Raw genomic sequence first — 57105 nt, forward strand, 5'->3', positions numbered from 1 at the left:
TCGCAGGTATGTCCGCCATCAAGAAAGAGTCGAAAAACAAGAGCAAGCTGAGCTTGCTCTTGTATAGAAGGCCCCCTTTTAGGGGGTAATCACAAAGCCACCTTCTTCAGAAGGTGGTTTTTTACTGTCAGCCCTAAGCCACTGACCGCAGTCACCCATTACCAACGCCGTCGAAGCAAAGATTATTATCGTTCAATATTGGCAAAATTCTGCTGATAAAAAGACGTTGACTCTTGCAGAAAAAATGCGCGATTACTGCGGTACTATAAATTCTGCTACGGAAGTGGCATTTCCGCATTTTGGTGGTTGCTCCGTGTCACATAACTGGTACTGTGAGCAACTTCAAACTTGGCTAATAAAAGCTGTTGCTGTTGTAGTATCACCTAGCATACAGCTGCGATTACAAAACCGCTTCGGGAGATACCTACAGATGCGTGTAAATCAGCCCGTCAACCAAAAAGAAAAGCAGCTTTCCGAAACCAGTATTCTTCTCTCTACTACAGATCTGCAAGGCACAATTAAATATGTGAACAAGGATTTTGTAGATGTCAGTGAATTTACTGAGGACGAGTTACGTGGTCAGCCGCATAACCTTGTGCGCCACCCTGATATGCCACCTGCAGCCTTTGAAGGCCTTTGGCGTCGGGTTAAATCTGGTAAACCCTGGATGGGGATTGTCAAAAACCGGACTAAAAGCGGTGGACACTATTGGGTCAATGCCTATGTGTCGCCGGTAATGGAAAATGGCAAACTCCATGAATTTCAATCGGTACGCCACAGCGCTAGTCGAGAACAGATCGCCTCTGCCAGCAAGATCTATCAACAATTGAATCAGGGCAAAACGCCCGCTGAGTTGCGACCCGCACGTGTGGGATTTGCTCGTGGGTTACAACTGTCTGGTTTGTGCAGCGTGTTGTTAGGATTTGCCAGTGCGGGGTTGTCTCCCTGGTTAGGACTAGCGGTGGCGCTGGTGGCGTGGTTGCTGTTAAGCCAGTGGCAGTTGTCAGCGTTTTTCTCGCTGGTGAATAAATCGCGGAACATCATTGACGATCCCATGGCGCGGGCAGTGTATTGCGGTCGTCAGGATGAACTCGGGCAACTGAGCTTGGCAATGACTTTTTTGGTGGCGGAAACGGGCGGCGTTATCGGACGTATGGCCGATTCTGCGCATGCCATTAGTGAAGAGAGTGTCAATTTGCAGCAGACATTGCGGGCCAACGCTGAACGCGCCGAGGGGCAGAGTGAACAGACCCGGCAAGCGGGGGCGGCAATGTCAGAAATGACCGCGAGTTTCAATGAAGTTGGCAATAATGTGCAAAATGCTACAGATGAAATGACCACCAGCATGCAGGCAACACAAACCGGTCATGACAGTTTGCAGAAGGTGATCTCAGCGATTGGCATTGTGAATCAGCGGGTACGCGAGTTTGCGGTGCTGGTAGAGTCAATTCAGAAGGATAGCGCTGCCATCAGCGAAGTGTTGGATGTGATCCATGCGATTGCCGATCAGACTAACCTGCTGGCACTGAATGCCGCTATCGAGGCGGCGCGTGCAGGCGAAGCTGGCCGTGGATTTGCGGTGGTGGCCGATGAGGTACGCCATCTGGCTAGCCGTACCAGCGAATCTACCAGCCACATTGAGAGCATTATTAAGCAGTTCCAACAGACGACCCGCAATGCCGGGAGTCAGATAAAAGCAGGCGAAACTGAAGCACAGCATTCCGTTGATCTGGCTGAAGAAGCCAACCAAGCGTTTGAAGCGCTGAAGCATTCCATTAACCGCCTGGGAGAAATGAGTGAAGCCAACGCCGCGGCCTTACAACAGCAGACGTTAGTCTCTGGCGAGATTAATCGTTCCATTGTACTGATCAGCGATCTTGCCAGTGAAAGTGCGCAGCAGACATTAGAGGCGGTGGGGCGTAGTGAACAGGTGAGTCGGTTGTCGGTCAAAACCCGTCACCTGTCAGAGCAATTCTGGCATCAGAGTGTGCGCCGTAGTTGATAAATCGACGATAATTTGTGCGAACAGTACATTCATAGAGCCCACTGGTGATTTTATTCGCCGTGGGCTCTTGTGTTTTTATGTAAAAGTCCCAATCTGTATAACTAAGTCAACGGAAAAAGGGAAAGCCTATGAAAATCCAGATTTCAGGTCACCATGTTGAAGTTACCGCCTCCGTACGTGCCCATGTGGAAGAAAAATTTTCAAAAATTATTAAACATTTCCCCGGACTTATCGGATTTGATGTGATCATTGCCAAGGAACATGGTCTACATCAGGTAGATATCCGCACCAACTATGAAGGTGTCGCGGTAGCTGCTTCCGGCACCGACGAAGTGATGTATCCGGCAATCATGGTTGCCGTTAAAAAACTGGAAACCGCACTGAAACACAGAAAAGGTCAACTCAAGGCTGATTTACATGAAAAGCCGCAGTGCACCACCCCACCGATTGCCCATGAAATTATTCAGGAAATGGATTTGTCGAAATAACACCATACTGAATATTCAGCAGAAAGGCCGCAATGCGGCCTTTCTTCGTTTGTGTTCCACCAAAGTCCAATGGGCGAAATCCGCGCAAGTCGCCAACCTGTGGTTTAAGCTGAAATATATGAAAAAAATTTGAATGCTTACACCAGATATTCAGGGGGATACATGCCAAACACCCAACGTCGTTGGCCGGTAATTGCGGGCATCGTGAGTGGCTTATGCTTGCTGGAAGGATTGCAGTTGCTGGTCAATGGTAGCCTGTTGTGGCAGTTGCTGGGGGCGCTACTCTTATTGCCAGTGCTGGCACTGGTGTATTGGTTGGTCTCCCAAGCATCAGCGACTGAAGATGCAGTGGCACAGGATGACAACCGCCGAGAGGAATTACAGGCACTGCATCGTATTGCCACAGATGCCAGTCGAATTGCCATCGGTGGTGCCGAAGTTTCGCATTTTGTCGATGGTCTGCAACAGAATATTCAAGGCAGCGGTGAAGCTGCCAGCCAGATAGCTGTGGCGGCAAATCAGTTATCAGCAACCACCATTTCACTCAGTGAGCATGCCGAAGCGGTGCTGCAACAGGCCGAACAATCCCGGCACTTGAGTCTCGAAGGCCGACAATATGCGGTGTCTGGGCTGGAGGCTATTCGTACCCTCAGCCAAGATGTGGACTCGGCCGCCAGCAAGGTGGATCAGTTGCAACAACAAGCGGATGCCATTGGTAAAATTACCGAGGTGATAGATGGGGTTGCGGCGCAAACTAACTTGCTAGCGCTGAATGCTGCCATTGAGGCTGCTCGCGCGGGCGAGGCGGGGCGCGGTTTTGCGGTTGTGGCGGATGAAGTGCGCACCCTGGCGGCTAAAACGGCAGATGCCACGCAAGATATTGGCCGCATGTTAAGTCAGATCCGCCAGGATACCGAGCAGACCTCACAGCTGATGGCGACCGTGGTCGGGCGTACCTCAGAAACAGTGAATGCGATCTCGGCGCTAGAACAAAGGTTCGATGGCATTGCTGGTGGTGTGCAACAATCGACCCAAGCGTTAGCTCAGATTGAGTCAGCACTGCGGGAATACCGCGATACCACCGGTGAAATCTCAGAAGCGATTGTACGGATCAGTGACTCGCTAGCAGAAACTGGGCAGCGCAGCGAACAGATAAGCCAGCAGGCATTTGAATTTTCCAAGACGACCGAGGGCATTTTTCTGGCGCTCCGACACTGGAACACGGGCACATTTGAACAGCAGGCGTTGGCTGAGGCACAGCAAGCGGCGGCCGCATGTGGTCAGTTGCTAGAGCTGGGATTAAAGCAGGGAAAGTTTACTGAGCAGCAACTGTTTTCCCCCCAATATCAACGTATCGGCGGGGTTGAACCCGCAAAATATGCAACTGCGTTTGACGGCTATACTGACCAGTGCTTTCCGGCAGTGCAGGAGCCAATACTCAGTCGTCATCCGCAGATTATTTATGCCGGAGCGGTTGATCATAACGGCTATTTCCCCACACATAATCAACGTTTCAGTAAACCACTGACCGGCGACAACGCCAAGGACACGGCAAATAACCGCACCAAGCGTTTGTTTAATGACCCTACCGGTATCCGTTGTGGTCGCCATACGGAGCCGATGTTATTACAAACCTATAAACGGGATACAGGGGAAGTGATGCACGACTTGTCCGTCCCGGTATTTGTTAATGGCCGACACTGGGGCGGATTTCGTATCGGTTTTCGTGCGGGCTAGTCAGCCAAGTAATTGTTGAGTCAACATGGCCGTCAATTGACGCAACTGCTGTTCGTGCGGATGAGTATGCGCATAGGTACGCAAACCATAAATTGCCATCATCAGAAATTGTGCCGATGCCTGGGCTCCTGGCGCAGATGGAATTTCCCCGTCAGCAATGGCGGTGGCAAATGCGGTTTCCAGCGCTTGCTGCCATTGCTGCAGATAGGCTGACACTTTAGCTGCAACATCGGCATCCTGCTCGCCAACTTCGGTTAATATCTTCACCAGCAAGCAGCTTTGAGAGACATCGCAACTGAGGCATTCTGCGACAATTTCATCCAGATAACGCTGTATTTTCTGTTTAAACGGGACATCTTCGGCAAACAGCGCCAGCAAATGACATGTGCGATCCTCGTGATATTGATCAATCGCGGCCAGCAATAGGCCTCGCTTATTTTCAAAAGCACAATAGATGGAACCGGGATGTAAGCCGGTAGCGCGAGTCAAATCCTGCATACTGGTTTTGCTGTAACCCTTGCCCATAAAAGCATACATGGCGTTACGCAATACCTGCTGGCGATCAAATTCAGCGTTTCTCATAGTTTCTCATCCAGTCAGACATCGCAAAGTGTATTCTTTTTTGAATGAATGTTCAAAAATAACTTGCGCATGGCTGTGAGACTCTTTATCTTGAATGCCTGTTCAAGAATAACTGTCAGCGCTGAGTTAAGGTTGTGACTCTGCGGCCATTGTATTTTGAGGAAGTTTCCATGCGTGATGTTTTGTTTGAACCTTATCGTCTTAACGACAAAATTACTTTGAAAAATAGAATATTGATGGCACCGCTTACCCGTTGTATGGCCGGGCCTGGCTTAGTGCCAACCGACGAAATGGCGGCTTATTATAGCCGTCGCGCTGACGCCGGATTAATCATCAGCGAGGCCACCATTATTCGTCCAGACGGACAGGGTTATCCTAATACTCCGGGATTGTTCAGTACTGAGCAGATTTTAGGTTGGCGTAAAGTCACCGATGCTGTTCACGCAAAAGGGGGACTGATCTTCGCACAGCTATGGCATACCGGGCGAGTTGCGCACACCTTTTTCTTCGGTGGCGAGCACACGGTAGCTCCATCGGCAGTAGCGTTGAATGGTACTGTCCCGCGCATGCGTGAGCTGCAGTATGAAACCCCAAAAGCGCTGACGGTAAGTGAAATTGAACAGTTGGTTCGTGACTATGCTAAGGCTGCTGAGAATGCCATTGAAGCGGGTTTTGATGGGGTGGAGATCCATGGTGCGAATGCCTACCTGATTGACGAGTTTTTGCACCATGACAGTAACCGTCGTGATGATGATTACGGTGGTTCTCCTGAAAATATGAGCCGTTTTCCGTTGCAGGTGACAGATGCAGTTATTGCGGCCATCGGGCGTGAACGCACCGGGATACGCCTATCACCGGCGGCCTACGTGAATATGGCAACTGATGCCCGTGATCGCCAGGTATTCGACTACTTACTGCCAGCATTAGAACAGCGGCAATTGGCGTATGTGCATCTGGGGATTTTTGATGACAGTATGCAATTTGATTATCTTGGCGGCCAAGCTTCTACCTATCTACGTGAACACTATCAGCAGACGCTGGTGGGCGTAGGTGGTTACGATGCTGACAGTGCCAGCGCCGCGATTATTGCCGGTAAGTTCGATTTGATTGCCATTGGTCGGCCGTTTATCGCTAATCCTGATTATGTCGCGAGAGTACGCCAGGGTGATGCCACCAAGGCGTATTCAGATGAGATGCTGGCCACCCTGTACTGACATACATAGGTGATGGCATTATTGAGAGGTGTTGCGCGGCTGGGTTGGTTGGCCGGATAATTTCCGGCATCTGGTTGGAGTGCAACATCGCGCCATAATGGGCGAGGATCTGTTCGTAACGTCCATCATCCATGATGAGTTTCAGGCCCTGATTGAAGGCAGCGATCAGGGCCTTGCTTTTGGGGTTTTGAATGCCTGCAGCGAGATATAGGCGCTTCACCGTCAACGGTGGTCCAGTAAAATGGTAATGGTCTGCGAGTTGTAATTGATAAAAACAGTAACTCGCTACGATTTCGTCTTCCAGCGTCAGATCTAGGCGTTTAGCCGCCAGCATACGCAGATTTGCCTGCAGATCTTGATGCGGTTCGCGGGTGAAGTTGTTACTGCTGGCAAACTCTCCGGTATAGCTGTAATCACGGATGACACCAATTCTTTTGCCGCTAAGTGATGCCAGATCGCGGTATTCAAACGGATCATCTGCTCGTTTAATGAAGCGCAGCCGATTTTGCAGATAGGGTTGTGAAAACAACAACGTCTGGGTCCTTGCTGGCGATTCCCAGGTTGCCAGCAATAGATCATTCTTACCATCAATCACATCCTTCATTGCTCTAGCCCAGGGCTTGATGGTGACTTGTAAGCTTACCCCTTGAGTCTGCAGTGCAGTAGTGACGATATCCAGCGCTAATCCACTATGGCCATCGGCATTAATAAAAGGCGGCCAGGCATCATTGGTGATTGACGCAATACTGGGAAGGTCGGTTTGGGCCATCGTTGGCAAGGTCAGCAGTGACAGCATCAACACAATCCCAATGGCTCTGCTATTCATCTGCGACCTCATTGATTAACTAATATTGGTATTGGCTGTACGCAGAGTGGCAAGATTGGCAGAGGCAGCTCCCAATATACTGCGCAGTGGAAACTGTCCACGTTTATCTGCCGCGCCCGCGGGCATATCACACAGGATACTCAGAGCTTCAAGAACGTGGGTAACACTCCAGATATGGAACTTCCCCTGAGCGACTGCATCCACTACGGATTTTTTCAGCATCAGGTTGTTGACATTACTGTGTGGGATGATCACACCTTGTGTATGTTTCCGTCCTTTAAGCTGACAAACATCGAAAAAACCTTCAATTTTTTCATTGACGCCGCCAATGGGCTGAGCTTCACCAAACTGATTCATCGACCCGGTGATCGCGATATCTTGGCGAATAGCGATACCGCTGATTGCTGAAAGTATGGCACAGCATTCGGCCATCGACGCGCTGTCGCCATCAACACCGGAGTAGGATTGTTCAAAGGTAAGGGAGGTGGTCAGCGGGATTGCTTGATCTTTCGCCAGCAAGCCATTGATAAATGCCGATAAAATCCAAACGCCTTTGGAATGGATTTTACCGCCAAGGCGTACTTTGTGTTCAATATCCAATACTTCGCCTTTCCCAAAACTGGTACTGGCAGTGATACGGTTGGGCATACCAAACTGGTGATCGCTGGTGGCGATAACTGATAATGCGTTGATCTGTCCAACCGCTTTACCCTTGACCTCAAGCAGGTTAGTACCCTGAGTAAAGCCCAACATCAGTTGATCGCGTAGCTTCGATACTCGCTGCTCTTGCTGCGCTAATGCCTGTTCTACATGGGTGGCACGGATGGCTCGGGCATTGGTCGATTTGGCGCAATAATGACTTTCCCGCAATAAATTAGCCACATTGGCAGAATGCAGCGACAACTGGGTTTGATCTTCCGCCTGACGAGAACTGTATTCTATGATACGGGCAATGGCGCTATGGTCACAATGCAGCAACTGATTATCATGCACGATAGAAGAGATGAAACGGGCGTAAAGGCTTTCTACTTTGGCGCTACGCGGCATAGTGTCTTCAAAGTCAGCGGTGACTTTGAACAATTCGCAGAAGTCAGGATCATAGTGTTGCAGTAACTGATAGGTCTGATAGTCGCCAAACAACACGATTTTCACATCCAGCGGAATGGGTTGTGGTTCCAGCGAGACCGTCCCAGATAAAGAAACTTCGCGTTCCAGCGAATTAAGATCCAGCGTCCGAGAGCGCAGTGCCCGCTTTAATCCATCCCACACATAGGGCCGTTCCAGCACTTTTATTGCATCCATTAGCAACACGCCACCGTTGGCACGATGCAGGCTCCCTGAGCGGATCAGTGAGAAGTCGGTAAATACCGTACCGCGAAAGGTGGCATTCTCGACATAACCGAATAAGCCGTGATAAGTCGGATTTTCCTCTACCACCACCGGGAAGTTTGGCTGCTCTTGAGTTACCAGCAGGTTCACCTGATAACGGCGGGGCATTTTCTTTTCCAGCGAGGCATAGGCAAGTCCCAGTTGATCTTCGCTTTGCTCAAGAAAAATATCCAGATTGCCCAGCATATCTTTTTGCATCGCGGTCAAAAAATTGCGGATTTCTGGTACGGCGCGGTAATCATCTTTCAACGGCTTGAAGAAATGGCTCAAAACCTCCCGGGCGACTTGTTCATCATGTTGCTGCTGTTTAGTACTGAATTCTTCTTCCCATTCAGTTAGTTGGCGGACAATGCCCCGCAGCCGTGACTCCAGATGCCGGATATTCTCTTCAAATCTGTTACGCTCTGCTTCCGGCAACGCCGCATAGCTTTCATCGGTATGCGGTTCCTCACCATTAAGCGCCATCAGTTGATAGTCACCATCGGGGCTGATGGTCAGCCGTACCTGCTTTTCCTTGGCTTCGGTAGCCAGTTCCGCTAGGGTGGCCTCTTGGCGCTGGGTCAACTGGGTCTTCAGTTTGTCGGCTCGGCGATAGTACACTTCGTTATCAAATGCTAACGGCAGGGCTTTCACCAGCCGTAATACCGTTTTTTCCACCTCTTTTTTAAACTGGGCACCGCTGCCCGCAGGCAAACGCAGCACTTGCGGGGTTCTGGGTTCATCAAAATTCGCGACATAGCACCAGTCGTTCAGCTCCTGTTCCAACTGCTGGTGGCGCTTCAGATAACGCAGCATCATAGTGCGCTTGCCCAGACCACTACGGCCGATAGCAAAAATGTTGTAGCCCTTGTCGCGGATGGACATGGCGAACTCAACTGCGCTCTGGGCGCGTTCCTGACCGATAATATCGTCCAGCGGTTCCAGTTCACGGGTTGAATTGTTGGTTCCCAGCAGGCTGAGATCTGCCGGACGGTATAGCTGTTGTGCATCGAGGGCACTAATGGCCATGAAAGCTTCCTTGTTGTTCATCATTCAGGCATGGTTTACATGACAATAAAGGGCGCTGTACGGCAAAGCAATTGCTGCTGCAGCATTAGCGCAAGTTTTGTGCTCTAGCACACTGCTTGGGCTGGATCACGATTGCCAGTGCTGCGGACCTGCAATTTGCTGCGCTTGATATTGCTCTTGTGCCTGAATGACCTGATCTATGTTTTCTTCAATCCAGTCAGCCAGCCCCACGACTTGACGGGCAATCAACACACCATTTGTTGTTAGGGCATATTCCACATGAGGCGGTACGACTGGAAAGACAGTGCGTGCTACAAAGCCGTCACTCTCTAATTGCTGTAGTGTCTGCGCGAGCATTTTTTCACTGACACCGAGGATCTTGCGTTTCAATGCGCTGAAACGTTGCTGCTCGCCATTCAATAGCGCGAGTAATACCAGAACTCCCCAACGGCTGGTGACGTGTTTAAGCACTTCTCGAGAGGGGCATTTGTCAGAAAACAGATTGCCTCGTTGCATCTGTGCCGCTAATCCAGTTTCAGGGATTGGCTGTTTCATTATACTTACCTTTTTGTATGTACTTACCAAAAGTTTGTGTTGGCGCTAGTATAGCCACTAACGATGGCACGATACCAGTGACATTGACTTTATTGAGTAAGTTAACAAGGAGTACGAACATGTTGGCAGTAACAGGTGCAACCGGACAACTTGGCAGATTGGTCATTGATGAACTGTTAAAAAAAGTACCAGCATCGCAGATTGTGGCGGCGGTACGTAATCCAGATAAAGCACAAGCACTAGCGGCAAAAGGTATACAAGTACGGCGGGCTGATTACGACCAGCCAAATACGCTTGTCAGTGCTTTTGCAAATGTTGATAAGTTGCTGTTGATCTCTTCCAGTGAAGTGGGGAAAAGAACCGAGCAGCACAAAGCGGTGATTGATGCGGCAAAAGCCGCCGGTGTCAGTTTGCTGGCCTATACCAGCTTGTTGCATGCCGACACATCACCTCTAATGTTAGCCACAGAACATGTTGCTACCGAAACCTATATCAAACAGAGCGGTATCCCAGCGGTTATTTTGCGCAATGGTTGGTACAGTGAAAACTATACCGGCAGTGTGGCTGCCGCCATTAGCCATGGTGCGGTATTTGGTTGTGCAAGGGAGGGCAAATTGGCGACTGCCAGCCGCGCGGATTATGCCGCTGCGGCTGCGATTGCTTTAACGCAACCTGATCAAGCTGGCAAAGTATATGAGCTGGCAGGGGACGATGCCTTTACTTTGTCGCAATTTGCTTCATACATCAGTGCTGCCAGCGGCCAAAAGGTCGAATATAACAATTTATCACAGGCTGAATATACCAAATTACTGGAACAAGTCGGTTTACCAGCAGCAGTTGCTGCAATGTTGGGTGACTCTGAAGCGGGGGCGGCAGAAGGCGCTTTGTTCGATGACAGTAAACAGTTGTCGATGCTGATTGGCCGTGCAACCACACCTATTGAACAGAGTATTAAACGCGTACTCTGATATATAGCTACATTAGATATTTGAAAATTAGGATTTGCCTAAATGGCAAATCCTACGCGAACATATATGGGATTTGCCACCTGTATCTGCGTCGCTTAATATTTCTTAGGCAATCTTACCAGAGACACTATTTAACAATGTAATAGATTGTTTATGTTAAATTTTACCATGCTGCCAATGATGCAGTAAGCGCACCTGCTCAAGTAACAGTTTTCTATTGTCATCAGAAAGTTCGTGGAACAGCCTCAACAGTATTTGCGTTTCGGGTGCCGCAATTACGTCATTATGGTTTGAATAACCATCTGCATCAGTAACGTTCTGTACAATCCCTTTCTCACAGGCAGCGTAAAGGTTGGACGGCGTTGTACCCAGCGCATCTGCCAATTTAATCAGTAACTTCTGTGAAGGTTGGCGTAAGCCATTTTCAATGCGAGAGACGTTGCTGGTCGCTATGTCAGCATCCAGAGCGAGCTGTTCTTGTGTCAGTTTGCGTTTGATACGCAAAACCCTAATAGCGTTTCCTATATGCATGATTCGATTATCCATGGCGTATTGCCAAATAGGCAAAACCGTATAGGCAAATTGCTTGACACAATGTTCCTTATAGGCAATATTCTGGAATTGATTTGATGACACAATGATAAATGTAGACCACAGCGCTGATAACAGACGATATCCGCTGCAGCCTGGGGCTGCTTGTCAGGTGCCTTGATTAACATCAGGAAAAGGAAGTCAATGTGCTGGGTAATAGTAGTACTCTCCGGCGGGAATACGAATTGCTGGAACAACTTACTGATAGCATAGTGGTGGTGAATGCTGTCGGTAATATTCTTTTAGTTAATAAACCAGCGTTGAAGCGCTGGCGTTATCAGTCTGAACAGTTGCTCGGTGAATCCATTTTCCAATTGCTGGACGAGTCTGAAAGCCGCATATCTCTACCGTTAAGTCAGATGGTCGGCAAGATTGTTGATGTGAAACTGCGACAGGGCAATGGCGAATATCGCAAAGTTGTTATGTCGGTATCCAAACTGCAATGCGAGCAACAGACGCTCTACTTGCTTATTGTCAAATACAGTTATCCGTTAGCACTTCCCAGAAGCACGGTGTCACCGCAGTATTGTAAGTTACTCTCGTTTAGACCCGCTAATGCCAACTCTCAGGAACAAACAGGAGCTGCAACCAGCCATCTGTCATTGGCTGACGACTTACGCGAGGCCATTGCACAACAACAGTTACAGCTTTACTTTCAGCCGCAAATTGACATTGATGCGGGCAGTGTCTGTGGTGTAGAGGCTCTCTGCCGCTGGTTTCACTGCGAATATGGCATGATCCCGCCGGACAAATTCATCACGCTGGCAGAATCGGTGGGAATCATCACTGACCTTGATCTCTGGGTGCTAAGGGCATCCTGTCAGCAGCTGTTGCAGTGGCGTTCTAAGGGATTATCGATCCCGGCTATTTCTGTCAACTTGTCATCAGTGAATTTACGCTATCCGGCGTTACCTGAATTGATCTCCCAAGTGTTGCAGGAAAGTCAGTTGACCACCGATGACGTGATCATTGAGATCACTGAAAGTGGATTTGTCGAGCACGAACCGATTGTGCAGGACGTTATTAATAAATTGCACGCTAATGGCATTCAACTGTCTGTCGATGATTTCGGCATCGGTTATTCCAATCTGAGCCGCTTGCAGACACTGCCTGTGAGCCAGTTGAAGCTAGATCGGAGCCTGATAGAGCATATTGAGACCAGTGGCATTGCTCGGTCAATCAGTGAGGCGGCACTGCAGATTGGTAAGAGCATGAAGCTACAAGTGGTCGCAGAAGGGGTTGAATCAGAAAAACAATATCAGATCTTGAAGGCGTTGGGCTTTCATGTTGCGCAGGGCTATCTGTTTTCCGCCCCGCTGAATGTTTCCCAGTTCGAGCTCTGGGTCCTTTCCCATTAAGAAGACGGAGTTGTGAGATGTCGATGATTCGCGCGGTCGGGATTGCTAAACGTTCATTTTTCTCTTTTGGTTTGCTGGGTGCCGTGACATTACTGCTGGGGTTGTTTGCGGTAATGCAACTGAGCATCTTGAAAGACGATATTGATGTCATCAGCCAGCAATGGTTACCTGCAGTGGCCAAGACGGGTGAGATGCAGCGGGATTTTCTCAGCTTACGGATAAGTGCCAGCGATATTTTTAATCGCAATGATAACGACAGTATCGCGAGAATATCGGCCGATATAAGCCAGTGGTCTGAAAAACTACGTGCCGCGGAACAGCAGTTGCAACACTTTATGGTGACCGACGACGCCAAGCGACTATTTACATCAGTTATTGAGTTAAGAGAGAACTATATTGCTGCCGTACATCAGATAGTTACGCTAATACAACAGGGGAGCGTAGACGATGCGATTCAGTTGCGCAGCCAAGATGTTCAGCCGATTTCAGCGCGTCTGGTTACGGCATTGAATGAGCTGTCAGCGCATCAGATAGCGCAGGCGTCCGCCGCTTCATCACAGGCACTCAATGTGTTCGCTAAAGCTCGAACCGCTTTAGTCGTCGGGGCTGGGGTGGCACTGGCGATTGTATTGGTACTGGCGTGGTTGTTCAGCCGCAGCCTGATCACGCCTTTGCGCGAAGCAGTTGACGTTGCGCGGACCATCTCTTCGGGAAATCTAACGCTGGAATTTAGCGACGACGGTCATGATGAAGCCGCGGACATGATTGCCGCACTCAAACAAATGCAGCATAAGTTGCGCGATGCCATGCACACCATAGGCGATTCTTCCAGCCAATTGGCCACGACTTCTGAAGAACTAAGTGTGGTGACAGGCCAGTCGACACAAATCACCACCGAACAGAGTGACCAGTTGCAGCAGGCGGCATCGGCGGTAAATGAACTAACCGTTGCCATTGATGATGTTGCCAGAAGCGCTGCCACAACCTCTGACAATTCCAACCTCGTCAATGAAAAAACCGCCCAAGGGCAGCACAAAGTCAACCTGACCATTCAGACAATAGAGGCTTTAGTTGAGGGCATCAAACAATCTTCCACCGGGATCAGCCAGTTGGCGCAGCGGGTGAAGGATATTGGTTCGGTGATGGATGTTATTCGCGGTGTGGCAGAACAAACCAATTTACTGGCATTGAATGCAGCTATTGAGGCGGCACGAGCCGGAGAACAGGGTCGGGGTTTTGCGGTGGTAGCCGATGAAGTGCGGGCGCTGGCCTATCGGACACAGGAGTCTACCTCCGAAATTGAGACCATGATTAAGTCCGTTGAAACCGAAACCGCCAATGCCGTAAATAATATGTCACAAAGTAACCTTCGGGCGGTGGAAACACTGACGGTTGCCAACGAAGCCGGGCAGGCGCTGACAGAGATTGCTTCGCTGATCAACGATATCAGTCAGCAGAACTTGACGATTGCGGCGGCAGCAGAAGAGCAGGCCACGGTTGCCAGGACTGTAGATAGTAGTCTGGTGTCTATCCGGGATCTGTCGGTGCAGACGGCGGCCGGTTCACAACAAACAAGTGCCTCAAGTGCTGAACTTGCCAGGCTGGCAGAAAAGTTAAATGAGTTGATATCGCACTTCAAATATTAGATGTCGATATCTCTTGTACCACACTGCGCTTAAAGCGGTCGCAGAGAGCACCAAGTAGCTTGCTGAAAGTCAACAAATCAGTAATATTGCCTCGGTGTTTCCTTGAATCTCTTTATGTCAAAGGTGTGATAATTATGTCTAAACTCGAAATTGCACTCGAGCAGCTGTTGTTCCGTTCGCGCTGGTTACTGGCGCCGTTCTTTTTCGGGTTGATGCTGGCGGTGCTAGCGTTGCTGGTGAAGTTTGTTAAAGAGCTGTTTCATCTGCTAGCGGGGATCCTCAGTGGCACGCCGGAAGAGTCAATTGTCAGCATTCTGACCTTGGTAGATAGTGCCTTGTTGGCGAGCCTGTTATTGATAATTGCTTTCAGTGGTTACGAGAACTTCGTGTCAAAAATGTCGGTCGATGATCACGAAGATCGTCCGGCCTGGATGGGCAAAGTTGGTTTTGCTGATCTTAAATTGAAACTGATTGGTGCCATTGTGGCTATTTCGGCGGTTGAATTGCTCAAGGCCTTTGTGGCTGCTGGCGAACTCAGCAGCGATGTATTGGGCTGGAAGGTCGGCATTCATCTGACATTTGTGGTTTCCGGCGTGTTATTTGCCGTCACAGATGCTATCGCCGACCGCGAGAAAAAACACTGACGGTCAGCGAGCATTTAGCGACTTAAATGTTCTTGTTATAACTGATCATCAGGCACTACCCGCAGCGGCAACAGGTCGCTGTCGGTGGTGATGATCAGCGAATCATCGACCCGCACACAACTGCCACCGTAACTCCCCGCTACCGCAAAGGTACAAACCTGTACTCGGTAGCCGTCAATTTTCGGCAGTCGCCACAACTCCTGATAAACCTGTTGCTGGTGGGCAAAGCGGCCTTCGGTTTGTCCCAGCTGTTGCTCGTGTTTGTCCACCAGACTGATGTTGTCGCCACAGCGCCCGGCAATCGGTTTAATCACATAACCATGCTGCTTAAGCTCGTCTGTTAGTTCAAAGGCGCAGTCCAGCAGATAACGATGTTGCGGGAACAAACTCCATAGCACTGGCAGAATTGCCTTATTACTGGGGATCAATGTCCACAATGGTTCAAAAACCTGTACTGTGGGGCGCAACAACACATCGACCAGTCGTACCGGGGTGTTGGGCGCTCCGGTCTGGATCGGCGGCGCGCGGTCATCGTCTTCACATTCGGCGCGAATTTGCTCCAGTGCCGTTTCCCAAGCCCAAGTTTTCCAGACGCAGTTGATGGTTTCACCGGCTTCGTCGACCACTTCTCCGGCATCATTCCAATGCAGTCGCTGCAATCCCCGTACAATCTTGCTGCTGATCCCGGCTTTGGTCATCGCTCGCTGCATAAACAGTGCGTGATAGTTTTCTTCTTTATCGTCATCCTGAAGAATGTGCACCATGCCGCTGGCATCGCTGTGGCGCCAGGCTTCAACTAAGGTTGATAGCAGTCCTTCGGCGGCATCTTCGCCGTCCACAGCGCCAGCCTGTTTGGCCCATAATCCTTGGATCAGCCCCGCCTCTGTATGGCAGGAGGCGGAGTCCGCATTGTATTCGTAGACCTTAAGCCCTTTGTGGGACAGGCAGAAGTCAAACCGACCATTGATCATCTGGTGGCGCCGAGTTTGCCAGGAGCGCTTTAAGCGTGGCCACAACACTTTAGGAATGTTGAAGTTTGTCAGTAGTTCGTCATCGCGCAGTACCTGCTCCGTGGCATGCAGATACATCAAATGTAGCTCGTTGGTGGCGCGGATAAGCTCTCGTTCCGCGGTTTCCGACATGCGAAAATAGCGAAATTGCTCTGTGGGCTTATCGGTGAGGAAATGTCCCCCCATGGCATGCACAAACGCCAGTTGCAGGGGGTCTTGTTGATCCAGCCAAGGGGTATTGAATTGTCCTCTATCAGCGACTTTGCGGCTGTTTAAGTCGAACAGCTTGGGGTCGGTCCGGTGTGCGGGTTCGGCATAAGTCGTGTCATCGGTCTGGATCATCCAGCCAAGAATGCGCGTGTCACAAAAACCTTCGACGATGCGATAGCCATTATTAGCTGTGCGTTCGAGCTGTAACTCGCGACACCATTGCTGTCCGGGGGGTAATTTGCAATGCTCCAGATTCTGCTCGGCAACCCGTACGCGGTCCGGTAGCACTTCGGTAATCACCGCAACATGGCCGGTAACGTCGAATTCTCCACCAGCCGCCCAGATCAATAGCGCGCCAGCTTCTGGCATTTTCTGGCTGCCGTTAGCAAAAGCCTGCAGTGGTAGCAGTCCGTCATCTTCGACCCGACGCAGGTGTCTTAAGGTATATATATCGTAGGCCATAGGCACATCGGTAAATACCAGCCCACGGTTGAGGTACAACCAACGCCTGGCAAATTCCACACATTGCCATTTGTGTCCCATGTATTCGTTACCGATATAGCTACGGTAGGCGCTATGATCACGAAACTGTGCCGGATCGGCGCTGTGGTAGTCACTGGAGTAAATGGCAACGCCTCCGGGCGCGTGTCCGAGCACTGTTCCGAACGGTTCCGGCGGAAACTGTAACTTATGCAAACCTGTATTCCTTTGGCTTGAATGTCATTGGCCGCAGCATAACGCTGTTACAAAAGCGGGGGAATAGCTGGAGATAAATGTTTGTGCGGCGCTGACGGCAAAACCGTCAGACGCGAAAGTCGGGATACGCCTGTTGATCCTGCAGACCAAAGAAGCGGGTCATAAAGCGGCGTTGGGTGGCCAGCAGTTTGCCTGCACGCTCATTCATCATGTGGCAGGTTTGAGTTTTCAGATTTAATTCTTGTATTAACTCCCCCACTTTTTCGCGAGTGGGGGAAGGTAACTTTTCCTGAAGTAACGTTAACCCCGCTCGATTTGCTGGCAGACCTAACTGTTGTAGAAACTGCTCACGTTCGAGATTTGACTGACGCAAATCCTGAATAAGTGTAATGATCTGCTGGTTAAGCCAGTTCAGTTCTTCGGCACGCCGGCTGCTAAGTAATTCATATTGGTTATCCATATGGCCGATAAGCCGATTCAGCTGTGCCACATCTTGTCTCATGCTGTCAAAAAACGCTTTGAGATTGTTAATGGTCATAGCCGGTGCATATCCATGATGGCGTTGACTAAAGCCTCTTCATCCAGTGGCAGTTCACCATTTTCAATGGCATTGCGCATCGCCATTACTTTGTCCATATCCACTTCATCCCGTTCTGACAAGCCAGCATAAACATCGCTCGCAGAACGACTCAGGGCGCTTAACTGCGCAGTATTAGCATTGTTTCTGGACACCTCACCACTACCCGGCTGTGATCCTTTACCTGTGTTAGGGGTATCTGCTTTCAGGTTGTCCAGCGGGATAATGCCCTGATTGCTTATCTTCATAAGGTTAATCTCCTGGGGGTCTATGAGTTACAGGCGACCATATTTATCACAAACTTAAATTATTTTGCTGTGAAGTCGATTTCCACTAAACCACTGCCCTCTGCTACCCCTTGTAGCACTTTACCAGAGCTGTTGTTCTGTACTTTTAGGCGCTCACCTTTGCGGGCATCCTCTAGCGCTGTGCCTTTGGTGACAGCGGCAAAGCCGTTAATTGTGATGCGCATGGTCACCAGATCGCCACGACTGATAACATACGGATTTTCCAGTAAGAATGGTGATACCACTGCGCCACGGTTGAGTCGGCGTTTGGTGACTTGGCCGACAGCATCGTTGAGGTGAAACAGCGGTGTTCTGCTTAAGCTTCCCAGCTCCTGTAGCTGTAGCTTCAATACCGATTGACTTAGCTGCGTATCCTTTGCCACCGGGGCGGCGGCCACCACCACCTTAGCCCAATATTTCACTTCTGCTGTGGCTCTTCCGGTCCAAGTGACCGGGGCCAGACATTCTATGCGATAACTCAAACGCCCCAGCGGCGGTTCGGTTGATTGTGGTCGCTCAAAACGCCATTGACTGCAGGATTGTTGTTCTGCACCACCGGAAAAATGCAGCTCAATCTGTTGCTTCTGACTGCGGATCCCTAGCCGCTGGCCATATTGTGTAAGCTCTTTTTCTACATGTTGTTGTAATGCGGCAGCAAGCGCTGAAGTCGCCTGCGCAGGTGGCGCTAGCAGTAGCGGAAACAGTAGCCAGTATCGCTTCCGTAGCGGAAAAAATGTTTCCTTATGATACTGATTTCTTCCAAATTTAAATTTTATCATGTTGATATTTAAAGGTTTTAATTTATGGCATAAAGCTTGTTTTATAGAAGGCAAGATTCATACCTGAACAGGGTTCAACACAGTGGGACCATTTGATAACGCATTCGGTGTACATCCCTACTCAATGCAACTGCGTTTAGAGCGAGCCGAAATTATTGCAGGCAATCTCGCCAATGTAGATACCCCGGGCTTCAAAGCCAGGGATATTGATTACAACAGTGTGATGCAGGATGTGCAACAGCAGGTACAAATGACCTCAGATGCGCGACTGAATATGAACGAACATCCGCTCATGTATCGCATTCCCTATCAGCCATCAGCGGATGGCAACAGTGTTGAGTTAAACGTTGAGCAGGCCAATTTTGCCAAAAACACCATGGATTTTCAGACCAGCCTGACGTTTCTCAATATGAAGATTAACGGGCTGTACAGTGCCATTAAAGGGAAATAGTCATGTCTTTCAACCATATCTATGACATCAATGGCAGTGCCATGAATGCACAGGTAATGCGCCTGGATACTATCGCCTCTAACTTGGCGAACGCTGACACTGCCGCACCTAGTGCCGATACCGCCTATCATGCTCTGAAACCAGTGTTTTCGGCACTTTATCAGGCAGGGAATGGTGAGGATAACAGCAGTGTTGCTGCCAGTGTGCGTATGTTGGGGGTCGTTTCGTCAGACCGACCAGTTGAACAACGTTATGAACCGAATAATCCACTGGCGGATCAGGATGGCTATGTTTTTTACTCCAATGTGAATTCTTTGGAAGAAATGGCTGACATGATGTCGGCGTCCCGTAGTTACCAGACCTCTGTGGAAGTCATGGGCAAGGTCACCAGTATGCAGCAAAGCATTTTAAAACTGGGCCAGTGAGCAGGAGCGGAAAATGAGTGTTGATAGTGTAACCGGGGCCGCGTCTTCCTCTGCGACTAGCAATAGCAATCCAATGATTGCCAGTAATGGCGAAGATCTATCCAACATGTTCCTCAATTTGTTGGTCGCACAGATAAGTCATCAGAATCCGCTGAATCCACAAGACGGCACCCAGTTTGTTAGCCAGTTGGCACAGTTCAGCAGTTTAGAGTCGTTGCAAAGCATCAAACAGAACACGGCGGCCAATCAAACATCGCTGAATAGTCTGCAAGTGTTGGAAGCAACCAAATTGGTAGGTACGGATGTAAACGTTCAGACCAATACTCAGGTGCTCGAACAACCTGGAAATATTAAAGGACAGGTGAATTTGTCCGCGGCGGTAGATTCGGTCACCGCGCAACTCTATAACGCTGATGGTGAACTTATCGAACAACAGCAGTTGCCATACAGCGGCGAGGGAACCCTCAACTTCCAATTTGAGGATCAGGATGCAGGTGTCTATACCGTCAAGGTTTATGCAGAGTCCAATGGCCTGACCGCTAACCTACAACCCTGGCTGAGTGGGCAGGTTGAGCGCGTATCAGTCGGTAATTCTGCGGCAGATATTTTGTTGCAAGTAAATGGTTTGGGTAATTTTAATTTGTCTGATATCAATCAGTTAGTCACTCAGAGCTAACCACTAAGGACGCTAATTATGTCGATGTTTCAAATTGGCCTGAGTGGCCTGAAAAGCACTCAGACGGCACTGGAAGTCACCAGTAACAACATCTCTAACTCGTCGACTTCCGGTTTTAAAGCTGGCAGTACCGAATTTGCAGCAGTGTACAATGGTGGTCAACGCGGTGGCGTTAAAGTTGCTGATATCAAAGAAGATTTTACTGCCACCGGTGATTTGGTGAAAACGGATAAAGATCTGGATCTGGCCATTACCGGGAAAGGCTTTTTTGTGCTGTCCGCTAACGGCCGCGAAGCTTACACCCAGGCCGGCCAGTTTGGGCTCAATGATCAGTTGTATATCACTAATGCCAGTGGTGCCAAGCTGCAGGGGTACGGTGTCGACGACGCTACGGATCCGAACATTGTGCCGGGGGTTCTCACCGACCTTAAGATTGAAGGCAGCAACATTCCCGCGCAGGCATCCGACTTAGTCACCTTTTCTGGCAATTTCAGCTCTGCCAGCGATGTCATTCCTTACCCGACGGCACCGGATACTTTTGATCCCACCGATGGCTCGGCTTATAACTTTTCCCAGTCGACTGAAGTGTTCGATTCTCTCGGTAATAGTCATGTGCTGACTCAGTATTATAACCATACCGGTTCTAACGAGTGGCAGACCATGTACTTTGTGGATGGTCAACCTCTGACCGCCACGCAGCTCGGTCTGCCCGGCAGTGCAACGGTCGGTTCGCAGAATGTGACTGTGGATGGCGCGACCGCAGCGGCTGGGGTTGTGACTATCTCCTTTGGTACTGATGGTCAGATGTTGCCCCTCGATGGCAGCTTTACTCCAGGCACAGTTCCTGACAGTAATAGCACTGACCCCTACAGTATGCGTCAAGTTCAACTGACCTTTAGCCCGTTGGACAAGGACGGCAATCCGAACGGTGCTGGTGATGTCAGCCTGACAATCGACATGAAACAAAGTACCCAGTTCGGCAGTGGCTTTGCCATGTACAACAACGATGCCAATGGTTACACCTCCGGTGAATTTAACGGGGTGACCGTGGACGCTGATGGTAAGTTGTACGCCACCTTTACCAATGGTGAGTCCAAACTGCAGGGACAACTGGTGTTAGCGACCTTTGCTAACGTGAATGGACTTGAACAAGGTGATAATACCGTATGGTATAACACCGCCGAATCAGGCAATCCGCTTTATACCACTGCTGACAGTGGCACTGTTGGACAGTTGCTGTCTGGGCAGTACATGGGCTCGAACGTCGATATCAGTGATCAATTGGTCGACCTCATCTCCTTCCAGCAAAACTATCAAGCTAACGCGAAAACCATCAGCACGGCTAACGACATGATGCAAGTGCTGTTTAATGCGACCTAGAGGAGCTAACCCTGAATGGAACGCTTGATATATACCGCGGTTTCCGGTGCAGAGTTAAATAACAAAGCACTACAGGTGGTGGCAAACAACCTGGCGAATGTGAATACGGCTGGCTTCCGCGCTGACTTGGAGCAAGCGCAGTCAATGATGGTGGGTGGCGATGGCTTTCGCACCCGTTATCAGGCACAGCTGACACCTGCCGTCACCAGTTTGGCGCAAGGACCGATGATGGACACCGGTCGCAAACTGGATGTGGCCTTGAGTGAGTCCGGCTATTTGGCCGTGCTTGATGGCAACGGTAATGAAGCCTATACCCGTGCCGGTAATCTGCAGGTCGATGGTGATGGCTTTTTACGGGTAAATGGCTTGCAGGTGCTAGGGGAAGGCGGTGGCCCCATCCAGTTGCCGCAATTTGGCGATATTGATATCAGCCCCGACGGCACTATCAATCTCACCCCTGTGGGTGGCGGACTGATAGCGCAGGAAGCCCAGATCAAGTTGGTCAGTGCCAACAATAATCTGGTGAAAGGCCGCGATGGTTTGCTGCGTGACAGCAATGGTCAGCAACTCAATCGCGATGAAGCGGTGACGCTGGTTAGCGGCAAACTGGAAGGATCTAACGTTAATGCGGTTGAACAGATGGTTAAGACCATGAATATCAGCCGTCAGTTTGAGATGAATATCAAAATGATGAAGGTTGCCGAAGATCTGGCCAGTTCCGGTGACCGATTAATTCGCGGCGAAGCATAAGCGCGAGCAACAAGGAGCTTTACCACATGAATTCAGCACTGTGGGTCAGTAAAACGGGTCTGGAAGCACAGGATCTGCGAATGACCACCATATCCAACAACCTAGCAAACGTCAGTACCGTTGGCTTTAAGAAAGACCGGGCGATGTTTCAGGATCTGTTTTATCAGGTGCAGCGCCAGCCGGGAACCCAGGCCGATGCGTTGAATGAAATTCCCGCTGGGTTGCAATTGGGCACCGGGGTTCGTGTGAATGGTACTCAGAAGCAGTTTACTGAAGGCCCCTCTGAAACCACTAGTAATCCACTGGATATTGCCATCACTGGGCAAGGCTTTTTCCAGATAGACAGTCCAGATGGCGAAACGTTGTATACCCGTAACGGCCAGTTCCAGCTGAACTCGGACTCGGTAATGGTGAACAGTGATGGTTTACCGCTGTCACAGAATATTACCGTTCCGGCCAATACCACTAAGGTGACCATTGGCAAAGATGGCACAGTGACCGCTGTGGTGGCGGGTGATAATCAACCACAGGAACTGGGGCAAATTCTTACCGTAAACTTTGTTAATCCGGCTGGCCTAGAAGCGTTAGGCGGTAACCTTTATCGTGCGACCGCGGCCTCTGGTGAAGCGACTGAAGGGGTGCCAGGTGAAGATGCGTTAGGGCAATTGCAGCAGTTTACGGTAGAAGGTTCCAACGTCAGTGTGGTTGATGAAATGGTGGATATGATCGCCGTGCAACGGGCGTACGAAATGAATGCCAAAGTGGTTTCTGCCGCAGATGAAATGCTGCGATTTGTTAACCAGAGCATGTGATGCTTATGCGCTATCTATTGCTGTTGGTCTTATTACTGCTAAGTGCCTGTAGTAGCTCCCCGTCCGGCGCTGGCCGTCAGGCAACTGCCGCTGATGACGATGCCTTAGCTCAAAATAATGGGCCGCTAGTCAACCACCAGGAAGGCGGATTATACAGTGACTATTACATGTTCACGCTGTTTGCTGACAAGCGAGCCTACTCTGTTGGTGACATATTAACGGTGGTGTTAGCAGAACGGACTATGTCCAGTAAAAGTGCTGATTCGTCGTTAGGTAAAGACAGCAGTTGGGATGTGGGCGTACCGCTATTGGGAACGCTCAATACCAACGACATGGCGCTGCAAACCAACTCCGCCACCAGTTTCAAAGGCCAGAGTACAGCCAATCAACAGAACTCTCTCAGTGGCTATATCTCCGTGAGAGTGGTCGATGTGTTGCCAAACGGCGCTTTGCGCATTAAGGGCCGTAAACAGATCCGGCTGAATCAAGGTGACGAATACTTGGAACTGTCTGGGGTCGTCCGTCCAGAAGATATTGATGTGACTAATCAGATTTCCTCGCAGCGGATTGCCGAGGCCTCCATCAGTTATGAAGGTAGCGGTACTTTGGCGGATGCATCTGAACCAGGGTGGTTGACTAAGCTATTCACCCGTTATCTCAATCCGTTTTAAGGCAAAGAGGCAATGGCAAGAAAACTTCTCCTAGGTGTGTTATTGGCGCTGCTATCTAGCGGGGTGTCAGCTTCGAGCCGGGCACTACTGGATCTGGTCGATGTGCAGGGCGTTCGTGACAATCAGCTGGTGGGCTATGGATTAGTAGTTGGTCTGGCGGGGTCCGGTGATAAATCGCAGATTAAGTTTGCTGGTCAGTCGCTGAATAACATGCTGAAGCAGTTCGGCGTCAAGATGGATGACAGTAATTTACCCCGTACCAAAAATATTGCAGCGGTACTGGTGCAGGCAACGTTGCCACCTGACAGCAGCCCTGGGCAACTGATTGACGTCACCGTAAATTCATTGGGCGATGCCAAAAGCCTGTTAGGCGGCAGTTTGGTACTAACGCCACTGCGGGGCATAGATGGCAAGGTATACGCCCTGGCTCAAGGTAATCTGGTGGTTGGCGGTGTTAATGCCTCTGGTAACACCGGTTCATCGGTTACCGTAAACGTTCCGACCTCGGGCATTATTCCAAACGGTGCTACGGTTGAGCGTGCTGTTCTTGGCAGGAGCCGGGATTCTGGTGAAGTGGTACTGAATCTCAAAGAACCCAATTACAAGACGGCCAGAAATATCGTCAGTGCTATCAATAAGGAGTTTGGTCCCGGCGTTGCCAAAGCGGAGAACTGGGGCAAGTTGATGATAAGCGCACCGCGCGATCCCAACAATTTCAACACTTTCATGTCAATGCTGCAGGATATTCAGGTGGAACTGGGCAGCCAGCGGCCTAAAGTGATTTTTAACAGTCGTACCGGCACCGTGGTCATCAACGATATGGTGCGCGTACGCAAGGCCGCCGTTACGCATGGCAGTCTGACCATTACCATTACCGAGCGGCAGGGCGCTATTCAGCCTGCACCGTTTTCCAACGGCACCACGGTGCCGGTTAATGCCAGCGACGTCAATGTGGATCAGCAACGTCACAACATGATGTTATTCCCTGAGGGGACTTCGTTGGAGACTATTGTCCAGGCGGTTAATGCGTTGGGCGCAACGCCTGCCGAACTGATGTCCATTTTGATGGGACTCGATAAAGCTGGGGCACTGGAAGCGGAACTGGTGGTGATTTAGTAGGAATCGTGATGATGAGTAACCCAATTTCACCTGCATTTAATCAGTCGCTGGCCATTGACCCGACACAGGTTAATCAGATTTATAGCAACCTTTCGGAAGCGGATGGATTGCAGCAAGCTTCTGAGCAGTTTGAGGCGATATTTCTACAGCTGGTGCTGAAAAATATGCACAGTGCCACGGAAGCCATCAGTGGCGACGATGGTATGTTTGCCAGCCGTGAACAGAAAATGTATCAGGATATCTACAACGCTCAGATTGCGCAGTCTATGGCCGCATCCGGTCAGATAGGGCTGGCAGAAAAAATGGTGGCACAGATAGGGGGACAACTGCATTCCCTAGAAAATAAATTTAAGGAATCGGAAAAAACCGTCGCTCCTACATTAGAAGGAAACGCGTTTTCTCAGCCTTTGCATGCCAGAGGCATCAACTCGGGGAGTTAGTGAGATGTCAGGACTGCTGTCCAATGCCTTATCCGGACTGAATGCAGCCAATACTGCACTGTCTGTCAGCGGCAACAATGTTGCCAACTCGGCCACCGAAGGATACAGCCGTCAGGCGATCCAATTTGCCACTGCGCAAGGGAGTCTGAACGGTGTAAAGGTCAGCAATGTCGATCGTGTCGTCAATAGTTTCTATAACGATGATATCTGGCGTACCAGTTCTGATTGGGCTTATTACAATGGCTTGCAGAGTTATCTGGGTTATACCGAAGAGCTGATGGGAACCACCTCACTTAACTTCAACGATGCCATTAGTCAGGTTACCGCGGCGCTTAATTCCTCGCTGGCGGAACCAGAATCACAAGCTTACCGGCAAGAAGTGTTGTCCAGCGCCGATGCCTTGGTCAACAAGATGTCGCAGATAAACGGTGCTTTGACAGATCAGCGGGAGCAGCTCAGTAAAGAGATGACCCAAACGGCTTCCAGCATCAGTTATACCTTGCGCAAATTGGCTGATTACAATGATCGCATCGCCATCGCCGTTGCCAAAGGGGACCCAACGGCTGAGTTAGAGGATAATCGAGAATTGCTGGTGACCCAATTGTCATCCTACATGGGGATTACTACCACCAGCCACGATGATGGCACTTTGGATATCTCCACCGTTAATGGTGCGCCTTTATTGATCGGCACCAAAGCGTCCGAATTGGTGATAAATGGTACTGAGGTATCGCTGACATTAGGCAAACAGGTATTTCGTCTGACTGACCGCATTGGCGGGCAGATGGGCGGCTTGATTGCGGCAGATACTGGCGTGTTGCAACCTACGGTAGAAAGTCTCAATACCATGCTGAGTCAGTTGAGTGATGAGGTAAATGGGGTATTGGCACAGGGCTTTGATTTAAATGGTAATCCAGGGGCCCCGCTCTTCAGCTATGATGCCAATGATCCGTTAGGCACCTTTGCTGTAAGCGATAGTATCACAATTGATTCACTGGCGTTTATCGGCGGTAAAGACGATGGCAGTGGCAACTGGGTGGCCGCAGGCGGTGTGGGTGATAACGGTAACATCGCTAATCTTATCAAAGTGTTTGGCAATCAGTCTGATGATTATTCACTGTTGATCGGGCGGCTTGCTTCAAAAAGTAACGAAAACCAGAGCAATGTTAAGACTGCCCAGGCGTTAAATGATAATGCGATCAAGACCCGGGACAACCTCAGTGGTGTCAATCTCGATGAAGAGGCTTCTAACATCCTTTATTACCAACAGATGTATCAAGCTAATGCCAAAGTGATTTCGGTGGCTGATGAAACCTTCAAAACCCTGTTGAACATGTTTTAAGGAACCGCTATGAGAATCAGTTCCAACGAATATCATCTGAATATCATCCGCGCCATCAACCAGGGGACTGCTGACTATAACCGTCTATCAGTGCAACTGGCCAACAATCAGCGTATATCGAGACCCTCGGATGACCCACTTGGCTCGGTAATGTTACTGACACTGGACGGTGAACTCAGCTCTATCAAGCAGTATCAGTCCAATATGAATGATGTAGAATATACGCTGGGACAGCAGGAAACACAGCTTTCCAGTGTGGTGAATATCCTTGATAGTATGCAGCAGATGACCACCACGGCAGCCGATGGCTCTATGGGGGAAACAGAAATCGCCGCGTTGGCTCAGCAGATGGATGTCCTATTCCCCGCCATTGTGGACTTACTCAACGCCAAAGACGGTGATGGCCGCTATTACTTTTCCGGTAGCTTGACTAATGTGATGCCATTCCAGCAGGACCTTGCTGGGCAATATCAGTATATGGGCGACAGCAATATACGGCAGGTGGCAGTGTCGTCAGATTCTGATGTCCGCAGTAATGTGGTCGGCAGCGACATTGACCCAAGTGCGGCATTTTTGAATCAGATGCAGAGCTACCTGAACTTGCTGACGACAGATCCGGCAAATGCTAGCGTCGGCGATGAATCCAGGGCCATGATGGATGGCATTAACAGCTTTTTACAGCGTGTCACTGACCAATTGACCCAAGTGGGGGCGACGCGTGCCTCGCTGGAATCCATCAAGCAGGGGAATGACGATATTGCCGTTTACACCCAGGGACTCAGAGACGATATCAGTCAGGTCAATTATGCGGAAACATATGTAAAGCTGAACGAATCGGTTGCTTCCTATGAGTCGACACTGAAGGTTTATAACCGCGTCAGCCAACTGTCACTCTTTTCGTTGATCTGATAACACCATGTTAGTCACTCACCCGTCAGCCATCAAAGATACCCCGCGACTTCAGGAAAGCCGCGTCAGTGCTGCAGCGGTTGCTGAAGCCGACACGCAAACACCGACCAGCAATAAGTCCACCTCAGTAACTGCGGAAAAGGGCAGTCAACACCAAGTGCTGTCGCGCTGGGTGGCTTTGGCAACTGTGACAAAATCCATGGGCAATAGCGAGCAGTCTGCTCGAACGCTGAGGCAGCTGTCATACCAATTGAAGACGCTCAGTGCCCGAATTAATCAGCAGACATCTCCTAACGACGTTAATCCACAACAGATAGCCAGTGCTGTCAGCAAGATGAAGACGCAACTACAGCAAGGGGGCGTTAATGGCAAGTTACGCAGCATCGACCCTGCAGCACAGTCTGTTACCCGGGAGCTAACCAACAAAGTTGACTTGTTGTCGCCCAAAGCGCTGGATGAACAGGTGAGCATTGTGATGGGGCGCAGTGGAAAAGCGGTTTCGTTTTCGTTACCTGCTTACGCCGATAAGTCAGCAAATCTTGAAACAGTGCAACAGGCTTTTTCCAGTCAAGAGATTGCGGTGACGGTGTCAGCGCGGGATACGTTACTGTTTACTGCATCCAAAGATGCATCTTCTGCACTGAAAGAACCTTGGATGATGATGGGCAAGGGCGTCAGGATCGCCGCCGGCAATCCGGTGTCTGTCTCTCTCAGTGAAGAACCGCACGCGTTGGATGCTTTACAGCAGTTAGCACAGAGCAACAATACTGCTAGCGATGTGTATCAGCAGCAGATAGCGCAGTTGCAACGATCAATCCGTGCTTCATTGCAGAATATTGAACTGCAGCGACAGCAGATATTACAACGTTTGCAACAGATCCAACGTTCACCTGCCGGCGCTGAAGAGTTACAGGAACTGACACAACAGGTGCAGCAGATCCTTAATCAGCCAGATCAAAATGCGGTATCCATCTTGGTCTCTCAGGCCAACATCACCCGAAATCTGGTGTCATTTAGTTTATCTTCCAGTCGCTAAGTTTGTGCAGAAGGCAGTTGTCAATCAATCCTCTTCCTGAGCGACAATTTGCCTTCTGCTTTTAAAGTGATTTCAAGAATTAAGATAGTCGAATTTATCGTTGTTTTTAAAAGATTTTTTAGAATTATAAAAATATCTAAAAAATAAATTTTAGTTCTGTCGCGAGCGGGTCGCTTATTTCTAGAGAACATCGATTCTAAAGGAGAACAGTGATGTCATTATCTATTCAATCTAACGCAGCTTCCCTTTCTATCCAGAACCAGCTGAACCGTACCAACAGCGCCCTGAGTACAGCGCTGGAACGTTTGGGCAGCGGCTATCGTATCAACTCCGCTAAAGATGATGCCGCTGGTCTGCAGATTGCTAACCGTTTGAATGCCCAGGCCACTGGTCAGAAAGCCGCTATCTACAATGCCAACAACGCTCAGTCTATGATGCAGACTGCCGAAGGCGCGTTCGAAGAGATGACCAACATTGCTGACCGTATGAAAGAGCTGGCAACTCAGGCCGCCAACGGCACTAATAGTGTTGACGAATATAAAGCGATGAATAGCGAATATCAGGCGCTTGCTGGTGAATTAGGCAGTATTTTGTCAAATACGTCTTTTGGATCAGGCACTAAGCTGCTGGATGGTACCGATGGTAAATTTTCAGCAGCGGTTACATTTCAAGTAGGGTCATCTACAGCAGAAACTCTAAGCGTAGATATTAGTACAGACCTAGGAAGTATAAATACCGCAGTGACAGCCTCTGATGGAACTGCTGCTGCAACAGGTACTCTCGCTGATGGTTTAGGTGCATTAATCGGAATTACCGATGCTACTGATGCTGATGAAGCTCGGACAAACTCAAGTGCTTCTATTACTGCAGTAGATCAATTTATTAATGCATTGGGAACTGCTCGTTCATCTTTGGGTGCCAGCATGAACCGCTTGGATCACACCATCAATAACGTGACCAACATGAAAGAAAACACTGAAGCGGCTGCCTCTAACCTGATGGATGCTGACTATGCTGCAGAAACTTCTTCCATGACCAAACAGCAGTTGCTGATGAACTCTGGTGTATCTGTACTGAGTGTTTCTAACAGTACTACCAGCATGATCGCTTCTCTGCTGCGCGGTTAATCAATACTACAGGGCAGCACAATAGTGAGTATCGTGCTGCCCTGATGTTTTATTCAGGACGGAAACATGGCAACTTCTACTAGCTCAGCAACCAGTCTGGACCCGGCCTACTTGGCTCAGCAATATACCGCCATCGACCGGGCTGCAAAAGACACCCTGCTGCAGAATCAATACAACAGCTACAACACTTCTTTAAAAGCGTTCCAATCACTGCAGTCATCATTAACTGATTTTGTCAGTCATTTGAAAGACTTTAGTGCTGATGGCCTATTGGCCAGTTCCGCTAAAGTTTCCAGCAGCAACACCATGAACGTCACGGTTGATGGTTCAGCGGCACCTGGTTCTTATCAGATTTATGTACAACAGTTGGCCCAGGCTCACCAGCTGGCAATGAGTTTTGACCCAACACAAGCACTGCCAACAGATGGCGACCTCGGTATTACCGTGGGTAGCAATGAATTTGTGGTGGACTTATCAACATTACCTGCAACTGCGACGCTGTCGGATGTGGCGACTGCTATTAATAACAGCGCCGATAACAGCGGTGTTAACGCAACGGTAATGCAAAGTGGCAGTGAAACCTTCTTGCTGCTGACCAGTGACGAAACGGGTGCCGCCAATCAGATCTCTTTGAATTTTAATGCGGGTACCGATCCTAACGGCGCGGCTTTTGCGTCGGCTGTTGCTGGCGCACAGCAGTTGACCGCGGCGCAAGATGCTATTGTGCAGCTCGGGTCCAGCTCAGCGATTACTATCACTTCTGCGACTAATACCTTAGATAACGTGATCGATGGGGTGAAGATTGACTTGCTGCAGGCGCAAGCTAGCGGTGATACCCCAGTAAAAATTGACGTTGCCAAAGACTCAGATAAAACGCAGGAAAATCTGCAAGACATTGTGGACGAGTACAACAATTTGATGTCGAAACTGACCGATGACGGTATCAAAAATGACAGCATGTCTAGAAATCTGCAAAGCTTGATGCGTAGTAGCTTTCAAGGGCTGTTCGATAGTAAGACCTTGTATTCCATCGGCCTGGAGTTTGACCGTACCGGTAAACTGACCATTAACAGTGACCGTCTCGATACTGCATTGAACACCGATCCTCAGCAAGTCGCAAACATGCTTACCGGTGATAACGGCTTGGTCAATAAATTGCAGACTTCACTGGCACCTTACTCCGACCGATACGGCTTCTTAAAAACCAAAGTTGATAATCTGCAATCCAGTCTGGATGCGGTTTCCAAGAAACAGGATGACTTTGATACCAAAATGCAGTTGGTGTATAAGCGTTACCTGAATCAATTTACCCAAATGCAGATCACCATTTCACAGCTTGAATCCAGTATGTCTTCATTCTCAAGTTAATTTTGCTTCCCGGAGGTAATGATGTTGGATATGGGATATGCGGCGTATCAACAGACCGCAGTAGAAGGGAAAGCCGCCGGTGCCGATGTGCATAAACTGGTGCTGATGCTATTCGATGGTTTTCTGGATGAGCTGGAACGCGCTGTTGGGCATATCAATGCCAAGAAATTTGACCGCAAAGCGCAAAGCGTCGACAGACTGTTACGGATCCTCGGGGGGCTTGAAGCGTCGCTAGATCGCGAACATGGTGGCGAGCTGGCAGAAAACATGGCACAGCTTTATCAACACTGTGGCCAATCGTTGGTGCAGGCCAGTTTTCGTAACGATATCAGCTATCTCGATTCAGTGAAAACGGTAATGACCAATCTGCAGCAAGGCTGGAAAGGATTGGGTTCTCTGAATTAACCCTTTTTGCCGTGATCAGCCACCACCACGGTGGCTTTTTTATCGATCATGACTTTTCCCAGTACTTCCTAGTGCGGAAATCATGTTTCCGCACACCATGTTTAAAGAGTTAAAAATCATTAATAATCATGCAATTAAAAGTGGCTTGATATTTGTATTGCGGGTGTAAGGGTTCAACTTAGCGCAATAAAACGGAGAGATTAAGTGCAGCATGCAGAGGACGCCAGACAGTTGCGGCAACAGATATCGACACTGTTAAAAGAGATGGAACTGGCAGTGGCTAACGGCCAATGGCAACGCATTCGGGCACTTGATAAACGTATGGTTCAGTTACTCAACGTGTGCAACACACCAGAACTTCAAGGATTGCAGCAACAGCTACAGCCCATCATTGCCAGGCAATATCGGCAACTGCTGGGCAAGATTGATACTGCCAAGAGCGAACTGGAATCCAAGATGCGACAGCATGTCTCCGATAAGGAAGGCCTAGAGGCATACCAAGCGTCGGTGGATGGCCGGCTATGGTGATGGCAATGCCCGTTATGCTGGGTGGTAACAGCACGGCCAATACCAGTGTTAGCAAGAATTTGGTCACTACCACGATGGCATCTAGCGATATTGTGGAACAGCAAAGCGAAAGTTTTGTGTTACCTACACTGTCATTGCCAGCCCAAAGTGACGCTGAAACAGAAAGTGAACAGCAGACATTGCCACAACTTCCTGTTGATAGTGAGTCATCCAACCTACCAAGCAGTATGGTGGGCAGTTTGTTGTTGCTGCCACAAGCGCTAACCAATGGCGATGACAATTCCGGTGAGCAAGCTGCTGTCTCTAAACAAATGCTAACCGTTTTACCGTCAATGCCGATGGCTCCAGAGTCAACGTTATCACCGATGACTTTAGCATCTGGTGATAACGTTGAGGATAACGCATCCAGCACCGCGCTGCACGATGCTGACGCAGGTGCTAAGGCTGGGCCAATGGCACCACACATCTTACCGGATAACGCTTTATTGTCAGCAACTGCGGCAATATGGCCACCGCAGCTTGCGCCGATAGTTTCAACACAGCCTAACGTCGCAACGGAAAGTACAACTGTGACTTTGGCGCCACCGTCATCAACTGGCGCAACTGAATTCTATGCCGTAGCGGGCGTTAGTGAAACGCTAGCTGTAACGCCAATGCCCCAGCCACAAGTGCAAGTGACTTCAGTTGTTGGTGTTAGCACTGAACAAACTGCTAATGCAGCGGGTAATAATCAGAGTGCATCGTTAGCCGAAGCTCGGGGATGGTCTTTAACTGGATTGATGCAGGCAGCCAGCGCCACTGCCACCGCATCGATAAGTTCGCCGACAACGGGCCCGGCCGACTTGGTGACGGGCAGCAATAATAGTAGTAGCAACGGATTAATGCCTCCGTCATCGGTGCTAACGACTGCTGGCAGCGAACAAGTTAATGCAACAGCTATAGAGCTGCGGGCATCCACCACTGCGGCCGTTGGGCAGCAGTTAGTCAATCTGCTCAGCGAAAAAGTGCAATTGCAATATGACAGTAAAATCCATAACGCCCAGATCCGCCTCGACCCACCAAGACTTGGCAGCATAGACATTCGCATCAGCGTTGACGGTGACAGAACCATCGTACACATCAATGCCAGCCATGCGGCCGTTAAAGATGCCGTATTGCAAACTGCAGAGCAACTAAGAACTTCACTAGCCCACAAACTGGGTGGCGAAGTGTTGGTGCAGACAGGAGATGGCAATCGCCAGCAACAGCAAGCACCACAGCCTGGTTGGCAGGACGATATTTTGGTCAACCATTTACAAATAACCGAAGAAGCCAACCAGTCACTGTCGATGGCGGATGGTTGGTTAGATAGAAAAGCTTAAATATTGGTTTTTAGGAGAGAGTAGATGAAGTCACTGTTAGGCGTTGTTCTTGCTGTAGTGCTGTTGGCGGTAGGGGTCGGGGCTGGCATCTATTATGGCAAAAGTGCTAATGGTGCAGCGCAGTCAGACTCGGATAAGGCTGCAGTCGATCAAGCCCATCAGTTGCTGTTTTATCCAATGGCGCGGTTTGTCGCCAGTGTCAGTGATGAGAACTATTCACGTTACTTAGTGTTAGAACTCAGCCTTTCCACTCATAGCCAAACTTTTCTGACACAACTCGATCAACAAGCCCCCGTTCTGCGCAATGTCTTGGTGAAGTATTTTGCCAATACCTCCAGAGAACAGGCGAAACAGACGTTTGAAGATGTGAATAAAGTGCAACAGGCATTGCTGCAGAAATTTAATGAAGCCCTCAAGCTGCAGGGAATTGACAGTAAGCTGGAGCAGGTGCTGGTGACTAACGTCTATCTACAGTAAGTAAAGGTTAATTATGTCTGCACTGTGTGATTGGCAAAGCGCCGGAGAGCAGTTAGACACTGCGCCTGTGCCTCAGGAAACTGAAGCGCTGCAGCGCTATGCCTACTTAGTGCGGCGTGTCGTGGCCCATATGCGTACGCAAATCGGAGTGGTTGCTGATCGCGATGACTTGCAGCAGATAGGCTTGATGGCATTGCTGAAAGCCATCCGCCGTTATGGCCGAGAACAGGACGAACAGTTTGAATCTTACGCTTTCAAACATATTCGTGGTGCCATGCTGGATGAATTCCGTCGACTTGACTGGCGTTCCCGTCAGTCACGTCAGGAGGCCCATCGTTTTCGCGATGGCGTGAGGCAGCTGCGCAGCCAATTGGGGCGAGAGCCGAGCGAACCGGAAATATGTGCCGCATTAAATATCTCCACCAAACAGTTGATGGAGTTTCATTATCTCGAACAAGCAGAAGTCGTTGACAGTTTTGAACAGCTGTTGGAGCAGCAAGGGCCGATGGCGTCTGAAGATCGCGATATTGCGCGCATGGAACAACGGCGACTGCTAGCGCAGACGATGCAGCAACTACCAGCGCGAAACAAGCTGCTGTTGCAACTGTATTACACCCATGAACTTAACATGAAAGAAATTGCTTTGACTTTGGGATTAACAGAATCCCGCGTATGCCAATTACATAAACAGTCATTGCAATTGTTAACAGAAAAATTGACAGGCTAGAGCTAAGGGCACAAAAGCTATGCAGAAATTTGTTGGATTAGTCATAGTGTTAGGCACAGTTGTGGGTGGCTTCATGTTTGCCGGTGGCAATGTGGCATCGCTGTGGCAACCGGCGGAAATGATCATTATTTTTGGGGCAGCATTGGGCGCATTGATCGTTGGAAACTCCAAGCATGTTCTCAAGGAGATGATGTCTCAGCTTAAATACCAATTTAAGGCGCCTAAAGACCAGAGCAAATTATATCAGGACTTATTGATGCTGATGTATGCGCTGTTGGATCTCGCCAGAACCCGCGGTCTGAAGGATCTGGACGAGCATGTAGAGAATCCTGAAACCAGCTCGATTTTTTTGGCTTATCCATCGGTGAGTGAATATCCCAACTTGGTGACATTCATCTGCGACAATCTTCGGCTGTTCAGCATGGGCAAAGTTTCCTCCCATGACTTTGACAATATGTTGGATCAGGAAATTGCTTATCTAGAAGAGCAGAAGCTTAAACCTTCTCAGTCGTTGGCTGCCGTCGCTGAGGCCATGCCGGGATTTGGAATTCTGGCGGCGGTAGGCGGCATCATCATTACCATGCAGCATCTGGACGGCCCCATGGGCAACATTGGGTTGCACGTGGCTGCTGCGTTGGTGGGGACTTTTTTAGGTATTTTTGGCTGCTACTGCTTGATGGCGCCTTTGGCTTCATCAATGGAACAATATGTCAAAAAGCGTATTGCGATTTTTGAATGTGTTAGAGCGATGTTAGTGGCTCACGCCAAGGGCCATGTTGCCATTGTAGCCACAGATGCTGGACGAAAATTAATCAATGAAGAGGTTAAGCCCACGTTCAACATGATGGAAGAATGGATTAACAACAGGGCTGCTTAATCATGAATAATAGCGATACTCAGATAGTCGTGCGTCGGCAGCGTCGCGGCGATAAAAACGCTAAACATGCTGGCGCCTGGAAGGTTGCTTTCGCTGATTTTACGTTAGCGATGATGGCGTTCTTTATGGTGATGTGGCTGATGCAGGTCTCCAGTAAACAGGAGCGTTCGCAACTGGCGCATTATATGCGCACCCATTCTGTGTTCGATGGTAGTCCTAACTTCTTTGAACCACAAAACAGTCCTTATCCGGTTGATTTGGGTGGCTCACCGTCCATCATCGATAATGAAGCAACCAATCGGCTGCCGCCGGATAACCCCTTGCCGGGGATGTCAGAGTATCTGAGTATCCCTAAAGGTGAGCGAGATCCTGCCGCTGGACAGGGCAAGCAGCTTAATTCGGTTATTGATGGCACCTTCGCAACGGCCGAAGAATTAAGTTTGTTATTGCAGAATTTCCAAGAAATCGCGCAGACAAAGCACGCACAAACCAACTTATTAGTTGAAGTTATTCCTTCGGGCTTACGAGTGATTATCAAAGATGATCGTCATCATCAGATGTTTCCTCGCGGTGAAGTCGAAATGACGCCGTTTTTTGAAGATCTGTTATTTAGTCTCGGTCCGGTATTCAAAAAAGTCCGCAATCAAGTGATCATCTCCGGCCATACCGACATCACCTCGTATAACAGCAGCGCATACAGTAACTGGGAACTATCCGCCGCCAGAGCGTTGCAGGCTCGACGGTTACTGGAAGCCGGCGGCATGCCCTCTGAACGGGTGGAACAAGTTAACGCCTTCGCTTCAACTCGGTTACTGAATACCGAGGATAAAACCGGTAGTGAGAATCGCCGGGTAGAACTGCTGATCCTCACGCCCAAAGCGGAGAAGCAACTCAATGCATTATTTTCATCCATCGCGCCGGAAAGTAAACCAGCTCCCGCCGTTGTCGATGCCGCAGATAAAGCCGAAGCTAATCAGCCTGTAACCAGAATGAGTGAAATGCAGCAATGACGCGAACGAGTAATGACCGTGTTTTCAAACGTCATGATCTGACTAAAGAACAAACTCCAGCGGATGAGCAACATGACGGCATTGCCGTACAGCTGTATTGGCCGTTGGTGATCGAATGGTATGTGTGTAATGCCATTATGAAAGACGTGGGGCTTGGCGGCGCCGGGTTGTTGGTGCCACAGGATAAGAAGGTCCCCAGCCGATTGATTGTGGAGATCGCCAGTACTATCCGCATTAAAGGCCGCGTAGTTTACCGCCGACCGGTAAGCGAAAGACTACAGTTCATCGGTATTGACTGGCGCCGAGAAGCGGATAGCAAGCGACGCCAAGTGCTAAGAGTGGCGAGCATGCTGATGAAGGATAAAGTCAGATCAAAACGTAGCAAAGTCAAAATGTCTGAACTGGAGGACAGCGAGCTTGATTAAGAAAAAGAAACCAAGGGAGCTTATCCGTGGTGAAAATGCCGCCATGTTGCAGATATTTCCGCTGACGCGTGACCAGCGCTGTCAGCAACAGGCGGTCAAGATATTCAGTGAGTCCAAAACAGAATTCAGAGAGGTGTTACACACCACATTGTCGCAGTTGATCAGTGGCCTGAACTTTGAGGTAGAGCTGGCACTGTGTCAGGGCTGGGGAACCGATTTTCTCAGCACTGAAGCCGATAAATTAATGATGAGTTGCGAGTTACCTGCAGCCAACAATGCCAAAGCGTACATGGCGATTGAGCACTTGGCGGTGCGACATCTGGCAGACCTGTGCCTTGGAGGCAGGATCAGTCATCAGGACGTGTCGCGTAACGAATTGACCGTTACCGAATTGCGCATTGCGACTCGCACGTTCAATCGTTTACTGGGGGGATTGCAGGAACTGATCAGTGGTCACAAAAGCTTGCCGATGGCACAGCCATTGAAGCAGCTTCAGGCGCTCAAACCCTTTTCCTATGTGATTTTTAAGGTGCGTATGTTGTTGGATGAGGAAATCATCAGCTGGTTTCTGAATTTGCCGGTGGGGCTGTTTCCTCAGGTAGCCGATAGCCCGACGTTATCTGAATCCCAACAATTACCGCTATTACAAACACAATGGCAGCAGTTCCCCGTACGCGGCCGCGTGGTGATGGCAGAAAAAAAGGTCAATGTCAGGCAGTTGCAACAGCTGTTGCAGGGGGAATTTATGCCGGTATCACTGCAGGACATTGCCAGCTTCAGGCTCGGTGGTAAGCAACTGTTTTCAGGCAAAGTGGCGCAGGAAGATGGCCAGTTAGCATTTCAGGTAACACAAACACAAGAGTGACAGACATGACAGATAATTTGGATGCCGCATTGGCGGAACTGGATGCATTGGATATTGATGAGTTTGCAGAGCATGAGGCTGCCAAGACTAAAAATCCTGCTGCCGATATGACTTTTTTCCGCGACGTGCCGTTGACAATTACCTTGGAAGTTGCCAGTACGGAGCTGACATTGGGCGAACTGAGCAAAGTTCGCGATGGTGATGTGTTGCCGCTAGATAAGGTCGCAGGAGAACCTCTGGATGTGATGGTAAACGGTGTGGCCTTTGCCAAGGCGGAAGTGGTCATGGTTGATGGCCATTACGGTATCCGTTTTTTACCTCAGCAACTCAGCGATGAAACCGTTACAGATGCGTAATTTGGTGGTGAGTCGGCTGTTGTTACTGGTAGGACTGACATTGTCATTTAGTGTCAGCGCTCAGGATGTCACGTTGTTTTCGCTGCATAACACCGCTGACGGACAGGACTATAACGTTAAATTACAGATCCTGTTGCTGATGTCATTGTTGACACTGTTGCCGGGGATTTTAATGGCTGCCACATCCTTTACCCGCATAGTGATTGTGCTGGCTATCTTGCGACAGGCATTGGGGTTACAGCAAAGCCCGCCCAACCGGGTGTTGATTGGCATTGCCTTGATGTTGACCATGCTGATTATGCGACCCGTGTGGCAGGACATTTATCAAAACGCTTATAAACCGCTGCAAAGTGAACAAATTACGACCGAACAGGCGCTCGAGCGAGCGGTTGTTCCCGTTCGTAAATTTATGCTGGCTCAAACCCGCGAAAACGAGATGCAGCAAGTATTGAGAATTGCCGGTGAGCCCAGCAATTTGAAACCCGAAGACGTACCGCTCGATGTGTTAGTACCTGCTTTCTTATTAAGTGAGCTGACAACGGCATTCCAGATAGGATTTATGCTGTTTATTCCGTTCCTGATTATCGATTTAGTGGTCGCCAGTGTCCTGATGTCAATGGGGATGATGATGCTGTCACCGCTGATTATCAGTTTGCCCTTTAAACTGATGGTGTTTGTGCTGGCAGATGGCTGGTCTATGGTCGCTGGCACATTGGCGGCAACCTTTGGAGCTAACTGGTGAGTCCAGAACTGGCGGTACAACTTATTGGTGATGCGGTGATCACCATCATCAAGATTTTACTGGTGCTGATTGTCCCAGGATTGCTCGTTGGGGTGGTGGTGGCCATTATCCAGACGGCAACATCCGTGCAGGAGCAAACACTCACTTTCTTGCCAAGAATGTTGATAACATTGCTGATGCTGATCTTTGCTGGTCACTGGATTATCGAAAGCCTGACTGACTGGTTTGCGCGTTTGTCACAACTGATACCCGGTGTGTTTGGATGACATCGCTTATCTCGGTCACTGGTAGCGATATAGTGCATCTTTTAGGCACCGTTTGGTGGCCGTTTGTGCGGTTGTCTGCTTTTTTCTGGGCTATGCCGGTAATGGATAACCCCGCTCTGCCTGTGAGAACCAGGATCTTATTGGCGTTTTTTTTATCTTTTGCACTGGTGGGACAGATCCCCCCCGCGCCGGATGTTGACCCTTTTTCGCTGACAATGGTGGCATTAGCAACTGAACAGATCCTCTTCGGACTGATGATGGGGCTGGTGATGCGTATGCTGTTTGAAGTGTTTACGCAGGCAGGGCTTATTTTGTCCATGCAGATGGGCTTGTCGATGGCCATTGTGATGGATCCTGGTTCAGGTAACCAAGTATCGTTGCTCGGCAATCTACTGTGGTTGATGGTTGTGTTGCTGTTTTTTGCACTGAACGGTCATTTGTTGGGGTTGCAGATGCTGGTGGACAGCTTTCAGCTTTGGCCTGTAGGGCATAGTCTCTATGAGCTAAATTTTGCCTCAGTCATCAATATGTTCGGTTGGATCTTTGCGTCTGCACTGGTGGTGGCCTTGCCCGCAGTCATCGCCATGTTATTGGTGAATATGACGTTTGGTATTGCCAGCCGTTCGGCGCCTTCGCTAAACCTGTTTACGTTTGGCTTTCCGGTAACACTACTGATGGGATTTATCGTGGTGTACCTGACGTTTGCTCAGGCGGGCAGTGTGTTCTCCAATCTGTTATTTGATGCGCTTGACGTGATGCGTCAGTTGATGGAGTAACGTATGGCAGACACTAATAGTTCGCAGGAACGTACCGAAGCACCCAGTGAGCGGCGTCTCAAAGAAGCCCGTAAGGAAGGGAAGGTCGCCAGATCCCGGGAGTTAAATACTGCGGTGCTGATGATGATCGGTATTGCCGCGTTTTTATGGTTTGCAGATGGTTTGATGCAGATGTTGTTAATTGTGATGCGGCAAACCATGCAGTTAGATCAATCCCTGCTGCACGATACCCGGCAAATGGGACTGGCATTATCGACAGCGCTGATTGAGATGCTCAAAACACTGGTGCCCATGTTAACCGCGATTTTTGTCGCGATGTGGATAGCCGCATCATTGCCGGGAGGCGTCATATTTTCATGGAGTCTGTTGGCGTTTAAGGGTAGCAGGTTGAGCCCGCTGCAAGGTCTCTCCAAGATTTTGGGAAAAAGCAGTCTACTGGAGTTGTTAAAGTCCGTCATCAAAATCGCTTTATTGATGGGCAGCATGGCGGCTTTTTTGGTGCAGTTGGCTAAGCGTTTGGTGGCCTTGCAGAGTCAGCCTTTACCACTGTCTTTACATGAAGGGTTGCAACTGCTGTTTCTCACGCTATTGCTCATGGCAACGTTACTACTGCTGGTAGCGGCGATTGATATTCCATTTCAATACAAAAGCGTGATGGATAAGATCAAAATGACTCGCCAGGAAGTCAAAGAGGAGCGCAAAACCTCTGACGGCGACCCGTTGATCAAGAGCCGTATTCGCCAGATCCAATATCAGTTTGCCCGCCGTCGTATTGAAGAGCGAGTGCCGAAGGCTGATGTGATTATCACCAACCCTACCCATTTTGCAGTGGCATTACGTTATTCAGAAAAAGATGCTAAGGCACCTTATGTGGTGGCTAAAGGTGTTGATGAAATGGCATTGCGTATTCGCGCTATAGGCACACAGCATCAAAAAGAAATTCTGGAAATCCCAGCGTTAGCTCGGGCTATTTACTGGTCAACTCGGGTTGACCAGGAAGTCCCTTCAGCCCTGTATGCCGCCGTGGCCTATGTGTTGACTTATGTGGTGCAACTGAAGGCCTATAAGGCCGGGCGCGGCAGTAAACCAGCGCCGATCCCTGAACTAAAAATTCCAAAGAATTTAGCTAAAAATTAATATGTTGGAGAAGACAATTGAACTGGCGTAACCTCACCAGACCCTATACCGCAATTCCGATCCTGTTGCTGGCAATTCTAGCAATGGTGATCTTGCCGTTACCAGCGTGGGTGCTGGACACGCTGTTTACCTTCAACATAGTGCTATCCATCATGGTGTTGCTGGTGGCAGTTTCCAGCCGTAAACCATTGGATTTTTCAGCGTTCCCTACCATTTTGCTGGTGGCCACCCTAATGCGGTTGACGTTAAATGTGGCGTCAACCCGTGTGGTATTACTCCACGGTCATGAAGGGGCCGATGTTGCCGGACGGGTGATCCAGTCATTTGGTGAAGTAGTTATTGGTGGTAACTACGTTGTTGGTATCGTGGTCTTTGCCATTTTGATGGTGATGAACTTTGTGGTGATCACCAAAGGTGGCGAGCGTATCTCCGAGGTTGCCGCCCGCTTTACTCTGGATGCGATGCCGGGTAAGCAGATGGCGATTGATGCGGATCTCAATTCCGGCCTTCTCGGCCCCGAGCAGGCGAAAGCCCGCCGCATTGAAGTCTCGCGTGAAGCCGATTTTTATGGCTCGATGGATGGTGCCTCCAAGTATGTCCGTGGTGACGCAATTGCCGGTTTGATTATTCTGGTGATTAACCTGTTGGGTGGCGTCAGCATTGGGGTGTTCCAGCACGATTTGAGTATGGGCGAAGCCTTTCAGCGCTTTGCCTTGCTCACCATAGGTGATGGTCTGGTCGCACAGATCCCATCTTTGCTGCTGGCGGTGGCATCTGCCATCATCGTCACGCGGATGAACGATGACGAAGATATGTCTGAGGCGGTCGGTGGACAACTGCTGGCATCTCCTAAAGTGGTCGCTACCGCAGCAGGGATCATGATTGTGCTGGGGATCGTTCCCGGTATGCCGATCCTGGCTTTTGGCAGTTTTGGTCTGGTGCTGTTTTACGTCGCCTGGCGCTTGTACAAACGGGTGCCTGCTGATGATTTGGCGCAGGTTGAAAAGCTCACTGAAACCATTGCTGAAAGTCAGCAATCACTTACTTGGCAAGACATTCCTCATGTCGATAGAATTTCTGTTGAACTAGGTTTCATGCTGGTGTATCTGGCCGAAAAAGACAAAGGTGAGGAGCTGATAAGTACCTTGCGTGGTATCCGTAAAACCTTATGTGAACAGCTGGGCTTTCTATTACCGGAAGTGCGGATCCGCGATAATTTAAAGCTCAATCCGCAAGAATACCGTATTTTGTTGTCTGGGGTGCCGGTGGCAGAGGGAACGCTGAAACCACAACAACTGCTGGCACTTGATACCGGAGAGGTCTACGGCCAGCTAGATGGTGAACTCACCCGCGATCCAGCCTACGGCCTCCATGCGGTGTGGATTAAGGCGGAAGATAAATCCCGGGCGTTGAACATGGGCTATTCCGTGGTTGACCTGGCCACTATTGTGGCAACTCATGCCGGTAAGGTGATCAAAGGTGCGTTGGATGAGCTGTTTTTGTTTGAAGATGTCAAACATTTCAATAAGCGGGTAAGAGAAATTGCACCAGATTTGGCAACTGCTTTAGAAAAATCTCTATCAGAGAGCGTTCAGTTGAAAGTTTTCCGCTACTTGTTGCGGGAATTAGTCTCTATCAAGGATGCGGTCACTGTCGCCAGTACCTTAGTCGATAGCGCCGATATCACCAAAGATCCGCTATTGCTTGCGGCCGATGTTCGCTGTGCGTTGCAACGAGCAATTACCCGGCAACTGATGGGCGAACGCGATGAACTGGCGGCTTATAGCTTAGACAGCAAGCTAGAGCAGACACTACAAAGCTCTCTTAATCAAGCGATGCAAGCAGGCAAAGTGGCACTGGATAGTTTTCCAGTTGCGCCCAATCTACTGCAGCAGTTCCAACGCATGATGCCTGTAGTGCAACAAGAGATGCAGAAACAGGGTATGACGCCAGTATTAGTCGTTATCCCGCAACTGCGGCCATTGTTGGCTCGATATGCGAAAACCTTCACCCATAATGCACTTGTAGTACTTTCTTACAATGAAGTACCTGACAATGTTAGGGTGAATGTGATTGGGGCGCTAGGATAAGTCAATAATTTGTCTTTTTTTCAAAAATGGCAAAAAAAGTGTAAAAATTCTATGAAAGAATATTGATTAATCGAAAGGGTTATAATACTTTAGCCCAACAAGTGCAGCGTTCTGTAAATTTTTTACAGAATCATTGCTAAGACAATTAAATAGCAAACCAGATGAAAGTCTGGGACGCAAAGCCTCCGGTCTACGTTTGTAAACAAATATGATAGCGGGGTTGCATTAACTTAGCGGCAGATCCTATCTGGCGTAATGCCTGTCTTTCTTCCGCTCGTTTTTAAAATTACTGACTAAATATTGTTCTTGGTCAGATAGTGCTATGGAATCGAGATGTCTTTTTCGTACTGGAGAGTTATTGTGCCAGCATTCATGATGCTGCCATTAATAACGATGACGAACGTTTTTGCTAAGGATAGCTGGCAACAGACTTATGAAAATGGAATTTGGAATATAAAGTCAACAAAATTTAAGTGCGCCTTATCACAAAAAATAGAAGGTGTCGCGGAAGTTGCTATTGTCAGAACGCCGGAATATAAAACTCGATTAATTCTTGACCTGCAATTCCCAGAAATCAAGATTTCATCAGCGACGGTCAAAATTAAGCCAGCTGATTGGAAGAATATCTCAAACATGTCTATTAATCAGCCTATTTATAATGGATATGTTAATGAATTATCTGTCATTTATGATGACTTAGGCCGTGAGGTTTTAGATGCTATTGCTGCTGGTGATTGGCTCGATTTTGAAGTGAATCCAGACAATAACAGTAAAGAGATAGTATTTACCAATACCCGAGGATTTTCTGCCGTTACGGCTTTTCGCAACTGTTTGTCAGATATGGCACCGATATCATGGGAAAGTGCTAGAGATAATGATTTTTTCTTCGAAAAAGGCAAAAAAAATATTTCTTCTGCCCGTGACATTAAAAAACTTCAAGATTTAGTACGTTATATAAAGTTAGATGGTCACATCAATAAAGTGTTAGTCGATGGATATAGCGATAGTGTCGGAAATAGCATCGCTAACCGACAGCTTTCGCAACAACGGGCCGATGATGTTGCCTCAAGATTAATCGAGTTTGGCTTAAAACCCGCACAATTGGAGGTGAGGGCTCATGGAAGTCGTTATCCTGTAGTTAATAATAACGACAAGGATCAGGGATTAAACCGAAGGGTATCAGTAAGACTTATCCGCAAGGATAATGGAGTAGTAAAACAATGAAAGATAATTGTGTCTTGTGGCTATCAGGGAAAAAGCCAAAAGCTAGTGAAATAGCCTGTTTTAGCGATGAATCATTATATCTGAAACACGCAAAAGACCTTTATCTTGACGGGGTGACTGAACAGCCAGAAATTATATTTATTGATTTTGTCAATTATCCAAATATTGTGCAGGACTGGGTTAGAAATATACATCATCGTTTCCCATCTACGCCGATTGTGGTGATTGTTGAATCCTCTCAAAGCCAGCTGGCATCCGATGCGCTATCTTGTGGGGCAGTTGATTATTTGCTGCGTCCTTTTAGCTGCACTCAACTACTCACGTCGGTGCGTAACGCTCGTTTCATGCTGAAAAACATGAAAGATATGGTGGCTGTATCACAAGCAAGCCAGAAGGTTTTACGTCTCGCCAATCGGGCGGCGCAAACCAACAACACCACGGTATTGATCCAGGGTGAGTCGGGGACCGGTAAGGAAAAACTGGCGCAATTTATTCACCAGATGTCTGCGCGACGCGAAAAGCCTTTTGTTGCCGTCAACTGCGCGGCAATTCCTGAGAACATGCTGGAAGCCATGTTGTTCGGTTACACCAAAGGTGCCTATACCGGTGCTGTCAATTCTGCGGCAGGTAAGTTTGAGCTGGCCAATGGCGGTACATTGTTGTTAGACGAAATTTCTGAGTTGCCGCTAGAGTTGCAGGGAAAGTTGCTGCGCGTATTGCAGGAACGGGAAGTGGAGCGCCTTGGTAGTCACAGCAAAGTCACTCTAGATGTTAGGGTCATAGCCTCGTGTAACAAAGATTTACGTGACTTAGTCAGCCAGGGGGCATTTCGTGAGGATCTTTATTACCGTTTAGACGTATTGCCACTGTGCTGGCCGGCATTAAGGCAGCGTATGGAAGATGTGATCCCCTTGGCTCAGTATTTCATTCGTAAGTATGGTGAAGATCGTTATTACCTGAGTGGATCCGCTCGTGAAGTGCTGATGAGTTATAACTGGCCGGGCAATGTGCGTGAGTTGGAAAATGTCATTCAGCGTGCCTTAGTGATGGCCAGAGGCATGGAATTGCAAGCCGAAGATTTAGGTCTGCCATTGCATCAACTCTGTTTTGATGAAGCCCCAGGTAAACGGCTGCAACACACCCGTAAACAAGCAGAGTTCGAATATATCTATGATTTACTTCAACGTTTTAATGGACATCGAAGCCGCACTGCCGAAGCGCTGGGCATGACGACACGAGCGCTCAGATACAAGCTGGCAGCAATGAGAGAAAACGGCATCGATATCGACGCTATAGCATAAATAAACAGGTGCGTTAAATATGGAACCAATAGCAACTCAGAGCCTTTTACTCAATCGCATGGATCAAATGGAATTGATGGCTGAAAGTGGCGCAATCGCGCCTGCCAATAATGGCGGTATCCAGCAGGATTTTTTGCAGGTAGTAAGAGATGTTAACGCCCAGCAGAATCTCGCATCAGAGATGATGCAGGCGGTCGATACCGGTGCTTCTCAGGATGTGGTTGGCGCGATGGTGACCAGTCAGAAGGCGAGCCTGAGTTTCAATATGTTGATGGAAGTACGCAATAAAGTTCTCGATGGTATCGATGACGTTATGCGTATGTCGCTGTAGGTGGTGATTGATGAAGGGTGTAGTGGCAACCAAAGACGAACATCTTGCCGGTAATGGCGGCTTAAAAGAAAAAGTGGTTAATCTGTCTGGCAAATTTGGTTGGCCGCAGAGTGGCGACAGAAGCCTTGCTTCCATTGCATTGCTGGCAACGTTGGTGGCTGCGGCGATCGTGATTATTTTGTGGACCTCGGCCAAAAACTATGTGCCGCTTTATGGCAATCAAGAGCATTACGATAAGGCCAGTATTCTAGAGATCCTCGACAAAGAGAAGTTCCCATTCCGCATTGATACCGATACCGGCAACATTATGGTGCCGCAGGATAAACTGGCTGACGCCCGCATCACGCTGGCGGCCCGGGGTATCAAGGCGGCTTTACCTGATGGTATCAGCAGCATTAACAGTAAGGTGCAGATGGGCACCAGTCAGTTTATGGAAACGAAACAGTACCAGCATGCGCTGGAAGGCGAGCTGGCTCGTACCATCATGAACATGGCTGGCATTCAAAGTGCTCGGGTGCACCTAGCGATTCCTAAGCGCAGTTTGTTTATCGGTCGTAAAGAGGAACAGCCCGGGGCATCTGTGATGATTGACTTAGCTCCCGGCTACGAACTGAAACAACAGCAGGTGGAGGCTATCGTCAGTCTGGTCGTGGGCAGCATTCCAGGGCTCGATCGGCGGGCGGTGTCTGTGGTGGATCAAAAGGGCGAACTGTTGACCGCCGAGCTGTTCGACGATTCGCCAGTGGGTAAAGATTCCAGCAAGAAACTGCAGTTTATTAATAAGCTCGAACAGGATATTGAACAACGGGCAGCCATCATGTTGTTGCCCATTGTCGGTGAAGGTAATTATCGGATCCAAGTTTCTGCGGATGTGGATTTCAGCGTAGTTGAAGAGACCAAAGAAACACTCGATCCCAACACAATTGTGAAGTCCGAGAATACTAAAACCGGTTCTTCTCAAGATGATCTGGCGATGGGGATCCCTGGCTCTTTGGCGAACAATCCACCGATTGCCAACCCTAACGGCCAACAACCTAAAGCAGATGTTAACGGCCGAACCAGTCAGAAGCAGGAAGCACAACGGACATTTGATAGTGGCCGTTCGGTTACGCACACACGCTACGAAGTGGGCCGACTCAAAGCGATGAGTGTTTCGGTGTTGGTGAATGATGCCGCCGCAGGTAAAACCGGCTGGACTGAGGCAAGATTGGCATCGCTTGGGGATATGGTACGAACGGCAACGGGCTTCAATGCTGAGCGTGGTGACAAGTTCAATATCTCTAGTTTCCAGTTTGTTGAAACCGATATTGCAGGTTCCACAGATACAACGCCTTGGTGGCAGTTACCCATTATGCGGGAATATGCGCGTTATTTATTTGGCACCCTGATTGCCCTGGCGTTGATCTTCTTTGGTGTTCGACCACTGGTGAGCCATTTGGTTAAGGGCAAACGCCACAACAGCGAACTGAGCCCACAACTGCTGGCCCAACAACAGGGCAGCGACGGCAAACTGGATGACTTTGATGCATTGGCCTCAGATAAGACAGCCGTAACCGAGAGCGCTAATTCCATAGACAAAAAAGTGGCTGAGGATGAAATGCCTACCATGGCATTACCAAAGGCTGGGGCGCTGTTTGAAGAGCAGGTCGCGCACATGCAGTATTTGGCACATAAAGAATCTGACCGTGTCACTGCCGTCATTAAAACGTGGGTAGAACGAGGAATAGAAATTGAATCCAGCAAGTCCTGAATTCGTCAGCGAATTATCTGAACTCGATCAAGCCGCTATTCTGTTGTTGAGTATGGGCGAGGATAACGCTGCTAACGTTATTCGGCGGCTCGGCAAAGGTGAGGTGAAGGCCTTGTCTGAGCGGATGGCGAAAATTGCGCATATTACCCAAGAGGATATGAGTCAGACGCTGCAACATTTCTTTGACAGTTACCGCAACGAAAGTGGTGTCAGTGGTGCATCGCGCCGTTATTTAGAAAAAGCATTGGATAAAGCCGTGGGGCGCAAGCTGGCGCGGGGCATGCTCGATGATATTTATGGCGTTACTTTGATTGAAGAGTTACGCCGTCTCGAATGGGTACCATCTGAACTGATCGCCCGGTTCCTGGAACAGGAACATGCGCAGATGCAGGCGCTGATCCTGGCATTTTTGCCACCGGAGCAAAGCTCGGCGGTGCTGGCATTATTACCGCAGGAGCGCCACGAAGATCTGCTGTTCCGCATTGCCGGAATGCGGGAAGTCAGTGAGCATATTATCGATGATTTACGTTTTGCACTGGAGCGCTGTATCGAATTTGTCGGGCAGCAAACCGGTGCCAGAGTAGATGGCGTCGAAAAAGTGGCCGAGATTGTCAACCGTTATAACGGCAACAAAGCAGAAATTATCGCCTTGCTACGACAGCACGACAAGCAGACGGCCATTGCTATTGAAGAACGGATGTTCGACTTTGATACCATTGCCCTACAGACCGAAGAAGTACGCGCACAACTGATGAACGAGATTTCCGATGAGTTGTGGATTGTGGCACTCAAAGGGGCAAAAGCAGAATTTATCCAGTCTATTTTACAAGCCTTGCCCAAACGCTTAGCACAAGTGTATCAACAGCAGCTTGATGGCTTGGCCCCCCAGCCCGTGCGAAAAGTGGAAACGGCACGCGCGGAGATTATGAAAATCATTCGGCAGATGATGAGCGATGGCACCATCGATTATCGGCTTTATCAGGAAGATGTGTTGGGGTAAGCCATGTCAGAACTGTTTCAATTCCCTTCAGTTGTCCGTCAGGCGTCGCAGCTAACGTTGCAACAGCGGCTTGACGAGGCCTACCAACAAGGTGTCAACGATGGTCAATTGACGGGCGAGCAGCGTGGGCGGCAGTGGGCGGCTGATGAATTAAGAGCGGAAATAGAAGCACAATGGCAACAAAAGTTGCAGCAGCAAAAAACCGCAACCGAAGCTGATAACCGTCAGCATCTGGCACAACTGATGAATGGTATTAAGTCTCAGCTTCACATCAGTGCGGCACAATTAAGCGAAGATCTCTATACACTGATCCGCGAGCTGGCGCAGACCGTTATTGAAAGTGAGTTGTCGGCGCAGCCACAGTCTTATTTAAAGGCGATAGAGCGCACGCTGGAAGCCCTGCAAGGGCGTGATATCGTTACCGCTATCAGTGTTTCCGTTAGCGACAACCAATGGCTTAAAAGTCAGGGAATTAGCGATATCGATGGTATTCCTTTTCGGGTGGACGAATCCTTGCCTGTTGGGCAGGTGCAGTTTGAAGGGGAAGCGCAACTGCATCAATTGTCATTTCGGCAGCGTCTCTCTGAGGTGCTGCAACAGATAAAGCCGATACTCACCGATGCAGACTGAATGGCAACAGCGCCTGCAGCTCGCTACTGCAGCCATCCGTCCAGCGCATCAATTCAACAGTTACGGGCGCTTACTGAGTATTAATGGCCTGACCTTGACCGTTAAAGGCGGCCGTTTATCGCTTGGGCAGCGTTGTCAGGTGGAAGGCCAACAGCAGTGGTTTGATGCTGAAGTGATAGGTTTTGATCAGGAACAGGCCTTTCTGATGCCTTTGGCTGCGGTTTCCGGGCTGTATGCTGGTGCTAAAGTGCGGGTGATCGAAAATTCCGCTCTCTTGCCAGTAGGCGATTCCTTGATGGGGCGTGTTGTCGACGGTCTGATGCGACCGATTGACGACCTTGGCGAAATCGACGCACCACGACAAACATTATATGCACCACATCTAAGCCCCCTGCAGCGGCGCGGGGTAGAGCAACCTTTGGACGTCGGCATTCGGGCGCTTAATGGCCTGTTTACCGTGGGTAAAGGTCAGCGTATTGGCTTGTTTGCCGGTTCCGGTGTCGGTAAGAGTAAATTGTTAGGCATGATGACCCGCTATACTGCGGCCGACGTGGTAATTGTCGGATTGATTGGTGAACGTGGTTGGGAAGTCCGTGATTTTATTGAGCATGCCTTAGGGCCTGAGGGACGCAAGAAAGCCATTGTGGTGGCCGCTCCCGCGGATCAGTCGCCATTGCTGCGGTTGCGAGCAGCGGAGCTGAGCCATAAGCTTGCCGCCCATTTCCGAGATCAAGGGAAAAACGTACTGCTGTTGATGGATTCTCTGACTCGCTATGCTCAGGCGCAGCGGGAAATCGGCTTGTCTCTCGGTGAACCCCCAGCAACTAAAGGTTATCCGCCTTCCGTATTCAGCAAGTTGACCGGACTCGTCGAAAGCTCCGGTAATAGCAATAGTTCTCGTGGCAGCATGACCGCCATTTATACCGTACTGGCGGAAGGTGATGACCCGCAAGATCCCATCGTCGATAGCACGCGGGCAATCCTCGACGGGCATATAGTGCTGCGGCGTTCTTTGGCAGAGCAAGGGCATTTCCCAGCAATCGATATTGGGGCCTCAATCAGCCGGGTGATGCCTCAGATAGTGAGTGAAGCCCATCTGCAGGCCTGTTACCGATTGAAGCGCTTGTACAGCCGTTATCAGCAGATCCAGGAGTTAATTCCGCTGGGGGCTTATCAACGTGGTGAAGATGCGGAACTAGATGCTGTCGTTAAACGTTTCCCAGCCATCGAAGCTTTTCTGTGTCAGGGCCTTAACGAACAATCAATATATGCCGACAGTCGTAAGCAACTAATGGAGTTGGTCAATGAGTTCGCTTAATCAGTATATGGCGTTGCAACGGCAAAAATTTGAACGTATGCAAAGTCGTCGGCAGCAGCTGTTACAGAGTCAGCAATTGGAGCAGAGTCGCTTTGAACAATTGCATGAGCATATGGCAGCGCTGTCGGTTAACCCCGGTGGTTCTGCGCTTTATCTACAGAACATGGGCAGCATTAAACAGCAGATGCATCAGTTATGTGAGCAGCAACAGCGGCGAGTCATGGAGGCTTCACAGGAATACCGTCTGCAGCAACGGGCTTGCCTGCAACAGGCAAGTTTCAATATGGGGCTACAACATATGCTGGAACGGCGAGCGGAAACCGCGAGAAAACAGCAACAATTACAGGAACAAAAACAGTTGGATGAACTGGTATGTGGTTATCATGCTAGAAGCTGAAACGTGAACACCATAAAAATGAAAACCGCCTGCAGGGACGAAACAGGCGGCTTTCTTAACGCGGGTTTACAACGCTTATAGGGTGCTGGCTTCGGTAGTGATGTGAATGGTCACTTCATCGCTGACATAAGGCACATATTGACCCATACCAAACTCAGAACGTTTAATCTCAGTAGTGGCGTCAAAACCAACAGTTGGTTTTTTCTTCATTGGGTGCTCGCCCTCTTTATTCAGCTTGGCATGCAATACCACTTCTTTAGTGATCCCTTTGATAGTCAGTTTACCGGTAACGTCATATTCATTGGCGGCAGTTTTCACCACTTTAGTGCTATCAAAGGTTGCTTGCGGGTGACCTTCGGCGTCAAAGTAGTCTTTAGCCAGAAACTCTTTAGTTAACGCTGGCACTCGAGTGTCGACGGTTTTCACTGGAATTTTTACACTGACTTTTGATTTAGTCGCATCCGCGTCATCAAAGTTTAGCGTGCCGGTGACATCGCTGAAACTGGCTGTTGGGTTAGAAAAACCAAAATGATTCCATGACACAATCACACTTGTGTGGGTCGGATCCAATTGAAACGTTTCGGCCATAGCGCTAGCACTGAGGCTGGCAAAACCTGCAAACGCAACACTCAACGTAACTTTTTTCAACAGATGCATATATTCCCTCTCTGATAATTGTTAGCTGGCGCGTATCTTCGTCCAGCGTTAATGGGTTGAGATCCCGGCATCTCGAATATTGGCTGCCGAGGATTTCCTGCTGCAACTCATACTACGTTCTAAAAAATTTAGATCAACGGCGAAAATTCGCATAAACAATTCGAATAATTGCAATTATTCAGTGATATTTGTTATGGGACTTTGGTCAAAACATAGGTCTGGCTTAACAATAATGAAAATGATTTACGCAACTTCATAGCGATTGCGACCATTGTCTTTGGCGATATAGAGTGCCGCATCAGCCCAGGCAAACAGGGTTTCATATTCAATAATGGCATCAGCAGGTTTTACCGCCAGACCAACAGAGATGGTGACCACCTTGCAGGCGGCAGAAGTTTGATGGGGGATGCCCAGCTTTTCTACTGCTTGACAGAGATTGCCCGCCACCACCATGGCTTCTTCTTTGCTGGTGTTTTCCAGCACCAGCACAAATTCTTCGCCACCATAGCGACATATCAGATCAGTGGCACGGTGAGTGCTTTCCTGAAGGGCAATTGCTACTTGTTGTAGCACTTTGTCTCCCATGGCATGACCGTAAAAGTCGTTGTAACGCTTGAAAAAATCCACATCAACCACCAGCATGGCTATGGGTTGCTTGCGGTTAATGACCGAATTGCGCAAGGTTGCGAGATATTCATCCAAATAACGACGATTGGCCAAACCGGTTAATGCATCGGTATTACTCAGATCCTGTAACTGGCGATTTTTCATCGTGAGCTTTTGTTGCTGCTGTGCTACTAATTCGAACATCAGGTCAATCAGACGACCGAGTTTGTGTATCTCGTTATGACCTCTCAGGTTAGCTCTAGCGGAATAGTCATTACTGAAATTGACGTAGCTAATCGTTTTCAGCAAATGACGAACGGGTTCGACTAATTTGCGGCTGATATAAAGATAAAACAGCAACAGCGTCAGGAAAGACACGGCTATGCCGGCTGAGAGGGCAGGATTGAACAGTGCCTCATCGTATATTCTCGGACTTTGTGGGATAGCAAACACCAATAACAGCTGGTTATCTAACCCTAGGACTCCAATATATAAACTATTGTTCCAGAGCTTAATTTGTATGTCATCAGTTTGCAGCATAGTGCTGATGTGCTGTCCGATGTCGCTTTCTTGGGCAGGATCGATGATACGGATATCATCATTGGCTAATGGCATCAACTCCCCGATAAAACGGCCATCTAAATAGTGCCACAGCAACAAGGTACCAGCACTGACTCCTTGTTCCAGCGAAGGCGCTATGCTTTGACTGATAACTACCGCAGGCTTGTCGTTGACCTTAATAAAACTGGTCTTTGACACCGGCATTAGCTGATTTTGCTGAACTTCTTCTGTACTGATCAGGAGTTTCGTCGGTATGTCTTGCGGGGCAGAAAACATGGCGACGGTGATAGGTTGCAGGTTGTTATCAACACTCATACCCGCCAGGAGTTGCTGTTCATTGTCGTAAAAATACAGTCCGTTGATAGACAGATGCTGAAAAGAAGGCCCGATCATAAAGTTGTCTTTAAACCACTGTTGATCTCGGGCAAGCGCTTTTGTGTAAGAGCCGTCCCAGACAGCGTTATCATAGGCAATATTTTGTAACCGCTTCAGTTGTAGTTGCAAAACACTCTTGAAACGCTTGATTTCCAGTTTGTCATTATAGAGTGCCAGATGCGAGAACTGCGGCAGTGTCCACATGTAACGTATCATCACCTGGGTCGATAGAATGGCGCAGCATGCCAGTGCGACAGCAAGCAGTAACTGTGACCTTAAGCTGGATCTTCTCAACATGCATTCAGCCCCCAGGTATTTAACATCCTGTTGAGTAATCATTCCCTGTCGAGCAAAGTATAGAAGTTAATTGGTCATTTTTGAGATACGTGAGCCTTTCCCTAAAGTATTTCTCCTACATCTGAGCCTGTACCGGCGAAAACCAGCGTCCTATTTACCTCATTCATGAATAAAAACTCCTAAAGATTTTTTTCATGAATTATCGATAAGTCGTAATCGATCACATTTAATGCGCAGCAAAGAATTTAATCTAGCATATGCCACTAAGTAGTTGATTTAATTGATTTTAACTATCTGCAATTCGCATTTTTGCAAATTGCAAAATAACAAATGTGGGGTGATGAACATGAACGTAAATCGACGTCAGGCAATGGGACAAATTATCGGTTTGGTAAGTGTTGCTGCGGGTGGGGGCATCATGGCAACAGCTATGGCCGCAGACACTTGTCCAGGCGATATATCTATTGGTATCGGCAGTGAAGGTACCAGTGATTTGGCGGCTAATCTTCTTACTTATGTGAAAGTCGAGCCGCTCGCGGTAGCAAAACGCGCATACGAAGACTATGGCAAAGGTGGTTGTATGTATGGTGTTTTTGATGCCATCGTCAAAGAGTTGGCCGCGCAAGGGCACGAAGATGCCTGTAAATTTGCGGCAATTCCCACCAATATAACCGTTTATGGTGCCGGTGGTATTGCTGGCTGGGGCACCTTGTGCGGTTGCCTAAACGCAGCAGCGATGGCTGTCAACATGCTGGCGGGCGTCGATCGTAACAAGGTTATCCGCTCTGTGTATCATTATTATGAAAGTACTGCGATGCCACGTGGAGATAGCGAGTTCCTGAGTGCCATTGGTGCACCAACCCGTAAGACCGATGCCGGAGAATTGCTAACAGCGGATAAGATTGGGCAGTCTGTAGCAAAATCAATTCTTTGTCATACTTCTGTGACGCTTTGGTCAAAGCAAAGTAAGTTTGGCACCAGTCATCCGGCAAAACTGGAGCGTTGTGCCCAGGTTACAGCAGAAATCGCCTATACGACTGTCGATTTCCTCAATAAAGCGTTGGATAACACGCTGGATGTTGCTACCGCTGCCGAGGGGAATAGTGACTGTGCTGGCTGCCACAGCAGTACCAAGCGGGAGCCCGATACCTATTTTGCCACAGATGTTAACGCCCAGATGGAGTGCCAAACCTGTCATAGCGAGCACGATGTCACTGCTGGTTTGACTGGGGCACATGAAGGTTTCACCTGCAGCGACTGTCACTAGGAGGCTGTGATGAAATATCAAAGTCTGATAATAATCTCGGCATTATTGGCGCTCGGTGGCTGCGGTTCGGATGATGACGAAAACGTAACCCCTGAACCGAGCTATGTGTCCATCAACGATGCCACCAGCCTCAAAATTGTGGTTGATAGCATTGACAGCGCTACCAAAGCGGTAACATTTTCACTCACGACTAATGAGGGAGAACCGGTTACTGGTGCGGGTGCCAATTATACGGTCATGTACCTGAATATTCCCGGCGAACAGGTTTCAGCATTTTCAATCCCTTGGCATAAGGGCGTCCGCTTTGCGTGCAGTGACAGCAGCGATGTCTGCAGTGGCACTCTAAGTGCAACGGATACCGCTGGAAAATACCAATTCACTCCGGGGAGCCTAGAAAAATTGGGAACTACCGTTGGACAGCTGAAATTGGCCATCAATATTAATGGCACTTTGGCACAAACTAAAACGGATCTATTAGATATTCCTTCTGCGTAATCTTTAATTAGCTATTGAAGTATTTGCCCGGCAATCGCCGGGCTTTTTTGTTAGCTTATTTATTAATATGTAATCCATTTAAGATAATTTTCTCTATTTAACTTTTATGATTTCGCGATTTGGTGGGCAGCTCACTGTGCTGTTCATATCATCATGTGATGTGGATCTTGATGGCTATGCCAACACCACCAAAGTTAGAGATCATGATTAAACGTTTAACGCCAGGATCTTGCGCTGCTCTCATTACTCGTAGTGTTCTCTCAAACGCAGGTTTTATCATTTCGTCTTCATGTTTGGGAAACTGCAGAAAAATGGGAAGGCCACATACACGTAATCGCCATCGCGACAGGCTTGCGCCCAGTTGTCATCTTGCAGTAAGTGTGCTTCAAAAATGGTCATTGGCGCGTCGTTACTTATGCCTGCATTATGTAAGTCCAGCCAGATTTGCTGCATTTTGGCTTGGCGCCGTACCGTGGTTTGATTCGATAATCCTATTCAAGCAATTGCACTATGCAATGGCTGGCGATAAAGCCGCTACCGCCGCTGAGCAGTACTTGGGATGCCCAATATCTCCGATGATAACGATACCGAAAACGGTAAGGGGGCATTGCCATCTTGATGGTTTGCTGAAAAGTCCATTTTCAGTTTGTTGAGTGGTTCATCTATTCATAATGACAGATCGAACACTGACATAGGGTTGTCAGTATGACCCGTTAAACTGCCGCAATTAACAACACTCAAGGATACATTATGACGCCTATGCCAATGGTGATTCAGCAGTATTTTCAAGGGGTAAATCAACGCGATATAACGTTGCTTACGGCCTCTTTGTCCGCTGACGTTCAAGTACAAGATGAAGGGGAGATTTATCAGGGGATTGCCAGTGTCTGCGCTTGGCAGCATGCGGCGGTCGCACGTTATCAGCATCATTGTCATTGTGTGTCTTGGCGGCAACAGCAGGCACAGTGGTACGTGGACGCTGAGGTGAGTGGCGCATTTGCTGGCAGCCCTGTGATACTGACCTTTGTGTTTACCTTAGTGCAGCAGTTAATCGCACGAGTGGAGATTGACTAATGACCAAGCAATTGACTCGGGTATTGGTGACTGGTGCCGGACAGGGGATCGGCCAGGCGGTTGCGGATTATTTTGCTGCAAGTGGTGCTGAGGTCATAGGTGTGGCGCGCCATATTCCAGCACAGCACAATTGTCAGCAATTTATCGCGGCAGATCTGGCTACGGCTGAAGGATGTCTGCAGGTAGCCGAAACAGTGATGATTCATTGGAATTCGCTAGCGGTGGTGGTTCATGTGGTCGGCGGTTCCACGGCTCCAGGTGGCGGCGTATTGGCATTGACCGACGCTCATTGGCAGCAAGAACTTAATTTGAATCTGCTCAGTGCCGTACGTCTTGATCGATTATTACTGCCATTGCTACTGGCGAGGCGGCAGGGGACAATTATTCATGTGTCATCCATTCAAAGTAAGATGCCGCTGTATGAATCCACCTTGGCCTATGCTGCGGCTAAGGCCGCATTAACTAATTACAGTAAAGGCTTGTCTCGTCAGTTGGGCCCTATGGGGATCCGGGTGAATGCGGTCAGCCCTGGTTATACTGCCACTCAAGCGGCCGATGCCTTGGTCGCGCGTTTGGCGGCGCACTCGGAAAACACCGTTGAACAGACCCGACAACAACTGATGGACAGTCTAGGTGGAATTGATATCGGCCGTCCCAATCGACCAGAAGAGGTTGCTGCGTTAGTGGGCTTTTTAGCATCGCCT

General features: G+C 49.1%; 61 protein-coding genes and 1 riboswitch (1 of these 62 only partly in view). Of the genes, 49 read left to right on the forward strand and 12 right to left on the reverse strand.

Annotation, left to right across the window (positions count from 1 at the left end; genetic code table 11):
• The first annotated feature begins 430 nt into the window (after positions 1 to 430).
• The 3 genes from J3L11_RS10755 to J3L11_RS10765 all read left to right on the forward strand — a co-directional run bounded on the left by J3L11_RS10755 (position 431) and on the right by J3L11_RS10765 (position 4230).
• Positions 431 to 2002 carry a PAS domain-containing methyl-accepting chemotaxis protein gene (locus J3L11_RS10755; RefSeq protein ID WP_207570983.1) on the forward strand — a complete coding sequence of 524 codons (1572 nt, stop codon included), beginning with the start codon at positions 431 to 433 and terminating at the stop codon, positions 2000 to 2002.
• A 131-nt stretch (positions 2003 to 2133) separates the two neighbouring features.
• A complete protein-coding gene (gene raiA, locus J3L11_RS10760) occupies positions 2134 to 2493 on the forward strand; it encodes a ribosome-associated translation inhibitor RaiA (RefSeq protein ID WP_133039675.1) in 360 nt (119 codons plus the stop codon).
• A 162-nt stretch (positions 2494 to 2655) separates the two neighbouring features.
• On the forward strand, positions 2656 to 4230 hold the full coding sequence (locus J3L11_RS10765; RefSeq protein ID WP_207570984.1) for a methyl-accepting chemotaxis protein: 1575 nt from the start codon (positions 2656 to 2658) through the stop codon (positions 4228 to 4230).
• Here the strand turns inward: J3L11_RS10765 and J3L11_RS10770 are convergent, their stop codons facing one another.
• Positions 4231 to 4812: a TetR/AcrR family transcriptional regulator gene (locus tag J3L11_RS10770; protein ID WP_189618782.1), complete on the reverse strand. Its 582-nt coding sequence runs from the start codon at positions 4810 to 4812 to the stop codon at positions 4231 to 4233. It lies immediately after the preceding gene.
• 170 nt (positions 4813 to 4982) lie between these two features.
• Between J3L11_RS10770 and J3L11_RS10775 the strand changes: the two genes are divergently transcribed.
• Positions 4983 to 6026 carry an alkene reductase gene (locus J3L11_RS10775; RefSeq protein ID WP_207570985.1) on the forward strand — a complete coding sequence of 348 codons (1044 nt, stop codon included), beginning with the start codon at positions 4983 to 4985 and terminating at the stop codon, positions 6024 to 6026.
• On the opposite strand, the gene J3L11_RS10780 is transcribed toward J3L11_RS10775, so the two are convergent.
• The 3 genes from J3L11_RS10780 to J3L11_RS10790 form a co-directional block, all read right to left on the reverse strand.
• Positions 5944 to 6852, reverse strand: a complete 909-nt coding sequence (locus tag J3L11_RS10780) for a transporter substrate-binding domain-containing protein (protein ID WP_207570986.1) — start codon at positions 6850 to 6852, stop codon at positions 5944 to 5946. The genes J3L11_RS10775 and J3L11_RS10780 overlap by 83 nt on opposite strands.
• A gap of 15 nt (positions 6853 to 6867) precedes the next feature.
• Positions 6868 to 9249 carry an ATP-binding protein gene (locus J3L11_RS10785; RefSeq protein WP_207570987.1) on the reverse strand — a complete coding sequence of 794 codons (2382 nt, stop codon included), beginning with the start codon at positions 9247 to 9249 and terminating at the stop codon, positions 6868 to 6870.
• A 126-nt stretch (positions 9250 to 9375) separates the two neighbouring features.
• Complete coding sequence (locus tag J3L11_RS10790) at positions 9376 to 9804, reverse strand: helix-turn-helix domain-containing protein (protein WP_189618778.1); 429 nt, start codon at positions 9802 to 9804, stop codon at positions 9376 to 9378.
• Positions 9805 to 9923: 119 nt separating this feature from the next.
• On the opposite strand from J3L11_RS10790, the gene J3L11_RS10795 reads away from it, so the two are divergent.
• Positions 9924 to 10772 carry an SDR family oxidoreductase gene (locus J3L11_RS10795; RefSeq protein WP_207570988.1) on the forward strand — a complete coding sequence of 283 codons (849 nt, stop codon included), beginning with the start codon at positions 9924 to 9926 and terminating at the stop codon, positions 10770 to 10772.
• Positions 10773 to 10928: 156 nt separating this feature from the next.
• Here the strand turns inward: J3L11_RS10795 and J3L11_RS10800 are convergent, their stop codons facing one another.
• A complete protein-coding gene (locus tag J3L11_RS10800) occupies positions 10929 to 11303 on the reverse strand; it encodes a helix-turn-helix transcriptional regulator (RefSeq protein ID WP_189618789.1) in 375 nt (124 codons plus the stop codon).
• A 206-nt stretch (positions 11304 to 11509) separates the two neighbouring features.
• Between J3L11_RS10800 and J3L11_RS10805 the strand changes: the two genes are divergently transcribed.
• The 3 genes from J3L11_RS10805 to J3L11_RS10815 all read left to right on the forward strand — a co-directional run bounded on the left by J3L11_RS10805 (position 11510) and on the right by J3L11_RS10815 (position 15011).
• Positions 11510 to 12721 carry an EAL domain-containing protein gene (locus J3L11_RS10805; RefSeq protein WP_207570989.1) on the forward strand — a complete coding sequence of 404 codons (1212 nt, stop codon included), beginning with the start codon at positions 11510 to 11512 and terminating at the stop codon, positions 12719 to 12721.
• 17 nt (positions 12722 to 12738) lie between these two features.
• A complete protein-coding gene (locus J3L11_RS10810; RefSeq protein WP_189618775.1) occupies positions 12739 to 14367 on the forward strand; it encodes a methyl-accepting chemotaxis protein in 1629 nt (542 codons plus the stop codon).
• A gap of 134 nt (positions 14368 to 14501) precedes the next feature.
• Positions 14502 to 15011 (forward strand): TIGR00645 family protein, encoded by a 510-nt coding sequence (locus tag J3L11_RS10815; RefSeq protein ID WP_189618774.1) that lies wholly within the window; start codon positions 14502 to 14504, stop codon positions 15009 to 15011.
• Between the two features lie 35 nt (positions 15012 to 15046).
• Here the strand turns inward: J3L11_RS10815 and gss are convergent, their stop codons facing one another.
• The 4 genes from gss to flgA form a co-directional block, all read right to left on the reverse strand.
• On the reverse strand, positions 15047 to 16927 hold the full coding sequence (gene gss / locus J3L11_RS10820) for a bifunctional glutathionylspermidine amidase/synthase (protein WP_207570990.1): 1881 nt from the start codon (positions 16925 to 16927) through the stop codon (positions 15047 to 15049).
• A 106-nt stretch (positions 16928 to 17033) separates the two neighbouring features.
• Positions 17034 to 17465: a flagellar export chaperone FlgN gene (gene flgN / locus J3L11_RS10825; protein WP_133039687.1), complete on the reverse strand. Its 432-nt coding sequence runs from the start codon at positions 17463 to 17465 to the stop codon at positions 17034 to 17036.
• The gene (gene flgM / locus J3L11_RS10830) at positions 17462 to 17752 is read right to left on the reverse strand and encodes a flagellar biosynthesis anti-sigma factor FlgM (protein ID WP_189618771.1); all 291 of its coding nucleotides are present in this window, start codon (positions 17750 to 17752) and stop codon (positions 17462 to 17464) included. Before flgM ends, flgN begins: the two co-directional genes overlap by 4 nt.
• Positions 17753 to 17811: 59 nt before the next feature.
• Positions 17812 to 18570 carry a flagellar basal body P-ring formation chaperone FlgA gene (gene flgA, locus J3L11_RS10835; RefSeq protein ID WP_207570991.1) on the reverse strand — a complete coding sequence of 253 codons (759 nt, stop codon included), beginning with the start codon at positions 18568 to 18570 and terminating at the stop codon, positions 17812 to 17814.
• Positions 18571 to 18652: 82 nt separating this feature from the next.
• Here flgA and flgB point away from each other — a divergent pair, with 82 nt between their 5' ends.
• From flgB to J3L11_RS11020, 37 genes are all read left to right on the forward strand, one after another.
• A complete protein-coding gene (flgB, locus tag J3L11_RS10840; protein ID WP_189618769.1) occupies positions 18653 to 19021 on the forward strand; it encodes a flagellar basal body rod protein FlgB in 369 nt (122 codons plus the stop codon).
• Positions 19022 to 19023: 2 nt separating this feature from the next.
• On the forward strand, positions 19024 to 19446 hold the full coding sequence (gene flgC / locus J3L11_RS10845; protein ID WP_207570992.1) for a flagellar basal body rod protein FlgC: 423 nt from the start codon (positions 19024 to 19026) through the stop codon (positions 19444 to 19446).
• A 13-nt stretch (positions 19447 to 19459) separates the two neighbouring features.
• Positions 19460 to 20122 (forward strand): flagellar hook capping FlgD N-terminal domain-containing protein, encoded by a 663-nt coding sequence (locus J3L11_RS10850; protein WP_189618767.1) that lies wholly within the window; start codon positions 19460 to 19462, stop codon positions 20120 to 20122.
• Between the two features lie 18 nt (positions 20123 to 20140).
• The gene (locus J3L11_RS10855; protein ID WP_207570993.1) at positions 20141 to 21502 is read left to right on the forward strand and encodes a flagellar hook-basal body complex protein; all 1362 of its coding nucleotides are present in this window, start codon (positions 20141 to 20143) and stop codon (positions 21500 to 21502) included.
• Positions 21503 to 21517: 15 nt separating this feature from the next.
• Complete coding sequence (locus tag J3L11_RS10860) at positions 21518 to 22252, forward strand: flagellar basal body rod protein FlgF (protein WP_133039693.1); 735 nt, start codon at positions 21518 to 21520, stop codon at positions 22250 to 22252.
• Between the two features lie 26 nt (positions 22253 to 22278).
• Positions 22279 to 23064: a flagellar basal-body rod protein FlgG gene (gene flgG / locus J3L11_RS10865; protein ID WP_189618765.1), complete on the forward strand. Its 786-nt coding sequence runs from the start codon at positions 22279 to 22281 to the stop codon at positions 23062 to 23064.
• Positions 23065 to 23069: 5 nt separating this feature from the next.
• A complete protein-coding gene (locus tag J3L11_RS10870; RefSeq protein WP_242695197.1) occupies positions 23070 to 23735 on the forward strand; it encodes a flagellar basal body L-ring protein FlgH in 666 nt (221 codons plus the stop codon).
• A 12-nt stretch (positions 23736 to 23747) separates the two neighbouring features.
• Positions 23748 to 24851: a flagellar basal body P-ring protein FlgI gene (locus J3L11_RS10875; RefSeq protein WP_207570995.1), complete on the forward strand. Its 1104-nt coding sequence runs from the start codon at positions 23748 to 23750 to the stop codon at positions 24849 to 24851.
• Between the two features lie 11 nt (positions 24852 to 24862).
• Positions 24863 to 25294, forward strand: coding sequence for a rod-binding protein (locus tag J3L11_RS10880; RefSeq protein WP_189618762.1), 432 nt, complete (start codon positions 24863 to 24865; stop codon positions 25292 to 25294).
• A gap of 4 nt (positions 25295 to 25298) precedes the next feature.
• Complete coding sequence (gene flgK, locus J3L11_RS10885; protein ID WP_207570996.1) at positions 25299 to 26636, forward strand: flagellar hook-associated protein FlgK; 1338 nt, start codon at positions 25299 to 25301, stop codon at positions 26634 to 26636.
• Positions 26637 to 26645: 9 nt separating this feature from the next.
• Positions 26646 to 27545 carry a flagellar hook-associated protein FlgL gene (gene flgL, locus J3L11_RS10890; RefSeq protein ID WP_207570997.1) on the forward strand — a complete coding sequence of 300 codons (900 nt, stop codon included), beginning with the start codon at positions 26646 to 26648 and terminating at the stop codon, positions 27543 to 27545.
• A 7-nt stretch (positions 27546 to 27552) separates the two neighbouring features.
• Positions 27553 to 28581: a hypothetical protein gene (locus tag J3L11_RS10895; RefSeq protein ID WP_207570998.1), complete on the forward strand. Its 1029-nt coding sequence runs from the start codon at positions 27553 to 27555 to the stop codon at positions 28579 to 28581.
• 212 nt (positions 28582 to 28793) lie between these two features.
• Positions 28794 to 29708 carry a flagellin gene (locus tag J3L11_RS10900; protein WP_207570999.1) on the forward strand — a complete coding sequence of 305 codons (915 nt, stop codon included), beginning with the start codon at positions 28794 to 28796 and terminating at the stop codon, positions 29706 to 29708.
• Between the two features lie 66 nt (positions 29709 to 29774).
• Positions 29775 to 31076 (forward strand): flagellar filament capping protein FliD, encoded by a 1302-nt coding sequence (gene fliD, locus J3L11_RS10905; protein WP_207571000.1) that lies wholly within the window; start codon positions 29775 to 29777, stop codon positions 31074 to 31076.
• 18 nt (positions 31077 to 31094) lie between these two features.
• Entirely contained in the window at positions 31095 to 31481 is a 387-nt protein-coding gene (fliS, locus tag J3L11_RS10910) for a flagellar export chaperone FliS (protein ID WP_229800110.1), read from the forward strand.
• Positions 31482 to 31685: 204 nt separating this feature from the next.
• Positions 31686 to 32009, forward strand: coding sequence for a hypothetical protein (locus tag J3L11_RS10915; RefSeq protein WP_133039703.1), 324 nt, complete (start codon positions 31686 to 31688; stop codon positions 32007 to 32009).
• A gap of 5 nt (positions 32010 to 32014) precedes the next feature.
• Positions 32015 to 33370, forward strand: coding sequence for a flagellar hook-length control protein FliK (locus J3L11_RS10920; RefSeq protein ID WP_207571001.1), 1356 nt, complete (start codon positions 32015 to 32017; stop codon positions 33368 to 33370).
• 24 nt (positions 33371 to 33394) lie between these two features.
• Positions 33395 to 33847 carry a flagellar basal body-associated FliL family protein gene (locus tag J3L11_RS10925; RefSeq protein WP_207571002.1) on the forward strand — a complete coding sequence of 151 codons (453 nt, stop codon included), beginning with the start codon at positions 33395 to 33397 and terminating at the stop codon, positions 33845 to 33847.
• Between the two features lie 13 nt (positions 33848 to 33860).
• Positions 33861 to 34574: a FliA/WhiG family RNA polymerase sigma factor gene (locus tag J3L11_RS10930; RefSeq protein ID WP_189618753.1), complete on the forward strand. Its 714-nt coding sequence runs from the start codon at positions 33861 to 33863 to the stop codon at positions 34572 to 34574.
• Positions 34575 to 34593: 19 nt separating this feature from the next.
• Positions 34594 to 35451 carry a flagellar motor stator protein MotA gene (gene motA / locus J3L11_RS10935; protein WP_133039707.1) on the forward strand — a complete coding sequence of 286 codons (858 nt, stop codon included), beginning with the start codon at positions 34594 to 34596 and terminating at the stop codon, positions 35449 to 35451.
• 2 nt (positions 35452 to 35453) lie between these two features.
• Positions 35454 to 36461: a flagellar motor protein MotB gene (locus tag J3L11_RS10940; RefSeq protein ID WP_242695198.1), complete on the forward strand. Its 1008-nt coding sequence runs from the start codon at positions 35454 to 35456 to the stop codon at positions 36459 to 36461.
• On the forward strand, positions 36458 to 36886 hold the full coding sequence (locus tag J3L11_RS10945; RefSeq protein ID WP_133039709.1) for a PilZ domain-containing protein: 429 nt from the start codon (positions 36458 to 36460) through the stop codon (positions 36884 to 36886). Before J3L11_RS10940 ends, J3L11_RS10945 begins: the two co-directional genes overlap by 4 nt.
• Positions 36879 to 37751 (forward strand): FliM/FliN family flagellar motor switch protein, encoded by an 873-nt coding sequence (locus J3L11_RS10950; protein WP_207571003.1) that lies wholly within the window; start codon positions 36879 to 36881, stop codon positions 37749 to 37751. Before J3L11_RS10945 ends, J3L11_RS10950 begins: the two co-directional genes overlap by 8 nt.
• Positions 37752 to 37756: 5 nt before the next feature.
• A complete protein-coding gene (locus J3L11_RS10955) occupies positions 37757 to 38107 on the forward strand; it encodes a FliM/FliN family flagellar motor switch protein (protein ID WP_189618751.1) in 351 nt (116 codons plus the stop codon).
• Positions 38100 to 38849 (forward strand): flagellar type III secretion system pore protein FliP, encoded by a 750-nt coding sequence (fliP, locus tag J3L11_RS10960; RefSeq protein ID WP_189618787.1) that lies wholly within the window; start codon positions 38100 to 38102, stop codon positions 38847 to 38849. Before J3L11_RS10955 ends, fliP begins: the two co-directional genes overlap by 8 nt.
• Positions 38846 to 39115 carry a flagellar biosynthetic protein FliQ gene (locus tag J3L11_RS10965; RefSeq protein WP_133039712.1) on the forward strand — a complete coding sequence of 90 codons (270 nt, stop codon included), beginning with the start codon at positions 38846 to 38848 and terminating at the stop codon, positions 39113 to 39115. Before fliP ends, J3L11_RS10965 begins: the two co-directional genes overlap by 4 nt.
• Complete coding sequence (gene fliR / locus J3L11_RS10970; protein WP_207571004.1) at positions 39112 to 39891, forward strand: flagellar biosynthetic protein FliR; 780 nt, start codon at positions 39112 to 39114, stop codon at positions 39889 to 39891. The genes J3L11_RS10965 and fliR overlap by 4 nt, the downstream gene beginning before the upstream one ends.
• Positions 39892 to 39894: 3 nt before the next feature.
• Entirely contained in the window at positions 39895 to 41028 is a 1134-nt protein-coding gene (flhB, locus tag J3L11_RS10975; RefSeq protein WP_207571005.1) for a flagellar biosynthesis protein FlhB, read from the forward strand.
• Between the two features lie 17 nt (positions 41029 to 41045).
• Positions 41046 to 43118: a flagellar biosynthesis protein FlhA gene (locus tag J3L11_RS10980; protein ID WP_207571006.1), complete on the forward strand. Its 2073-nt coding sequence runs from the start codon at positions 41046 to 41048 to the stop codon at positions 43116 to 43118.
• 141 nt (positions 43119 to 43259) lie between these two features.
• Positions 43260 to 43346, forward strand: a riboswitch (cyclic di-GMP riboswitch).
• Between the two features lie 132 nt (positions 43347 to 43478).
• The gene (locus tag J3L11_RS10985; RefSeq protein WP_207571007.1) at positions 43479 to 44342 is read left to right on the forward strand and encodes an OmpA family protein; all 864 of its coding nucleotides are present in this window, start codon (positions 43479 to 43481) and stop codon (positions 44340 to 44342) included.
• Positions 44339 to 45643 (forward strand): sigma-54 dependent transcriptional regulator, encoded by a 1305-nt coding sequence (locus tag J3L11_RS10990; protein ID WP_207571008.1) that lies wholly within the window; start codon positions 44339 to 44341, stop codon positions 45641 to 45643. The genes J3L11_RS10985 and J3L11_RS10990 overlap by 4 nt, the downstream gene beginning before the upstream one ends.
• A gap of 19 nt (positions 45644 to 45662) precedes the next feature.
• Positions 45663 to 45974: a flagellar hook-basal body complex protein FliE gene (locus J3L11_RS19540; protein WP_133040671.1), complete on the forward strand. Its 312-nt coding sequence runs from the start codon at positions 45663 to 45665 to the stop codon at positions 45972 to 45974.
• 10 nt (positions 45975 to 45984) lie between these two features.
• Entirely contained in the window at positions 45985 to 47724 is a 1740-nt protein-coding gene (fliF, locus tag J3L11_RS11000; RefSeq protein WP_189618745.1) for a flagellar basal-body MS-ring/collar protein FliF, read from the forward strand.
• Complete coding sequence (locus J3L11_RS11005) at positions 47705 to 48724, forward strand: FliG C-terminal domain-containing protein (RefSeq protein ID WP_242695199.1); 1020 nt, start codon at positions 47705 to 47707, stop codon at positions 48722 to 48724. The genes fliF and J3L11_RS11005 overlap by 20 nt, the downstream gene beginning before the upstream one ends.
• A 3-nt stretch (positions 48725 to 48727) precedes the next feature.
• Positions 48728 to 49354 (forward strand): FliH/SctL family protein, encoded by a 627-nt coding sequence (locus tag J3L11_RS11010; RefSeq protein WP_133040669.1) that lies wholly within the window; start codon positions 48728 to 48730, stop codon positions 49352 to 49354.
• Positions 49344 to 50672 (forward strand): FliI/YscN family ATPase, encoded by a 1329-nt coding sequence (locus tag J3L11_RS11015; protein WP_189618744.1) that lies wholly within the window; start codon positions 49344 to 49346, stop codon positions 50670 to 50672. Before J3L11_RS11010 ends, J3L11_RS11015 begins: the two co-directional genes overlap by 11 nt.
• Positions 50659 to 51069, forward strand: a complete 411-nt coding sequence (locus J3L11_RS11020; protein WP_207571009.1) for a hypothetical protein — start codon at positions 50659 to 50661, stop codon at positions 51067 to 51069. The genes J3L11_RS11015 and J3L11_RS11020 overlap by 14 nt, the downstream gene beginning before the upstream one ends.
• 75 nt (positions 51070 to 51144) lie before the next feature.
• Here J3L11_RS11020 and J3L11_RS11025 read toward each other — a convergent pair whose 3' ends face one another.
• Positions 51145 to 51726, reverse strand: coding sequence for a YceI family protein (locus J3L11_RS11025; RefSeq protein ID WP_207571010.1), 582 nt, complete (start codon positions 51724 to 51726; stop codon positions 51145 to 51147).
• Between the two features lie 243 nt (positions 51727 to 51969).
• Positions 51970 to 53565, reverse strand: a complete 1596-nt coding sequence (locus J3L11_RS11030) for a diguanylate cyclase (RefSeq protein WP_207571011.1) — start codon at positions 53563 to 53565, stop codon at positions 51970 to 51972.
• A 346-nt stretch (positions 53566 to 53911) separates the two neighbouring features.
• Between J3L11_RS11030 and J3L11_RS11035 the strand changes: the two genes are divergently transcribed.
• Positions 53912 to 54832: a C-GCAxxG-C-C family protein gene (locus J3L11_RS11035; protein WP_133040664.1), complete on the forward strand. Its 921-nt coding sequence runs from the start codon at positions 53912 to 53914 to the stop codon at positions 54830 to 54832.
• Positions 54833 to 54841: 9 nt separating this feature from the next.
• Positions 54842 to 55327 (forward strand): hypothetical protein, encoded by a 486-nt coding sequence (locus tag J3L11_RS11040; protein ID WP_189618740.1) that lies wholly within the window; start codon positions 54842 to 54844, stop codon positions 55325 to 55327.
• 276 nt (positions 55328 to 55603) lie between these two features.
• Here the strand turns inward: J3L11_RS11040 and J3L11_RS11045 are convergent, their stop codons facing one another.
• On the reverse strand, positions 55604 to 55780 hold the full coding sequence (locus J3L11_RS11045; RefSeq protein WP_207571012.1) for a hypothetical protein: 177 nt from the start codon (positions 55778 to 55780) through the stop codon (positions 55604 to 55606).
• Positions 55781 to 56077: 297 nt separating this feature from the next.
• Here J3L11_RS11045 and J3L11_RS11050 point away from each other — a divergent pair, with 297 nt between their 5' ends.
• Both J3L11_RS11050 and J3L11_RS11055 read left to right on the forward strand, forming a co-directional pair.
• Positions 56078 to 56401 (forward strand): hypothetical protein, encoded by a 324-nt coding sequence (locus J3L11_RS11050; RefSeq protein ID WP_207571013.1) that lies wholly within the window; start codon positions 56078 to 56080, stop codon positions 56399 to 56401.
• Positions 56401 to 57105, forward strand: the 5' portion of a protein-coding gene (locus tag J3L11_RS11055; protein WP_207571014.1) for an SDR family oxidoreductase. Its footprint extends 66 nt past the window's final position; 705 of the gene's 771 nt are visible here — the first part of the coding sequence; its start codon is at positions 56401 to 56403; its stop codon lies off the right edge, out of view. Before J3L11_RS11050 ends, J3L11_RS11055 begins: the two co-directional genes overlap by 1 nt.

The sequence above is a fragment of the Shewanella sp. 4t3-1-2LB genome, from assembly GCF_017368415.1.
In the GTDB taxonomy this organism is placed as follows: domain Bacteria; phylum Pseudomonadota; class Gammaproteobacteria; order Enterobacterales; family Shewanellaceae; genus Shewanella; species Shewanella fodinae.

Coding starts and splice junctions, on each gene's coding strand:
- J3L11_RS10755 (WP_207570983.1), top strand. CDS start 431: ATGCGTGTAAATCAGCCCGTCAACCAAAAAGAAAAGCAGCTTTCCGAA.
- raiA (WP_133039675.1), top strand. CDS start 2,134: ATGAAAATCCAGATTTCAGGTCACCATGTTGAAGTTACCGCCTCCGTA.
- J3L11_RS10765 (WP_207570984.1), top strand. CDS start 2,656: ATGCCAAACACCCAACGTCGTTGGCCGGTAATTGCGGGCATCGTGAGT.
- J3L11_RS10770 (WP_189618782.1), bottom strand. CDS start 4,812: ATGAGAAACGCTGAATTTGATCGCCAGCAGGTATTGCGTAACGCCATG.
- J3L11_RS10775 (WP_207570985.1), top strand. CDS start 4,983: ATGCGTGATGTTTTGTTTGAACCTTATCGTCTTAACGACAAAATTACT.
- J3L11_RS10780 (WP_207570986.1), bottom strand. CDS start 6,852: ATGAATAGCAGAGCCATTGGGATTGTGTTGATGCTGTCACTGCTGACC.
- J3L11_RS10785 (WP_207570987.1), bottom strand. CDS start 9,249: ATGGCCATTAGTGCCCTCGATGCACAACAGCTATACCGTCCGGCAGAT.
- J3L11_RS10790 (WP_189618778.1), bottom strand. CDS start 9,804: ATGAAACAGCCAATCCCTGAAACTGGATTAGCGGCACAGATGCAACGA.
- J3L11_RS10795 (WP_207570988.1), top strand. CDS start 9,924: ATGTTGGCAGTAACAGGTGCAACCGGACAACTTGGCAGATTGGTCATT.
- J3L11_RS10800 (WP_189618789.1), bottom strand. CDS start 11,303: ATGCATATAGGAAACGCTATTAGGGTTTTGCGTATCAAACGCAAACTG.
- J3L11_RS10810 (WP_189618775.1), top strand. CDS start 12,739: ATGTCGATGATTCGCGCGGTCGGGATTGCTAAACGTTCATTTTTCTCT.
- J3L11_RS10815 (WP_189618774.1), top strand. CDS start 14,502: ATGTCTAAACTCGAAATTGCACTCGAGCAGCTGTTGTTCCGTTCGCGC.
- flgN (WP_133039687.1), bottom strand. CDS start 17,465: ATGACCATTAACAATCTCAAAGCGTTTTTTGACAGCATGAGACAAGAT.
- flgM (WP_189618771.1), bottom strand. CDS start 17,752: ATGAAGATAAGCAATCAGGGCATTATCCCGCTGGACAACCTGAAAGCA.
- flgA (WP_207570991.1), bottom strand. CDS start 18,570: ATGATAAAATTTAAATTTGGAAGAAATCAGTATCATAAGGAAACATTT.
- flgC (WP_207570992.1), top strand. CDS start 19,024: ATGTCTTTCAACCATATCTATGACATCAATGGCAGTGCCATGAATGCA.
- J3L11_RS10850 (WP_189618767.1), top strand. CDS start 19,460: ATGAGTGTTGATAGTGTAACCGGGGCCGCGTCTTCCTCTGCGACTAGC.
- J3L11_RS10855 (WP_207570993.1), top strand. CDS start 20,141: ATGTCGATGTTTCAAATTGGCCTGAGTGGCCTGAAAAGCACTCAGACG.
- J3L11_RS10860 (WP_133039693.1), top strand. CDS start 21,518: ATGGAACGCTTGATATATACCGCGGTTTCCGGTGCAGAGTTAAATAAC.
- flgG (WP_189618765.1), top strand. CDS start 22,279: ATGAATTCAGCACTGTGGGTCAGTAAAACGGGTCTGGAAGCACAGGAT.
- J3L11_RS10870 (WP_242695197.1), top strand. CDS start 23,070: ATGCGCTATCTATTGCTGTTGGTCTTATTACTGCTAAGTGCCTGTAGT.
- J3L11_RS10875 (WP_207570995.1), top strand. CDS start 23,748: ATGGCAAGAAAACTTCTCCTAGGTGTGTTATTGGCGCTGCTATCTAGC.
- J3L11_RS10880 (WP_189618762.1), top strand. CDS start 24,863: ATGATGAGTAACCCAATTTCACCTGCATTTAATCAGTCGCTGGCCATT.
- flgK (WP_207570996.1), top strand. CDS start 25,299: ATGTCAGGACTGCTGTCCAATGCCTTATCCGGACTGAATGCAGCCAAT.
- flgL (WP_207570997.1), top strand. CDS start 26,646: ATGAGAATCAGTTCCAACGAATATCATCTGAATATCATCCGCGCCATC.
- J3L11_RS10895 (WP_207570998.1), top strand. CDS start 27,553: ATGTTAGTCACTCACCCGTCAGCCATCAAAGATACCCCGCGACTTCAG.
- J3L11_RS10900 (WP_207570999.1), top strand. CDS start 28,794: ATGTCATTATCTATTCAATCTAACGCAGCTTCCCTTTCTATCCAGAAC.
- fliD (WP_207571000.1), top strand. CDS start 29,775: ATGGCAACTTCTACTAGCTCAGCAACCAGTCTGGACCCGGCCTACTTG.
- fliS (WP_229800110.1), top strand. CDS start 31,095: ATGATGTTGGATATGGGATATGCGGCGTATCAACAGACCGCAGTAGAA.
- J3L11_RS10920 (WP_207571001.1), top strand. CDS start 32,015: ATGCCCGTTATGCTGGGTGGTAACAGCACGGCCAATACCAGTGTTAGC.
- J3L11_RS10925 (WP_207571002.1), top strand. CDS start 33,395: ATGAAGTCACTGTTAGGCGTTGTTCTTGCTGTAGTGCTGTTGGCGGTA.
- J3L11_RS10930 (WP_189618753.1), top strand. CDS start 33,861: ATGTCTGCACTGTGTGATTGGCAAAGCGCCGGAGAGCAGTTAGACACT.
- motA (WP_133039707.1), top strand. CDS start 34,594: ATGCAGAAATTTGTTGGATTAGTCATAGTGTTAGGCACAGTTGTGGGT.
- J3L11_RS10940 (WP_242695198.1), top strand. CDS start 35,454: ATGAATAATAGCGATACTCAGATAGTCGTGCGTCGGCAGCGTCGCGGC.
- J3L11_RS10945 (WP_133039709.1), top strand. CDS start 36,458: ATGACGCGAACGAGTAATGACCGTGTTTTCAAACGTCATGATCTGACT.
- J3L11_RS10955 (WP_189618751.1), top strand. CDS start 37,757: ATGACAGATAATTTGGATGCCGCATTGGCGGAACTGGATGCATTGGAT.
- fliP (WP_189618787.1), top strand. CDS start 38,100: ATGCGTAATTTGGTGGTGAGTCGGCTGTTGTTACTGGTAGGACTGACA.
- fliR (WP_207571004.1), top strand. CDS start 39,112: ATGACATCGCTTATCTCGGTCACTGGTAGCGATATAGTGCATCTTTTA.
- flhB (WP_207571005.1), top strand. CDS start 39,895: ATGGCAGACACTAATAGTTCGCAGGAACGTACCGAAGCACCCAGTGAG.
- J3L11_RS10990 (WP_207571008.1), top strand. CDS start 44,339: ATGAAAGATAATTGTGTCTTGTGGCTATCAGGGAAAAAGCCAAAAGCT.
- J3L11_RS19540 (WP_133040671.1), top strand. CDS start 45,663: ATGGAACCAATAGCAACTCAGAGCCTTTTACTCAATCGCATGGATCAA.
- fliF (WP_189618745.1), top strand. CDS start 45,985: ATGAAGGGTGTAGTGGCAACCAAAGACGAACATCTTGCCGGTAATGGC.
- J3L11_RS11010 (WP_133040669.1), top strand. CDS start 48,728: ATGTCAGAACTGTTTCAATTCCCTTCAGTTGTCCGTCAGGCGTCGCAG.
- J3L11_RS11015 (WP_189618744.1), top strand. CDS start 49,344: ATGCAGACTGAATGGCAACAGCGCCTGCAGCTCGCTACTGCAGCCATC.
- J3L11_RS11020 (WP_207571009.1), top strand. CDS start 50,659: ATGAGTTCGCTTAATCAGTATATGGCGTTGCAACGGCAAAAATTTGAA.
- J3L11_RS11025 (WP_207571010.1), bottom strand. CDS start 51,726: ATGCATCTGTTGAAAAAAGTTACGTTGAGTGTTGCGTTTGCAGGTTTT.
- J3L11_RS11030 (WP_207571011.1), bottom strand. CDS start 53,565: ATGTTGAGAAGATCCAGCTTAAGGTCACAGTTACTGCTTGCTGTCGCA.
- J3L11_RS11035 (WP_133040664.1), top strand. CDS start 53,912: ATGAACGTAAATCGACGTCAGGCAATGGGACAAATTATCGGTTTGGTA.
- J3L11_RS11040 (WP_189618740.1), top strand. CDS start 54,842: ATGAAATATCAAAGTCTGATAATAATCTCGGCATTATTGGCGCTCGGT.
- J3L11_RS11045 (WP_207571012.1), bottom strand. CDS start 55,780: ATGCAGCAAATCTGGCTGGACTTACATAATGCAGGCATAAGTAACGAC.
- J3L11_RS11050 (WP_207571013.1), top strand. CDS start 56,078: ATGACGCCTATGCCAATGGTGATTCAGCAGTATTTTCAAGGGGTAAAT.